We start from the raw sequence: 47,062 nt of genomic DNA, 5'->3' as shown, positions 1-47,062 counted from the left end.
CTTCGCCAAGCTGTCGATGATCAACTCGCTGGGCAGCGTCATCATCGCCGAGACCGTCTTCCAGCTGCCGCTGTCGATGATCCTGATCAGCGGCTTCATCAAGAACGTGCCCCCCTCCCTGGAGGAGGCCGCCTGGGTGGACGGCTGCAACCGCTTCTCCGCCTTCCGGATCGTCGTCCTGCCGCTGCTGCGGCCCGGGCTGATCGCCGTCGGCTCCTTCGCCTTCGTGCACGCCTGGAACCACTTCCTGTTCGCCCTGATGTTCCTCTCCGACCAGAGCAAGCAGACCATCCCGGTCGGCCTCAACACCCTGATGAGCGCGGACAGCGTCGACCTGGGAGCGCTGGCCGCCGGCGGCATCGTCGCCGCCGTACCCGTGGTGATCGTGTTCGCCTTCATCCAGAAGTGGCTGATCACCGGCTTCAGCGCGGGGGCGGTGAAGGGATGACGGCCACCACGCCGCCCACGGCGACCACCACGCCGACGGCGACCCCCGATCCGACGGCGACCCCCGATCCGACGGCGACCGGCTCACCGACAGCCGCCACCGCGCCCCTGCCGGTCGTGCTCGCCGGTGCCCGCGGTCATGGCCGCTGGCACCTGGACAACATCCGCCGACTCCAGGAGAGGGGCCTCGTACGGCTCGTGGGGATCTGCGAGCTGACCCCGCTGACCGGGGACGAGATCCCCGACGGGCTCGGCAGCCCGGCGCAGTCCGCCGACTTCGGCGCCCTGCTGGACGCCACCGGCGCGCGGATCGCGGTGATCTGCACGCCCATCCCGACCCACACCGACCTGGCGCTCACCGCCGCAGGCCGGGGCGTCCACCTGCTGCTGGAGAAGCCGCCCGCCCCCTCGTACGCGGAGTTCCGCCGCATGGCCGACGGGGTCGCCGAGGCCGGGGTCGCCTGCCAGATCGGCTTCCAGGCGCTGGGCTCGCACGCGATGCCCGCGATCCGGGAGCTGGTCGCCGACGGCATGATCGGGACGGTCGACGGGGTCGGCGCGGCGGGCGCCTGGGCGCGCGACGAGGCCTACTACCGGCGCGCGCCCTGGGCGGGCAGACGCCGTCTGAACGGCGTCGACGTGGTCGACGGGGTGCTCACCAACCCCCTCGCCCACGCCGTCTCCACCTCGCTCGCCCTGCTCGGCGCCACCCGCGCCGAGGACGTCACCGGCATCGAGACCGAGCTGTGGCGGGCCAACGCCATCGAGGCCGACGACACCTCCTGCGTCCGCGTCACCACCCCGCACGGCCGGGCCGCCGTCGCGGCCACCCTGTGCGCCGAGCGCCCCGACGACCCGTACGTCATGGTGCACGGCAGCAGCGGCCGGATCACCTTCTGGTACAAGCAGGACCGGGTGCTGCTGCAACGGGCCGGCCACGGCCCGGAGGAGTTCGAGTACGGCCGCACCGACCTGCTGGAGAACCTGGTCGACCACCTGACCACCGGGGCGGGACTGCTGGCCCCGCCCGCCTCAACGGGCGCCTTCATGCGAGTCGTCGAGGCGATCCGCACCGCACCCGACCCCGCCGCGCTGCCGGACCGTTCCTGGCGGCGCCCGGCCGGCGAGGACCGCCGGGTCGTGCCCGGCGTCGACGGACTCGTCGCGGCCGTCGCCGACACCCTCTCCCTGTACTCCGAACTGGACGTCGACTGGGCGTTGCCGAAGGAGGTGACCGTGAGATGACGGACTCCCCGGTCCTGCGCGTGGCGGGCCGCCCGGTCGCGCGCTGCGTCACCCGTCCCGAGCTGCCCGACCGGCTCTCCCCGCGCCCGTATCTGCACCCCGTCACCACCCTGGCCGGCACGGTGGTCACCGAACTCGGCCCGGCCGATCACCTCCACCACCTCGGCGTCGGTGTCGCCGTTCCCGACGTCGAGGGGCACAACTTCTGGGGCGGGCGCACCTTCGTGCGCGACCGGGGCCCGACCGAGCTGGACAACCACGGCGCCCAGCGGCACACCGGCTTCCCGCTGCGCGAGGCCGACCGGTTCACGGAGGAGCTGCGCTGGGTGGCCGCGGGCCGCGAACTGCTGCACGAGCGCCGGACCGTCGCGGCCACCGGACTCACCGCCACCGCCTGGGCCCTGGACTTCACCTTCGCCCTCGCCAACGTCACCCCGCGGGCGCTGTCGATCGGCAGCCCCGCCACCAACGGGCGCCCCGGCGCGGCGTACGGCGGCTTCTTCTGGCGGGCCCGCAAGGAGGAGCAGCCCCCGCTCGTGCTCACCGCCGACGGGGACGGCGAGGCGGCGGCCCACGGCACCCGCGCCGACTGGCTGGCCCTCGTCGGCAGCACCTGGACGCTGGTGTTCGCCGGCGCCACCGGCGCCACCCGCGAGGACCCCTGGTTCGTGCGGGCCGCGGAGTACCCGGGAGTCGGCTCGTCGCTGGCGGCGGAGCAACGGATCGCGATCGAGCCGGGCGGGACGGTCCTGCGACGGGTCGTCACCGTCGTCGCCGACGGACGGCTCGGCCGGGACGAAGCCGGGGAACTGGCCCGCGAGGCGGCCCTGTCGTCCCCGATGCCCGACGAGCCGTAGCCCACCCGCAGTCATCAGCCGGGAGCCGCCGTGGCACACCCCTTCAGCAAGCGCTTACCGATGAGTTCTGCCACGTCTCAAGTCCCCAAGTCCCAAGCACCGCGCTCCACCTCCGAGTCGGATCCAGAAGAAGAGAGCTGATCAATGAAGATCAACATCCGTAGAAGCAGGCGCGCCGCCGTCGCCGTCGTCCTGGGTTCCGCGCTCGCGCTGACCGCCACCGCGTGCGGTGACGACGGCAGCGGCTCCGGGAAGAGCAAGGGTTCCGAGGGCTCCGGCAAGGGCGAGATCACCTTCTGGGACAACAACGGCGGTGTGCGCACCGACGTCTGGAAGCAGATCATCGCGGACTTCGAGAAGAAGAACCCGGACATCAAGGTCAACTACGTCGGCATCCCGGCCGCGAGCGCCCAGTCCAAGTTCGACACCGCCATCCAGGGCGGCGGTCTGCCGGACGTCGGCGGCGTGGGCACGGCGGTGCTCGCCGAGATCGCCGCCCAGGGCGCCCTAGAGCCGCTGGACGGCCGGCTGGCCAAGAGCGAGCTGAACGGCAAGCTCAGCGAGAACGTGCTCGGCGTCAGCAAGGCGGCGGGCGGCGGCGACACCCTGTACCACGTGCCGACCTCGGTGAACAACGGCACGCTGTGGTACCGCACCGACCTGTTCGAGAAGGCGGGCCTGGACGCGCCGACCACCTGGGGCAAGTTCTACGAGGCCGCGGACAAGCTCACGAACAAGGGCAAGAACGCGTTCGGCTTCACCATCCGCGGCGGCGAGGGATCCATCGCGCCGGCCCTGGACGCGGTGTACGGGCAGTCCGGCATCACCTCGTTCTGGGACGGCGACAAGACCACCGTCAACGACCCCAAGAACGTGACGGCGCTGGAGAAGTACGTCGCGCTGTACAAGAAGGACACCCCGTCCGCCGACGTCAACAACGACTTCACCAAGATGGTCGCCCAGTGGGACAGCGGCACCATCGGCATGCTGAGCCACAACCTGGGCTCGTACCAGGACCATCTGAACGCCCTCGGCAAGGACAAGTTCCGCGGCGTCCCGAACCCCACGCTGGACGACGGCACCCGGGTGCAGGTGTCCAACCCGGTCGACGGCCTGGGCCTGTTCAAGGCGAGCAAGAACAAGGCGGCCGCCTGGAAGTTCATCGAGTTCGCCGCCTCGGCCGCGGAGAACTCCAAGTTCAACGAGTCCGCCGGGCAGGTGCCGACCAACGTCGACGCCGCCAAGGACGCCTGGATCCAGCAGGCCGAGCCGACGAAGCTGGCGGCCGAGGCGCTGAACGGGGCCGACACGAAGATCGTGCAGCTCCCGTACTACCTGCCCGACTGGAACACCATCTCCAAGGCCGACAACGAGCCGAACTTCCAGAAGGTGCTGCTCGGCAAGATGAGCGCCAAGCAGTTCCTGGACACGCTGGCCGACCAGCTCGACAAGGCGCAGGCCGAGTGGAAGCAGAACAAGGGCTGACGCCGGCCGGTGAAACGAAGGCGGACGGTCCGGGAACCCGAGGTCGCATCCGGGCCTCGGACCGTCCGCGGCCGGGCGCGCGGTTCCCCGCGCCCCTTCTCGTCCCGACTCCCCGTTGAAAGAGGATCGTAGAGTGCGTACTTCAAAGTGTCATGCACGCGTCATCGCGACGACGGTGGGCTGCGCGGCGCTGGTACTGGCCGTCACCGGTACCACGTCCGCCGCCGCGGCCCCCAGGGCCGCCGACCCCGCCCGCCAGGTGCTCGCGGCCAAGGACGGCTGGGCCTCGTACGGCACCGGCACCACCGGCGGCGCCACGGCCGACGCCGCCCACACCTACACCGTCACCACCTGGGACGGCTTCAAGGCCGCGCTCGCCGCGGGCGGCAGCGCGCCCAAGGTCATCAAGGTCAAGGGCATGGTCGACGCCGACGGCCCGAGCTGCTCCGCCTTCGAGGTGCCCGGCTACGACTTCGACGCCTACCTGGAGACCTACTCGCCACAGACCTGGGGGCGGGAGCGGAACCTGGACGGTGAGCCCGACAACAGCCCCGAGGGCCTGCGCCGTGCCTCCGCCGCCCTCCAGGACAAGTACATCAAGGCGAACATCCCCGCCAACACCACCATCGTCGGCGTCGGCAAGGACGCCGGCTTCAAGGGCGCCAGCTTCCAGATCAAGAACGTGGACAACGTCATCGTCCGCAACCTCACCCTGGAGAGCCCGCTGGACTGCTTCCCGCAGTGGGACCCCACCGACACCGCCGACGGCAACTGGAACTCCGAGTACGACAGCGCCGTGATCACCGGCTCCACCCATGTGTGGATGGACCACAACACGTTCACCGACGGCGAGCACCCCAACAGCACCCTGCCGTACTACTACGGCCGGATCTTCGAGCAGCACGACGGCGAGCTGGACATCGTCAAGGGCGCCGACTACGTGACGGTCTCCTGGAACGTCTTCGAGGACCACGACAAGACCATCCTCATCGGCAACAGCGACAGCGCGTCCACCGCCGCGATCGACCGGGGCCACCTCAAGGTGACCCTGCACCACAACCTGTTCAGGAACCTGGTCGAGCGGGCCCCGCGCGTCCGCTTCGGGCAGGTCGACTCCTACAACAACCACTACGTGGCCGAGGCCGGCTTCGGCTACAGCCTCGGCATCGGCATGGAGTCCCAACTCGTCGCCGAGCACAACGCGTTCACGCTGGCACGGGGCGTCGGGGCGGGCCAGATCCTGAAGAAGTGGAAGGACTCGCCGGTCACCGAGTCCCACAACTACGTCAACGGCAGGCTCACCGACCTGATCGCCGTGCACAACGCCCAGGTGCCCGACGAGATCCTCCAGCGGGGCGGGGACTGGACCCCGGCCCTGCGCACCCGGATCGACAACCCGAAGGCGCTGCCCGGGATCGTCGACCACCAGGCGGGCTCCGGCCGTCTGCGCTGACGCTCACCTTCCGGCGGGCCGGGCGCGTCCTCCGCCCGGCCCGCCACCGCCGTCGACCCGCCCGGCCCACCCCGCCCGCGAAGGAGCACCCGCATGCCCTCGCCCCACCTCCGTCCGTCCCCGCCGTCACTGCCCGGAAAGGGGCTGTCGAGAAGGGGACTGCTGCTCGCCGGTGCCGCCGCCGGCGCCGCGCTCGGTTCGGCGGCCGTGCCCGCGCGGGCCGCCGCCCGGCCGCATCCGTTCGGCCGCCACGGCTCACCGGCCGACCGCCGCACCCCGCGCACCCTCTACGTCGACCCGCACGGCCGTGGCGACTTCACCCGGGTGCAGGCCGCGGTGGACGCGGCCGCCGGCGGCGGCTGGACCCTGGTCCTCGCGCCGGGCGCCTACCGGGAGACCGTCTCGGTGGACACCGCCCGAACCGACATGACCTGGATCGGCGCCACGGGCGACGCCCGCGACGTGGTGATCGTGTATGACAACGCGGCCGGCACCCCCAGGCCCGACGGCGGCACCTACGGCACCAGCGGATCGGCCACCACGACCGTCCAGGCGGACGGCTTCACCGCCCACCGGATCACGTTCGCCAACGACTGGCTGCGCGCGGACCACCCCGGCGTCACGGGCACCCAGGCCGTCGCCGTCAAGGCGCAGGGCGACCGCTCGGCGTTCTGGCACTGCCGCTTCCTCGGCCACCAGGACACCCTGTACGCCGACACCAGGTCCCTGACCGCCTTCGCCCGCCAGTACTACGCCCACTGCCATGTCGAGGGCGACGTCGACTTCGTCTTCGGCCGGGCGACCGCGGTGTTCGAGCACTGCCACTTCCGCGCGCTGGACCGCACCGACCTGGCGGCGCCGCCGTACGGCTTCGTCTTCGCGCCCTCCACCGCGGTCGCCAACCCGCGCGGCTACCTGGTCACGCACGGCCGGGTCACCAGCCGGGCCCCGGACGGCGGCTACAAGCTCGCCCGCCCCTGGGTGCCCAGCTCGGACACGACCGCCCGGCCGATGCTGACCGTCCGTGACACATGGCTCGGCGCAGGTGTCGACACGGTCGCGCCATACGCCAATATGTCGGATATGCACCCCTGGCGGGACCAGCGTTTCGCCGAGTACCGCAACTCCGGGCCCGGTGCGCGGATCACCGTACCGGCCAACCGCCCCCAGCTCGCCCGGTTCGAGGCCCGGGCGGCGGCCCGGGAGGCGTATCTCGGCGACTGGACGCCGTGGCGGGGGCGCTGACGGTGTCGTGGCGGCGGTGTTGACGGTGCGTGACCGGGCGAGGTGAACGGCGGGTTGCGTAGGCGAATTGTCTGTACCGTCAGATATCGATAGGGCAAAAGGTACCCCGCACGGTCTCGCGCATCCGAGGGTGACGCGCGTAGAAAACGACTCATGCACAAGCCACTGCGTATCGCGGCCCTCGCCGCCACCTGCGCCCTCACCGGTGCCGTGATCTACGGCGCCGGTGCGGCCACGGCAGGTCAGACGACCGCCAACTCCACCCACGAGCCCTACAACATCGGGCTCCTCACCCAGGACATCGACACCTACTACGGCACCAAGCTCGACAGCGACGGTGTCTACCAGGCGTCCCCGGCCAGCCAGTACGCCAAGGACCTCGCGGCCGTCGACGCCGAGGCCAGGAAGTGGATCGACAAGGCGGCGGACAAGGCGGGCCACAAGGGCCAGAAGAAGCCGGCCGTCGTCTTCGACATCGACGACACGCTGCTGCTCAGCCTGGACTACGAGAAGAAGAACAGCTACGGCTACAACAGCGCCACCTGGGCGGCCTACGTCAACCGGGCCGACCGTCCGGCCGTCTTCGGCAGCCCCGAGCTCGTGCAGTACGCCGCGAAGAAGGGCGTCACGGTCTTCTACAACTCCGGGCTCAGCGAGGCGCAGCGCTCCGCCGCCGTGGAGAACCTGAAGAAGGTGGGTGCCGACGTCAACCTCGACGCCGCGCACATGTTCCTCAAGGACGCGGCCAACCCGCCGTCCTACCTGAAGGACTGCGCCACCCCGGGCTCCTGGACCTGCACGACCGTCCAGTACAAGTCCGGCACCCGCAAGCACATCGAGGACCTCGGGTACGACATCGTCGCCAACCTCGGCGACCAGTACTCCGACCTCGACGGCGGCCACGCCGACCACACCTTCAAGCTGCCGAACCCGACGTACTTCGTCGGCTAGGGTCTTTCGTTTGGATCAGGCCCGCGAGCCCGGCATGATCCAAACGAGAGGCCCCAGCGCAAGGCACGTGCCCCGCCCGCTCCACGAGACCGGGCGGGGCACGCCCTGTGCGCGCCCGCCGTCATCCGGCGTCGGGCCGCAGCGTCAGCACCACCTCGTCGATCTCCTCGCCGCGTGCCTCGGCGAACCCCCGGGCCCGCGCCGACTCCCGGAACCCGCACTTGGCGAGCACCCGCAGCGAACCGGCGTTGTCCGCCGCCGCCCGCGCGTACAGCGGGCGTTCGGGAACCTCGGCCAGCAGGGCCCGCAGCGCGGCCGTGGCGACGCCCCGGCCCCAGTAGGCGCGGTCCACCCAGTAGGTGACCTCGCGCTCACCCGGCTCGCCGTAGACGGCGGCGCTGCCGACCACGTCACCGTCCAGCAGGACGGTGCGCAGCACGACGGACGAGGCGCGCATCCCGCGCCAGTGCGCCGCGAAGGCCTCGTGGTCGGCCGGGTCCTTCGGGGTGAAGGCGGCCATCCGCAGCGCCTCCGGGTCGTTCATCTGCCGGAAGAACACCGGCAGATCACTGTCGTGGACCTCGCGGAGCACGACCTCCATGTCTCACAGCCTCCGGGTGGCGAGCGTCAGTCGGTCACGGGCGTCGAAGAGAGCATCCTTCACCATCTGCTCGTGCGCCGGCGTCAGGCGCGCCACCGGGACCGAGCAGCTCACCGCGTCCCGGGCCGGGGTCCGGTACGGGATCGCCACCCCGAAGCAGCGCAGCCCCAGGGTGTTCTCCTCGCGGTCGACGGCGTACCCCTGCTCGCGGATCCGATGCAGTTCCCCGATGAGCCGCTCGCGGTCGGTGATGGTGTGCTCGGTCAGCGCGGGCAGCGTCTCGGGGAGCATCTTGCGCACCTGCTCGTCGGTGTATGTGCTCAGCAGCGCCTTGCCCAGCGAGGTGGAGTGGGCGGGCAGGCGGCGGCCGACCCGGGTGAACGGGCGCAGATAGTGCTGCGACTGGCGGGTGGCCAGGTAGACGACGTTCGTGCCGTCCAGGCGGGCGAGGTGGATCGTCTCGGTGGTGTCGTCGGACAGCCGGTCCAGCGTGGGACGGGCCGCCGCGACCACCTCGTCGCCGTCGATGTAGGACGTGCCGACGAGCAGCGCCCGCACGCCGATGCCGTAGCGCGTGCCGGTGGCGTCGGTCTCGACCCAGCCCAGCTCGACGAGCGTGCGCAGCAGCATGTACAGGCTGGACTTGGGATAGCCGACGGCCTCCTGGACCGCGGCCAGCGAGTGCATACCGGGTTGGCCGGCGAAGAACTCGAGCAACTCCACGGTCCGTACCGCGGACTTGACCTGCGCACCGCCGCCTGCGTCGCCTGCCGACATCGCCCTGGACCCCTTCGTTCGACGAGAAGCTGGAGATATAGTCTCCGGCAGTGTATTCACCATCAGAGACAGCGTTCAGCATATCGAACGCGCTGGTGGTGACCCCGAATCCGGTCGACCGTAGGGACCGGCCGGATACTTCGGCAAGACATGTGGAGGGATCCGCGGTGGCAGCACCAGTCTGGAGTGTCGACCCCCGTAACGGGAAGCAGCGGGAACAGGTCGCGGTGGAGGCCACGGCGCAGGAGGTGGACGCCGTCGTGCGGGCCGCGCACGAGGCGCGCGCGGCGCTCGCCGACCGTGCCGTCCGCGCGGCCTTCCTGCGCTCCGCCGCCGACCGCCTGGAAGGGGCCCGGGACCGGCTCGTCGAGGCCGCCGACGCCGAGACCGCGCTCGGACCGGTCCGGCTCACCGGCGAACTGGCCCGTACCAGCTACCAGTTGAGGGCCTTCGCGGACATCGTCGACGAGGGCGCCTTCCTCGACGTGATCGTCAACCACCCCGACGCCGACGCGACCCCGCCGATCCCGGACCTGCGCCGCCACAAGGTGCCACTCGGGGTCGTCGCCGTCTACTCCGCCTCCAACTTCCCGTTCGCCTTCTCGGTCGCCGGCGGCGACACCGCGAGCGCGCTCGCCGCGGGCTGCCCCGTCGTCGTCAAGGCCCACCCCGACCACCCGGCCCTGTCCGAGCTGGTCGCGAGGGTGCTGCGCGGGGCGGCCGCGCACCACGGCGTCCCCGAGACCGTGATCGGCCTCGTCCACGGCTTCGAGGCGGGCGTCGAACTCGTCCGGCACCCGCTGGTCGCGGCCGCCGGCTTCACCGGTTCCGTACGCGGCGGCCGGGCCCTGTTCGACGCCGCGGCCGCGCGGCCGGCGCCGATCCCGTTCCACGGCGAGCTGGGCTCGCTCAACCCGGTCCTCGTCACCGAGGCGGCTGCCGCCGAGCGGGCCGAGGCCATCGGCGCCGGGCTGGCCGGCTCGATGACGCTGGGCGTCGGGCAGTTCTGCGTGAAGCCCGGACTGGTCCTCGTGCCGTCCGGAGCCGCGGGCGACGGCCTGGTGAAGTCCCTCACCGACGCCGTCAGCGACACCGACCCGGGCGTCCTGCTCGACCACCGGATGCGCGACAACTTCCTCACCGGCGTCGCCGAACGCTCCGCACTGCCCGGAGTCGAGTCGCCGGTCACCGCGGGCGCGGGCGGCGAGCACTCGGTCAGCGCGGGCTTCCTGACCGTCCCGGCCGCGCGGCTCACCGAGGAGGGGCAGTACGACCTGCTCCTGGAGGAGTGCTTCGGACCGGTCACCGTGGTGGCCCGCTACGAGGACGAGACCGAGGCCGAGGCCGTCCTGTCGCGGCTGCCCGGCAACCTCACCGCGACCGTGCACCTGTCCGCCGAGGAGGCGGCCGGTCAGGGGCGCGGTGCCGAACTGCTCGCCCGGCTGACCCCGCTCGCCGGACGCGTGCTCGTCAACGGCTGGCCGACCGGTGTCGCGGTGGCCGCCGCCCAGCACCACGGCGGCCCCTACCCGGCGACGACGTCGACCTCCACCTCCGTGGGCGGTACGGCGATCGAGCGGTGGATGCGTCCGGTGGCGTACCAGAACGCCCCGGAGGCGCTGCTGCCGCCCGAGCTGCGCGACGACAACCCGCTCGGGCTGCCCCGCCGCTTCAACGGCCGCCTGGAGCGCTGACCGCGCACCGCACGGAACCGGATCGCCGGGCCTCCGCGTCCTCCCTCTCATGATCGACGAGGGTGCGAGCGGACGCCTGGTGATCCGTACGGCCGTGCCCGCCGAGGCTGAGGCCGTCGCGGGCCTGATGCTGCGTGCGCGGGCAACGTACTACCCGGACGGCGTCCCGGACGCCGATGCCGACTGGACCGCCCGGTGGCGCGAGGCCATCGCCCGCGCCGAGGGCCAGGTGCTGTGCGCCGCCGACCAGGGCCGCGTCGTCGCCGTCGCCTCCTTCCGCACCCCGCCCGACGGCCCCGCGGACACGGTCGCGCTGTTGCAGTTCCACGTCGACCCCGGCCACTGGGGCTCGGGCATCGGCACGGCGCTGCACGCGGCCTGCGTCGAGCACTGGCGCACCGAGGGCAGGCGGACGGCCGTCCTGGAGGTGCACACCAGCAACGAACGGGCGCGGCGCTTCTACGCCCGGCGTGGCTGGACCCCGGATCCGCTGCGGCCCGCCGTCGAGGGCGATCATCATCTGGGGCTGCGCTACACGGTGACCGGGGAATGAAAACCGCTGCTTGAACGTTCACGGACCCGGCGGAGGTCGTCCACCTCCGCTTCCGTACGAGCGGGAGAGAGCCGAGAGCATGCGCGTCGAGATCTGGTCGGACATCGCCTGTCCCTGGTGCTACGTCGGGAAGGCGCGCTTCGAGAAGGCGCTCGCGGCCTTCCCGCACCGGGAGCAGGTCGAGGTGGTGCACCGGTCGTTCGAGCTGGATCCGGGGCGGGCCAAGGACGATGTGCAGCCGGTGGTCGCCATGCTCACCAAGAAGTACGGAATGAGCGAGGCGCAGGCCCACGACGGCGAGGACAACCTGGGACGGCAGGCCGCCGCCGAGGGCCTCGCCTACCGCACCCGGGGCCGGGACCACGGCAGCACCTTCGACATGCACCGCCTGCTGCACCTCGCCAAGGAGCACGGCAGGCAGAGCGAGCTGCTGGACGCCCTGTACCGGGCGAACTTCGCCGAGGAGCGGTCCGTCTTCACCGAGGGCGGCGAACGGCTGGTGGAGCTGGCCGTCGCCGCCGGACTCGACGCCGACGCCGCCCGGAAGGTGCTCGCCGATCCCGACGCCTACGCCGCCGAGGTCCGCGCCGACGAGCGGGAGGCCGCGCAACTCGGAGCCTCCGGAGTCCCGTTCTTCGTGCTCGACCGGAAGTACGGCGTCTCCGGTGCCCAGCCCGCCGAGGTCTTCACCCAGGCCCTCACCCAGGCATGGGGCGAGCGCTCCCCGCTGACTCTCCTCCAGGGCGGCGACAGCGACGGGGACGCCTGCGGCCCGGACGGATGCGCGGTGCCGCGGAGCTGAGCGGCGCGGACGAACCGCAGGTCACGGCGGATTCATAAGGAATCCTTCGCGGATCTGCGCAAAAACCCGCAATGGACGGGGGCCGCGACGGACCGCACAGTGGACCCATGGAAACCTTCGAGACCCTCGTCCGCGCCGAGTTCGCCCCGAAGACCACGTATCTCAACAGCGCGTCCCTCGGTCTCCTGCCCGCCCGCACGGTGGAGGCCCTCGGCACCGCCGTGACGGCGGCCGCCTCCGGGCAGCCGACCGACATGTTCGCCGACGTCGAGGCCGCCCGCGCCTCCTTCGCCCGCCTGATGAAGGTGCCGGAGCGCCGCGTGGCGGTCGGGGCCTCCGTCGCCGTCTACACCGGGCTGATCGCCGCGGCACTGCCCGAGGGCGCCGAAGTCCTCACCGTGGACGGCGACTTCAGCTCCGTGGTGAACCCCTTCCACGTCCGCCGGGACCTGAAGGTGCGCAGCTCGCCACTGGAACGGATCGCCGAGTCGGTACGGCCCGGCACGGCCCTGGTCGCGGTGAGCGCCGCACAGTCGGCCGACGGCCGAGTCGCCGACCTGCCCGCCATCCGCGCGGCCGCGCGCGAGCACGGCGCGCGCGTCTACGTCGACGCCTCCCAGGCCGCCGGCTGGCTGGACCTCGACGCGAATGCCTACGACTACGTCAGCGCCGTCGCCTTCAAGTGGCTCCTGTGCCCACGAGGCGTGGCCTTCCTGGTCGTCCCCGACGACCTCGGCGGCCTGAACCCGCTGTTCGCGGGCTGGGTGGCGGGGGAGCGGCCCTGGGACAGCTGCTACGGCCCCATCGAGGAACTCGCCCACTCCGCACGGCGGTTCGACGAGAGCCCCGCCCTCCTCAGCTACACGGGAGCCCGCCGCTCGCTCGAACTCGTCGAGGGACTCGGCGTGTCCGCCGTACGCGCCCACGATCTCGCACTCGCCGACCGGTTCCGCGCCGGGCTGCGCTCCCTCGGCCACGAACCGGTCTCCGCGCCGGGTTCCCCGATCGTCGCTGTGCCGGGACTCGGCGCGCGCCAGGGCGAGTTGAGCGCCCAGGGCATCGAGGTCTCGCAGCGCGCGGGCAATCTGCGGGCCGCCTTCCACCTCTACAACACGCCCGCCGACGTCGACCGCCTGCTGGACGCGCTGGCCGGCTGAGGCCGGCGCCGCCGGGATCCGGACACGGGCCGGGGCCTCCCGTCCCACACGAGGAGGCCCCGATCCGTATCACCCACGGGTCACCGCACCGGGGTGAAGTCCCGCGCCCCGATGCTGTGTCTTCCGGGGGCCGACCCCCGGACCCCCGGCCGGTTCGTCTCACCGCACCGGGGTGAAGTCCCGCGCCCCAATGCTGTGTCTTCCGGGGGGCAACCCCCGGACCCCCGGCCGGTTCGTCTCACCGCACCGGGGTGAAGTCCCGCGCCCCGATGAACTCCGGGCGCCGTACCGGCGCCGCGAACGGTTCGACCGCCGTGTTCTTCACGCTGTTGAACACGATGAACACGTTGCTGCGCGGGAACGGCGTGATGTTGTCGCCGGAACCGTGCATGCAGTTGCAGTCGAACCAGGTCGCGGAGCCCGCCCTGCCCGTGAACAGCTTGACGCCGTGCTGCCCGGCCAGCGCGGTCAGCGCCTCGTCGGACGGCGTGCCCGCGTCCTGCATCTGCAGCGACTTCTTGTAGTTGTCCTTCGGCGTGGCCCCCGCACAGCCGAGGAACGTCCGGTGCGACCCCGGCATGATCATGAGGCCGCCGTTGGTGTCGAGGTTCTCGGTCAGTGCGATCGAGACGGACACCGTCCGCATGTTCGGCAGGCCGTCCTCGGCGTGCCAGGTCTCGAAGTCCGAGTGCCAGTAGAAGCCGCTGGCCCCGAAGCCCGGCTTGACGTTGATCCGCGACTGGTGGACGTAGACGTCCGAGCCGAGGATCTGCCGGGCCCGCCCGACGACGCGCTCGTCGCGCACCAGAGCGGCGAACACCTCGCTGATCCGGTGGACTTCGAAGACCGAGCGGATCTCCTTGGACTTCGGCTCCACGATGGAGCGTTCGTCGGCCCGGATCCCCGGATCGCTCACCAGCCGGTCCAGCTCGCGCCGGTAGACGGCCACCTCGTCCTCGGTGATCAGCTGTTCGACGGCGAGGAAGCCGTCGCGCTCGAACGCCTGGAGGCCGGTGGTGTCGATCGGTCCGGGCGTGTCGGGGGAGCCCCAGACGACCGGGTCCTGGCGGGGACTGGTCACCTCGGTGGTGCCGCGGGTGGGGTACGGATCGGTGACGTTGCCCATGGTCGTGCTCACACCTCCTCGTCCTCGGTGAGCAGGGGATAGACGCCGTTCTCGTCGTGGTCCTCCCGGCCCGTGACGGGCGGGTTGAACACGCAGATGCAGCGGAAGTCCTCCTTGACGCGGAGCGTGTGCCGCTCGTGGCCGTCGAGGAGATACATGGTGCCGGGCGTGATCGTGTACGTCTTCCCGGTCTCGCGGTCGGTCAGCTCGGCCTCGCCCTCGACACAGACGACGGCCTCGATGTGGTTGGCGTACCACATCGACGTCTCCGTGCCCGCGTACAGGATCGTCTCGTGCACGGAGAAGCCGACCTTCTCCTTGGCGAGGACGATGCGCTTGCTCTCCCAGGTGCCGGACGCGGCCTTCACATGCCGGTCGGTGCCTTCGATGTCCTTGAACGAACGGACGATCACGGTGTCGCGTGCCTCCTTGCGTGGTTGTTTCCGGTTCTCTGTGGCCCGGTGGCCCGGTGGCCCGGTGGCCCGGTGGCCCGGTGGCCCGGTGGCCCGGTGGCCCGGTGGCCCGGTGGCCCGGTGGCCCGGTGGTCAGGCGGTCTCGCGGGTCGCGCGGGCGAGGATGCTCATGCCCTCGTCCAGCTCGTCGGCGGTGATGGTCAGCGCCGGCAGCAGCTTGACGACCTCGCCCTGCGGGCCCGACGTCTCGATCAGCAGCCCGAGGTCGAAGGCGCGCCGCGCGATCCGCCCGGCCCGCTCCGGGTCGCGGAACTCCAGGCCCCAGACCAGACCCCGGCCCCGGTACTCCCTGACGTCCGCGAGGTTCTCCTCGGTGATGGAGATCAGCCACTGCTCCAGCCGCTCACCGCGGGCGCGGGTCTGCTTCTCCATCGCCGAGCCGTCCGTCCAGTAGGCCTCCAGCGCGGCGGAGGCCGTGACGAACGCCGGGTTGTTGCCCCGGAAGGTGCCGTTGTGCTCGCCCGGCTCCCACACGTCCAGCTCCGGCCGGAACAGGCACAGCGACATCGGCAGGCCGTAGCCGCTGATGGACTTGGAGACGGTGACGATGTCGGGCACGATCCCGGCCTCCTCGAAAGAGAAGAAGGCCCCGGTGCGCCCGCACCCCATCTGGATGTCGTCGACGATCAGCAGCATGTCCTGCCGCTCGCACAGCGCCTTGAGCGCGCGCAGCCACTCGGGCCTGGCGACGTTGATGCCGCCCTCGCCCTGCACCGTCTCGACGATCACGGCGGCCGGCTTGTTGAGACCGGACCCCTGGTCCTCCAGCAGCCGCTCGAACCACAGGAAGTCCGGGACCTTGCCGTCGAAGTAGTTGTCGAACGGCATGGGCGTGCCGTGCACGAGCGGGATGCCGGCGCCGGCCCGCTTGAAGGCGTTCCCGGTGACGGCCAGGGAACCCAGCGACATGCCGTGGAAGGCGTTCGTGAAGGACACGATCGCCTCGCGCCCCTTGACCTTGCGGGCCAGCTTCAGCGCCGACTCCACGGCGTTGGTGCCGGTCGGGCCCGGGAACATCACCTTGTACGGCAGGTCGCGGGGGCGCAGGACCAGGTTCTGGAAGGTCTGGAGGAACGTGCGCTTGGCGGTGGTCGACATGTCGAGCCCGTGGGTGACCCCGTCGCGCTCCAGGTAGTCGATCAACGCCCGTTTCAGCACTGGGTTGTTGTGGCCGTAGTTGAGCGAGCCCGCGCCCGCGAAGAAGTCGAGGTACTCGTGGCCGTCCTCGTCGTACATACGGCTGCCGCGCGCGTGGTCGAAGACGGTGGGCCAGCCGCGGCAGTAGCTGCGCACCTCGGACTCCAGGGTCTCGAAGACGCTCAGGTCGGGCTGGGTGATGGTCACGGCGAATCGCTCCTCGGTGGGGGAGTGAAAGGGAGGCGGGAGTGAGAGGGAGGCGGGGAGATGGCTGGGACCGGGGGCCGGCCGGAGGGGCCGCGGTCAGAAGGAGAGCGGACCGATCCGGTGGAGGACCTCAGGGTCGTGCGGCCCGTCCGGGAACTGCTCGGTCCCGAACAGGACCTCGCGCTCGACCGTGGCGCCGTGCCGGGCGGCGTAGGAGGTGAAGAGCCGCTCGGAGGCGGTGTTGCCCGGGGTGATCGTGGTCTCCAGGGAGGTGAGCCCGCGCTCGGCGGCGACCCGGGCGGTGAGCGCGTCCAGCAGCCGGGCGGCCAGGCCCTGTCCGCGGTGGCCGGCGTCCACGGCCACCTGCCACACGAGCAGGGTGTGCGGACGGTCGGGCCGCACGTACCCGGTGACGAAACCGACCGGCTCGCCGTCGGCTCCGCGCGCCACCGCGGACGTGGCGGCGAAGTCGCGGCACCAGAGGAGGTAGCTGTACGAGGAGTTCACATCGAGCGTCCCGGATTCCTTCGCCAGTCGCCAGAGTGCGGCGCCGTCGGCGGGGGACGGACGCTCGATGCGGGGTGCCTCCGACAATTCTGTGCGGGGGGAATGCAGGTCTGCTTGGGCGGCAGTCATGTGGAATGAACTTACCCAGCGGAATTCAAAAATGCATCGCCCGAGAGTCTTACGTGAACCGGGCGCCTGTGTTATCGCGTGGGCGCGTGATCGCGCGAGGGGGTGGCGATATGGGTTGGTTTGCCCCTTAATTACTGGGCAAAAGGGTCGCGTCTGTGGAGTGCGTCACAATCACACAACCCTCCCGGCGGCCTTCGAATTGCGTCGCCGGGTGTTCGTGAAATCTCTGCGTTTACGTCCCGGGAAACGGGGCAGGAGAATATGGGAAGCTGCCCAGAATTGAATTACTGAATTGTCTCGCCAATAATCCCTGTGAGTTTTGTGAGCCCTGTCCGTCCGATTCCGGAGAATGCGGGCCCGATGCCCGCGCGTCTACCGCTGCCAGGCCTTCGCGGCCGCCTGCCGGGCGGCCTCGACGTCCACGGTCGAGCCGTTGCCCGTCAGGGCGGCGGCCAGGGCCGTCAGGGCGGCGTCGACGACGTCCTGGGTGGCGTCGGGCCCGTAGTGGTTGACGCGGATCATCTCCTTGGCGAGCGGGCCGCCGCCCGCGGCCAGCGGGAGGGCGGGGCCGGTCTCCAGGGCGCGGGCCACCAGTTCGGAGGCGTCGACGTCCGACGGGGCCCGCAGGGTGGTGGCGACCGGGGCCGCCTCCGACGCCTGGTGCACGTACGGCTCCAGGCCCGCGCCGAGGACCCGCGCACCCGCGCGGGTCGCCGCGGCGGCGCGGCGGTGGCGGTCCATCACGGCGTCCAGGCCGGCCGTCTCGATGCGCTCGAGACAGGCCTCGAGGGCCAGCATCTCCAACTGCGCGGGCGCGTGCAGCAGTGCCTTGCGGCCGCCGTCGAGCCAGCGCTCCTTCCAGTCAAGGAGGGACAGGTAGGAGCGGCGCGGGGCGTGCGGGTTCGCCGCCATCCGGGCCCAGGCGCGCTCGCTGACCGACACCGCCGACACCCCGGCCGGGCCGCCCATCGCCTTCTGCGCCCCGATCACACAGAGGTCCACGCCCCACGCGTCCGGCAGCACCGGCTCCGCGCCGACCGAGGCCACGGCGTCCAGGTAGAACAGGGCGCCCTGCTCCGCCACGGCCTCGCCGATCTCCGCGACCGGGTTGGTGTTGCCGGTCGCCGCCTCCGCGTGCACCAGCGACACGAAGTCGATCTCCGGGTGCTCGGCGAAGGCCTCCCTGACCTGGTCCGCCGTGACCGCCGTGTGGTACGGCACGGACAGGTCGTACACCGTCGCGCCGCAGTCGCGCAGCCAGTTGCCGAACGTCTGCCCGTACGGCCCGGTGATCACGTTCAGCGCGGTCGTGCCGGGACCGGCCGTGCCCCTGATCGCGCCCTCCAGCGGCAGCAGCGCCTCGCCCTGCATGATCACGACATCCTGCTCGGTGGCCAGCAGCCGCGCCACCCGGTCCTCGATCGAGGCGAAGCGGTCGGCGCTCAGCGGAGCGAGGTCCAGGAACGGGTTGGTCACGGCGGTGCTCTCTTCGTACGGGCGAGGACGGACGCACCGAGCGTAGTCGGCGGGTCTGCCCCGCTTTCAACCGGTGACCTCGGACCGGGTGGTCCGCAGCGGGCGCGGGCTGATTAGGGTGCGGTGCATGAGCGATCGCGCGGTGCTGCACGTGAAGGGTCGGGTGCTCGTCGGCCCGGACGACGACCAGGTCCGGGACGAACTGTGGGTGGTCGGCGGCCGGATCTCCTACGACCGTCCCGCCGGCGCCTCCGATGTGAGGACCGTCGAGGGCTGGGTGCTGCCCGGCCTGGTCGACGCGCACTGTCACGTCGGCCTCGACGAGCACGGACCGGTGCCCGACGACGTCTCGGAGAAGCAGGCGCTCACCGACCGCGACGCGGGCACCCTCCTCCTGCGGGACGCGGGCTCGCCCTCGGACACCCGCTGGATCGACGAGCGCGAGGACCTGCCGAAGATCATCCGCGCGGGCCGCCACATCGCCCGCACCCGCCGCTACATCCGCAACTACGCCTGGGAGATCGAACCGGAGGACCTGGTCGCCTACGTCGCCCAGGAGGCCCGGCGCGGCGACGGCTGGGTCAAGCTGGTCGGCGACTGGATCGACCGCGACCTCGGTGACCTTTCGGCCTGCTGGCCGCGCGAGGCGGTCGAGGCGGCGATAGCGGAGGCCCACCGCCTGGGCGCGCGTGTGACGGCCCACTGTTTCGCGGAGGACTCCCTGCGTGACCTGGTCGAGGCGGGCATCGACTGCATCGAGCACGCCACGGGCCTGACCGAGGACCTGATCCCGCTGTTCGCCGAACGCGGCGTCGCGATCGTCCCCACCCTCGTCAACATCGCCACCTTCCCCCGCCTCGCCGACGGCGGCGAGACGAAGTTCCCGCGCTGGTCGGCCCATATGCGCCGGCTCCACGAGCGCCGCTACGACACGGTCCGGGACGCCTACGACGCCGGCATCCCGGTCTACGTCGGCACCGACGCCGGCGGCTCCCTGCCCCACGGCCTGGCCGCGGCCGAGGTCGCCGAACTGGTCAAGGCCGGCATCCCGCCCCGCCAGGCCCTCTCCGCGACCACCTGGGCGGCCCGCGCCTGGCTCGGCCGCCCCGGCCTCACCGAGGGCGCCCCCGCCGACCTCGTCGTCTACGACGAGGACCCGCGTGCGGACGTACGGGTACTGGCGGCACCGCGGCGGGTGGTGCTGAACGGGCACGTGACCGGCTGAGAGACAAGGAACCCCTTCCCCTGGGGCCGACTTGTAGACCCCGTCCGACCTGCGGAGTGTTCTTCGGCTCCCGCCGGCGCACCGCATCGCCAGACACCCCCCCGGGAACACCGCACGCGCTACCCGCGTGGTCTCCTCAGGAATCTCCTCCAGTTCCACCCACGCGACGACACGTAACCCACCCCAAGAACGCGACGACGGCCTGCACCACCCCAACGGGGTTGTACAGGCCGTCGTTACGTGGCCCCCGGATTTACCAACAGCGTCCGTTCACGGGAGGGGGCTTTGACGTGTTTGAGAAGTGGAGAACTGGTCAAATCAGGGCCGGAAATGAGTGGCTGCGGTGCGCGGGAGCTTGTTTATATAACCTGTCACTTGCCGCTCAATTGCTCGAGGTGTGAAGCCACTTGAAGAAGGTTCTGACCGTAATCGCCGCCGCTGTCATGGGTGTCACGATGTTCGGCGGGAATGCCCAGGCGGTGGATGTCACTCCGTTCAGCGCCACGAACTGCACCGGAAATGCGGGATCCACGGACGGGTCCGGGTCGGTTTGCATCACGGTGAACGGTACCGGGCTCAAGGTGGACAGCTTCTACCTGTCCAAGCAGTCGAACAACCGGGCCTGGACCGATTACGCGCACATCGACTTCACGGACGGGTCGGGCGGTTTTATGAGCCAAACCGTCAGTGCCGCGCGGGTCGAGAAGAAGACGGTCGGAACCACCTGGGGGCTTTCAGCGGCGGACGGCAGCAAGATCTGCGGGTACTGGCACAATTACCCGGGGACCAAGGCCTGCGCGACGATTCACAAGTAAGACGATTCGCAAGTAATCCGAGGCGCGGAGCGGGCCGTTTCGGTCCGCTCCGTTGTCGTGTGCGGTCGGAGGGGGACTCAGGGCTTCGGCGTAGTCAGATGCGTCTGTTTCGCGATGGTTTGTCGTGCGTCGCGGCATTTCAGGAGCGGAGCATGCGGCCGGGTCCTGGCCAGGGACAATGCCCTTATGGACATCATCGTTGAGATCCATGTGCCTCCTCCTTGCCGAACAGGAGGCAGCGGAAGTGCATGACGAAGGAGAGGAGTGCGGCGAGGCGTACCTCTTCTTCAACTCCGGGGCTGCGAAGGTCTTTTGGCCGTCGCGTCTCGCGTGACCAGAATTCCGGGCATCCCGAGCGGAGTGTTCGCGATGGTCACGAACGCTGAGGCGGAGGAGATCGGTCTCGGGCGACGCGTGGAACTGCCGCGCTGACCGTCCTCAACAGGACCGACGGGCGGGGGACTTCCAAGATCATGGAGCTCTCGGCGCCCCGTGACCTGCCTGGAAGACCGTGCCTGCCGACGCATCATCGCCGATCCCGCCCTGCCCTTGACCAGCTCAGTGGGCATCCAGAGGTAGTGCCGGGGAAAGTCCCCGGCCTTCTGCAACGTCTTGCCGAGGTGCCCGACCCGCGCGATCCGCGCGGGGTGCGGCATGCCCTGACCGCCGTGCTCGCGCTGACCGCGTGCGCGGTGCCGGCCGGGGCAACCTCCCTGTCGGCGGTCGGCGAGTGGATCGTCGACACCCCGCCCCAGTCCCTGCCTTCACTGCGCGTCGCCACGAGGGCCAAGGGCCGCCAGATCCACCTGCTGGCCGCGCTGGACCATGCACCCGTACCCGGAAAATCGAACGAGCGGACGGAAACCTCCCGAAAGGGTGAAGTAACCCTAGATCGCTGACGGTTCACCCTTAGTACGTAATTCTTACCGGGTCCCAAGCATTCCTTTCTGGGGGTCCCACACCTTGAACGGCAACAACTTCCGCATGTCCGCCCGTCGTTGCGCCACCATCGCCGCGGCCACCGTGCTGGCCGCCGGGCCGGTGACGCTGATCGGCGCCGGGTCCGCGCACGCGACCGGCGGGCAGGAGGGTCACGCGAGCGCCTCCGTCCTGCGCACCGGGCTGGACGTGTCCCTGGTCAACAAGACGGTGAACGTCCCGCTCGCGGTCTCCCTCAACGAGGTCGAGGCACCGCGGAGCGCGCAGCAGACCGCGCTGACCGCGCGTCTCGACGGCGTCGACGGCGGAAAGCCCTTCAGCGTGATCCGCGCGGACGTGGCGAAGACCGACGCGACCGTCTCCGCGGACAAGGCGGAGGGCTTCGTCGAACTGGCCCACGCCCGTGTCCACGTCCCCGGCCTGCCCCTGCTGTCCCTGATCGAGGTCGACCAGGTCACGTCCAAGGCGACCTGCGAGGCCGGCGAGTCCCCGGTCGCCAGCAGCAACGTCCTGGGCTCCGTGAAGGTGCTCGGCAAGAAGGTGACGCTGAGCGCCGGCGGTACGACCGACGTCCGCGTCCCCGGCGTCGGAGAGGTCCGCCTCGACCTGTCGAAGCGGGAGACGACCTCGAGCACGGCCGCCGCGACGGCCCTGGAGCTCAAGGTGTCCGTCAACCCGCTCAAGCTGAACGTGGCCGAGGTGGAGGGCACGGTCACCCTCGCCAGGGCGACCTGCGAGTCCCCGAAGGCTCCGGAGAAGGAGGCGGCCCCGCCCGCCGAACAGGGCGGCGACGACAAGCCCCAGGCGACCGACGACAAGCCTCAGGGGGGTGACAAGCCCCAGGCGACCGACGACAAGCCTCAGGGGGGTGACAAGCCCCAGGGCGGCGACGACAAGCCCGGAAGTGACGACGTCAAGCCCCAGGACGCCGCCGACGTGAAGCCGCAGACCGTCTCCGAGAAGAAGACCGTCGACCTGGCGGAGACGGGCGGCAGCTCCCTCACGCCGTACCTGGCGGCGGGCTCCGCCGTCCTGCTGGCGGCGGGGGGAGGCGCGCTGGCGGTCGCACGCCGGCGCCGCGGCTGACAGCCGGGGCCTCGCGGGCCGGCCGGGAAGTCCAGGTCCGGCGGGACTTCCCGGCGCGGTGAGTCAGGGAACGGTGGGCGGCGCCAGCGCCGAGCCCAGGGCGCGGACGAAGCCGTCCGCCGTCCCCCTGTCCCGCACCGCCAGCCGCAGCCAGTCCCCGCCAAGACCGGGGAACGTGTCCCCGCGCCGCACCGCGTATCCCAGCCCGCGCAACCGCCGCCGTACGTCCGCCGCCCCCGGCACGCGCACCAGCACGAAGGGGCCCTCGGCCGGTCGCACCACCCGCACCCCGTGCCCCGCGAAGGAGTCCAGGGCCGCCACCAGGTGGGCCCGGTCCGCGGCGATACGGCGGGCCGCGTCCTCCGCCTCGGCCAGCGCCCGCGGCTCCACGCACGCCACCGCCGCCGCGAGCGCCGGAGTGGACACCGGCCACAGCGGCTGGGCCCGCTCCAGCTCGGCGATCACCTCGGGCGACGACAGCACGTAGCCGATCCGCAGCCCCGCGAGACCCCACGTCTTGGTCAGGCTGCGCAGTACCACGAGACCGGGCACGTCCGTCCGCCCCGCCAGCGACTCCCGCTCGCCCGGCACCGCGTCCATGAAGGCCTCGTCGACCACCAGCACCCGTCCGGGACGGGCCAGTCGGGCGACGGACGCGGCCGGATGCAGCACCGACGTCGGGTTCGTCGGGTTGCCGACCACCACCAGGTCCGCGTCCTCGGGGACGGCCGCCGGATCGAGCCGGAAGCCGTCCTCAGCCCGCAGCAGCACCCGGTCCACCGTGTGCCCCGCGTCCCGCAGAGCCGCCTCCGGCTCGGTGAACTGCGGATGCACGACGACCGGCCGCCGCACCTTCAGCGCCCGTGCCAGCAGCACGAACGCCTCCGCCGCGCCCGCCGTCAGCAGCACCCGCTCCACCGGCAGCCCGTGCCGCGCCGCCACCGCCGCCCGCGCGGCCCGCCCGTCCGGGTAGGCGGCGAGACCGGTCAGCGAGGCGGCTATCCGCTCCCGCAGCCACCCCGGAGGCGTGTCGGCCCGCACGTTCACGGCGAGGTCCACCAGTGCCGCCCCGCCGTCGCGGACCTCGGCGTCCCCGTGGTGCCTCAGATCGTGCCCGGCCGCGTCCTCAGTGCGCATGGGAGTGAGAGTGCCCTCCATGGTGGTGGTGCCCGTGTCCGTGCCCGTCGTCGTCCGGGTGGAAGTGCGGCTGCTGCGGCAGCCCCACCTTGTCCTCGAAGCCCGGCAGCGCGATCCGGTACACGCACGAGTCGCAGTTCATCCGCAGATCGCCCTTCACCGCCTCCTCGTACCGCTCCATCACCAGGTCCAGCAGCTCCGGCTCCGGCCCGATCACGTCCGCCGAGCGCACATCGGTCTCCGGGTGCGCCGCCGCCCAGTCCGCCGTCTGCCGCCGCACGCGGTCCGGCAGGATGCCCGTGAACAGGAAGTACGGCAGCACCACGATCCGCCGCGCGCCCAGCTTCACGCACCGGTCGAGCCCGCTCGGCACGTCCGGCGCCGCGAGCGACACGAACGCCGTCTCCACGCCCGCGTACCCGCGTCCCTCCCACAGCAGCCGCGCCGCCTTGTGCACCTCGGCGTTGGCGTCCGGGTCGGTCGAGCCACGCCCGACCAGCAGCACCGTCACCTCGGAGCGGTCCCAGGACGGATCGACCGCCTCGTCCAGCCGCCGCTCCAGCACCCGCAGAAGTGAGGGGTGCGGGCCAAGCGGCCGGCCGTAGGTGTACGAGATCCCCGGGTGCCGTTCCTTCTCACGGGCCAGCGCCGCCGGAATGTCGCCCTTGGCGTGCCCGGCGGACACCAGCATCAGCGGTACGGCGGCGAACCGGCGTACGCCCCGCTCCACCAGCTCGGCGACGGCCTCGCCCAGCGGCGGCGGGGACAGCTCGATGAAGCCGCCCGCGACGGGCAGTTCGGGATTACGGCGCCCCAACTCCCGTACGAAGTCGCGGAACGCCTCGGCTCCGGCGTCGTCCCGGGTGCCGTGACCGGCGATGAGCAGAGCGGGCGGCGGCGGGGTGGTCACAGGGTCTCCTCGAGCGATTCAAGCGATTCGAGCGGTTCAGACGATTCAAGCGAACTGGGTTGGTAAAGAAGGGCGTTGAGCGCGGCCGCGGCGACCGCCGAACCGCCCTTCTCGGACACGTTGCTCACGGCGGGCAGCCCGCTCTCGCGCAACGCGGCCTTGGACTCGGCCGCCCCGACGAAACCGACGGGCAGGCCGATGACGAGCGCGGGGGCGGCGTCCAGCTTCAGCAGCTCCTCCAGGGCGGTCGGCGCGCAGCCGATCACCCAGAGCGCGCCCGGGCCGACCTCCTCGTACGCCAGCCGGATCGCGTGCGCGGAGCGGGTCATCCCGGGACCCGACCTGGCGTCCTTGAGCCGGCAGACGGTCTCGCGCCGGGTGATCCCCGCGGCCACCATCTCCACGTCCGCGACCACGGGAGCCCCCGCGTGCAGCGCGGCGTGCGCCGTCAGCAGCTCGCCCTCGTCCATGACGAGGTCGGACGCGTACTCCAGGTCGGCGGAGGAATGAACGACCCGCTCCACCACCGCCCGCGTCAGCGGTGCGAAGTGCGAGGTGTCCAGGCGGGCGCGCAGCCGCCGGAACGACTCCTGCTCGATCGGGTGGACGACACGGTTCACTTCGGCTCCTCCCCGGACGCCTGCCAGCGGTAGCCGCGCGGCGTGACCATGCGCCCCGCGATCTCTCGGGTCGCGGTGTTGCCCACGGTCACGACCGTCATCATGTCGACCGTCTCCGGGTCGAGCGTGGCCAGCGTCGCCACCCGGCTGGACTCGTCCGGCCGTGACGCGTTCCGTACGACACCGACCGGCGTCGCCGGCTCCCGGTGCCCGGCGAGGATCGCGAGCGCCTTCGGCAGCTGCCAGTCCCTGCCCCGGGAGCGGGGGTTGTAGAACGTCACGACGAGGTCCGCCTCGGCCGCCGCCCGCACCCGCCGCTCGATGACCTCCCAGGGGGTGTGCAGATCGGAGAGGCTGATCGAGACATGGTCATGGCCCAGGGGGGCGCCGAGAAGGGCGCCCGCGGCGAGGGCGGCCGTGACGCCGGGGACCCCGACGACGTCGATGTCGTCGGACGCTTCGGCCAGCGCGGGCGAGGCCATCGCGTACACCCCCGCGTCGCCGCTGCCGATCAGCGCGACGGCGTGCCCGCGCCGGGCCTCGGCGACCGCCGTGCGCGCCCGCTCCTCCTCCGCGCCGAGCCCCGACTGGAGGATGCGGGTGCCGGGCCGCAGCAGGTCGCGGATCTGGTCGAGGTACTGGTCGAGCCCCACGAGAACGGAGGCGCGCCGCAACTCCGCCCGCGCGCGCGGCGTGAGCAGGTCCCGGGCGCCGGGACCCAGCCCGACGACCGCGAGCCGACCGCGCCCCGGCCGCCGTACGACCGCGCAGGTGGCCATCGCGGGCGTCCCGTCGGCGCGCTCCGACTTCCGCTTGGGCACGAGGAGTTCGCCCCCGCGCACGAGCGCGGCGGCCTCCGCGACGGAGGGGGTGCCGACGGCGGCGAGCGGCGCCCGCGACGGGTTGGGCACGTCGACCGCCGCCAACTCCCCGGCGGAGTACGTCACCAGGGGCACCCCGAGCCGCCGGGCCGCCTCGACGACGCCGGGCTCCTCCGCCTTGGCGTCGACCGTGGCCAGTTCGGCGAGCGACGCCGCGGACAGCCCGGCCTCCGCGAGCACGCCCTCGACCAGGCCCACCACCTCCTCGACGGGCGCGCCCCTGGACGCGCCGACGCCCACGACCAGCGTCGGCGGCCGCAGGACCACCTCCCGTCCGGCGGGCGCGGCGGCACGGTCGGTGACCCGGATCCTGTACGCGCCCTCGGCGGCGACGGGCAGTGGCGGCAGCGGCCAGCGCACCTCCGCGTCAAGACCGACCGGCTCCCCGTCGAGCAGCGCCCGCGAGACCCCGGCGACATCGCCCTCCACCGGAAGGCCGAGCGTGTCGAGACCGGGCAGTCCCACGGCGTCCGTCGCGGTCGTCACGACCGGCTCCGCGCCCAGCACCTCGCCCACCGCGCGGGCCAGTTCGTTCGCCCCGCCCGCGTGCCCGCCGACCAGGGACACCGCGAACCGGCCGCCCTCGTCGACGCACACCACTCCGGGATCGGAGGCCTTCTCGTCCAGCAGCGGCGCGATCAGCCGTACGACCGCCCCCGTCGCCAGGAAGCACACCAGCTGCCCGCACTCGGCGAAGGCGGCCCGTACGGCGTCCCCGACGGGCCCTTCGTACACCCGGGTACGGTCCGGCCAGGCCGCGGCCAGCCGGTCCCGCGCAGCCGCGCCCGCCGCCGTGGCGGAAATGAGGCCGATCACTCAGCCGCTCCTTCGTGTCGCACCGGGGGCCGCGTGCCCCACAGCAGAAAAACAGGGTTGGTGGCCGCGAGCCGGGTCACGTCGCCCGGCAGCGGCGCGAGCCGCGAGGACTGGAGCAGCACGCCGTCGCACACGAGCCCGGCGGCGGCCAGCGCCCCGCGCACGGCCGGCACCCGGTCGAGCGCCGCCACGGCGACCACGACGGTCCGCCGGGCCCGCCGCGCGCACACGGTCACGACCTCGGGCAGCGCGCGCCCGCCGCCGCCGACGAACACCGCGTCGGGGTCTGCGAGCCCGGCCAGCGCCTCGGGCGCGGTTCCGTTCACCACCGACACGTCCACGGCGTGCGCCGCCGCGTTGGCGCGGATCCGCTCCACTCCGTCGGCCGATTGCTCGACGGCGGTGACGGCGGCGCCCAGCCGGGCGCACTCCACGGCGACCGAACCGGAGCCCGCGCCCACGTCCCAGACCAGGTCGCCGAGGCGCGGCCCGAGCCGGGCCAGAGCCAGGGCGCGCACCTCGAACTTGGTGATCATCGAGTCGCGGTGGGCGAACTCGCTCTCCTCCAGGGCCCATCGGGACGGGCCGGCCGGCGGGCCCGCGACCGTGCGCAGGGGGCCGGGCGCGTGCGCCCCGTCCAGGCACAGCACCACGTTCACCGCCGTACCCCAGTCGCGGGCGGCGGCCCCGGCCGGTGTGAGCCGTTCCACGCGCTCGTCCTCCGGGTCGCCCAGCGCGGAGGCGACGACCAGCACCCGCTCGCCGCAGGTGCCGGCCAGCGCGGCGCCCAGCTCGGCGGGCCCGGCCCCCGGCCCGGTCAGCACGGCGACCTTCGGACGTGCCCGGCACACGTTCACGGCCGTGCGCAGATCCCGCCCGTGCGCGCTGACCACCACCGCGTCGTCCCAGGGCAGCCCGATCCGCGCGAACGCGGCGGCCACGGAGGAGACACCGGGGCGGACGTCCAGCAGCCCGGGCCCGAACCGCTCGGCGAGCGCCCGTACGATCCCGAAGAATCCGGGGTCCCCGGAGGCCAGCACGAGCACCGGGCGCTCCTTGCCGACGTACTCCGCGATGGTGTCGAGCGCCGGCGCCAGCGGGCCCAGGACCACCCGCTCGGCGCCCTCCGGCAGCCGTACGGCGTCCAGATGCCGCCGCGCGCCCACGACGAGCCCGGCGTCCGCGGGCACCCGGGTGCCGTACGCCCCGGTGCCCGTGCCGACCACCGTGATCACGTGCTCGCACCCCGCGCGCGCAGGGCCCTGCGGGCCTCGGGGTCGGCCTTGCGGTGGCCGTGGAAGTGACCGGGGTGGTACAGGTGCGAACGGGTGCCCTGGGCGGCGAGGGCCGGTCCGACCAGGAACAGCGTGTGCTTCCAGAGCTTGTGCTCCTTGACCGTCTCCTCCAGCGTGCCGACCGTGCACGTGACGACCAGCTCCTCCGGCCAGGTCGCCTGGTAGGCCACCACGACCGGCGTGGACGTCGGGTAGCCGCCCTCCAGCAGCTCCCGCACGAGCTGGCCGCTGCGGGCCGCCGACAGGAACACCGCCATGGTGGTGCCGTGCCGGGCGAACTCGCGCACCTCCTCGCCGGGCGGCATGGGCGTTTTCCCGCCACCGAGCCGGGTCAGCACGACCGACTGCGCGACCTCCGGGATCGTCAGCTCGCGCCGGGCCAGCGCGGCCACGGCCGAGAAGGACGAGACACCGGGCACGACCTCCGTCTCGATCCCGATGTCCGCGCACCGGTCGAGCTGCTCCTGCGTGCCGCCCCACAGCGCCGGGTCGCCGGAGTGGACACGGGCCACTTTCAGCCCCTCCGCGTGCGCCCGCTCGTACACGGCGACGACGTCCTCCAGGGACAGGGCCGCCGAGTCCAGGATCTCCGCGTCCTCGCGCGCGTGCTGGAGCACCTCGGCCTGCACCAGGCTGGCCGCCCAGATCACCACGTCGGCCTCGGCGATCGCGCGGGCCGCCCGGAACGTCAGCAGGTCGGCGGCGCCGGGGCCGGCACCGACGAAGGTCACCTTGCCGGTCGGGGCAACGGCCATGGGTTCGGGTCCTCTCATGCGGAATGTCCTGATGTGGGGGGATGTGGGAGTGGCCGGATGTGCGCGATCGGGCCCTCATCGGATAGCAAGGGCACATGGCGGTCTTCGTCGCGCTCGGCGCGTTCCTGATGACGCTGGCCGGCGGCTGGACGGCACAGCGGGTGACCGACCGCCGCCATCTGGTCCTGGGACTGGCCGGCGGCCTGATGCTGGGCGTGGTCGGCCTCGACCTGCTGCCCGAGGCACTGCACGCGGCCGGCCGGGACGTGTTCGGCGTACCGGCGGCCCTGCTGCTGTTCGTGGCCGGGTTCCTGGTGGCCCACTTGGTGGAACGCCTGCTGGCCGCGCGGCAGGCCGCGCACGGCGGCGCCGAGCGGCACAACCACCGCGCCCCCGAGGTGGGCCTGACGGCGGCGGCCGCCATGGTCGGTCACAGCGCCATGGACGGCGTGGCCATAGGGGCCGCCTTCCAGGTGGACCACGGCATGGGCGTCGCGGTAGCGCTCGCCGTCATCGCCCACGACTTCGCCGACGGCTTCAACACGTTCACCATCACCAGCCTGTACGGCAACGAGCGCCGCAAGGCCGTCGCCATGCTCGTCGCGGACGCCCTGGCCCCCATAGCGGGCGCCGCGGCGACCACGCTCGTCACCATCCCGGAGTGGTTCCTCGGCGGCTATCTCGGCCTCTTCGGCGGGGCCCTGCTCTACCTCGCCGCGGCGGAGATCCTCCCCGAGGCCCACCACGAGCACCCCGCCCGCTCGACCCTGCTGTGCACGGTCGCGGGCGTGGCCTTCATCTGGATGGTGGTCGGCCTGGCGGCCTGACCGGTCCTCCCGCACGCGCGTACGGCTCACAGCTTGCCGCCCCGCCCGCCCTCGCGCCGCGCGGGCGCGATGAGCGTCGACAGGTACGGCAGCCGCTCCCCGTCGAGCCCCGACGCCGGCCGGATCCACTCCTCCGGCAGCCCCAGCGCCGACCCCCACACCGCGTCGTCGATCCGCCCGCTCTCCCGCAGCGCCTCGGCCACTTCCCGCGCCTGCCGCCCGAACTTGTACGCCACGACGGTTCCGGGCCCGTTCAGCGCCTGCTTGAGCACGGCGGCCCCCGCGGTGACCGGCACCAGGGTCAGCGGCTCCGTCCCCTCGGTCAGCACGGCCCCCGAACGCGCCGCGAGATCCTGCATCGCGGTGATCCCGGGCACCGTCTCCACCACGGTCCCCGGCACCAGCGCGGCGACGGTCTGCGCCAGATACGTGAAGGTCGAGTAGACGTTGGGATCGCCGATGGTGGCGAAGGCGACCGTGCCACGGCTTTCGAGCAGCCCGGCGACCCGCTGCCCGGCCGCGTCCCACGCGGCCTCGCGCCGCGCCCGGTCCGACCGCTCGTTCAGCGCGAACACCACCCGGACGACCTTCTCCGCGGGCACGTAGTGCAGCACGGTCGCCTCGGCACGCCCGCGCTCCCCGCCGTCCGTTCCGTCGACAGCGCCCATGACGGGCACGACGACGACGTCCGCGGTGCGCAGGGCGTTGACGCCCTTGACGGTCACCAGCTCCGGATCGCCGGGGCCCACCCCGACTCCGATCAGCCTGCTGCTCATGACGTCCGGCACCTCTCGACGAACCGACGGGCGACACCGGGCGCGGCCGCCCAGTGCGTGTGCAGATAACTCGCGTGCACGTTCCGCTGTACGAAGCCTTCGACCCGCCGCTCGGGGACGCGCACGCCCCAGGCGGGGGCCGCCGTTCCCGTGCCCGAGCCCGGCTCGACGGCGGTCCGGTGGAACTCGTGTCCCCGCATCCGCTCCCCGGCGCCGGCGAGCACGCTGTCGCTCACGGCCACGGCGTCCCGGTAGCCGAGCGTGAGCCGCCCGGTCATCCGCGCGGAGGCGTCCAGCACCCCGCACATGGGCCGCCCGTCCAGCTCCCGGCACAGATACAGCAGCCCGGCACACTCGGCGGCGACGGGAGCACCGCCGAGCGCAAGCCCGGCGACCGCCTCGCGCAACGGCTCGTTGGCGGACAGCTCCGCCGCGTACACCTCGGGAAACCCGCCCCCGACGACCAGCCCGCGGGTCCCCTCGGGCAGCCGCTCGTCCCGCAGCGGGTCGAAGGGCACGACCTCGGCCCCGGCGGCATGCAGCAGCTCGGCGTGCTCCGCGTAGGAGAAGGTGAAGGCGGATCCGCCGGCGACGGCGACCCTCGGCCTCTCCCGGTGGTCCCCAACCTCGGGGGAGGGCAGGACCCCGGCCGCGTCCCATGCCTCGCACGACAACGTCCCCGCGCCGCGCGCCAGAGCGACCAGCGCCTCCAGATCGCATCCGGCGGAGACCTGCGCCGCCATCGCCGCCACCGCGTCCACGGCCGCCGCCCGCCGCTCGGCGACCGGCACCAGACCGAGGTGTCGAGACGGCGTCTCGACCTGCTCGACCCGGCGCAGAACCCCCAGCACGGGCACCCCGACCGAGTCCAGCGCCTCGCGCAGTAGCGCCTCGTGCCGGTCGGAGGCCACCTTGTTGAGGATCACGCCCCCGATCCGCACCTCGGGATCCCAGGTCACGAACCCGTGCACCAGCGCCGCCACCGACCGGGACTGCGACGACGCGTCGACGACCAGCACCACCGGCGCCCGCAGCAGCTTCGCCACCTGCGCGGTGGAGGCCAGTTCGCCCTCCCCGGCGGCCCCGTCGTACAGCCCCATCACGCCCTCGACGACGGCGATGTCGCACCCGCGCGCCCCGTGCAGGAACAGCGGGCCGATCAGCTCCGGCCCGCACAGGTACGCGTCCAGGTTGCGCCCCACGCGCCCGGTGGCGAGCGCGTGATACCCGGGGTCGATGTAGTCCGGGCCGACCTTGTGCGGGGACACCGAAAGGCCCCGCCGGGCCAGCGCGGCCATCAACCCCGTGGCGACGGTGGTCTTGCCGCTGCCCGACGAGGGCGCGGCGACGACCAGCCGGGGCACGGACGGGGACTTCACCACTCGATGCCCCTCTGCCCCTTCTGCCCGGCGTCCATCGGATGCTTGACCTTGGACATGTCGGTGACGAGGTCGGCGAAGTCCACCAGCTCGGCGGGCGCGTTCCGGCCGGTGATCACCACATGCTGGGTCCCGGGCCGGTTCCGCAGCACCTCCACGACCTCGGCGGTGTCGACCCAGCCCCAGTGCATCGGATACGCGAACTCGTCGAGCACGTACAGCCGGTACGTCTCGGCGGCCAGGTCCCGCTTGACCTGCTCCCAGCCCTCACGCGCCTTCTGCTCGTTGGTCGCGTTGTCACCCTGTGTGTCCCGCTGTACCCAGGACCACCCCTCGCCCATCTTGTGCCACGCGACGGAGCCGCCCTGCTCCGAGGCCCCCAGCACCCGCAGTGCGTTCTCCTCGCCGACCTTCCACTTGGCCGACTTGACGAACTGGAACACCCCGATCGGCCAGCCCTGGTTCCAGGCGCGCAGCGCAAGCCCGAAGGCGGCGGTGGACTTGCCCTTGCCGATCCCGGTGTGCACCACGACCAGCGGACGGTTGCGCCGCTGACGTGTCGTCAGCCCGTCGTCGGGTACGGCACTCGGCTGTCCCTGCGGCATTACGCGGCCCTCCTCGAAGTCGAAATGCCCTGAACGTCCCTGACAAGGCCGGCGATGCTGTCCGCCCGCAGCTCGTCCAAGGTCACGGCCGTACCGCCCAGTTCACCCGCGAGCTGCCCGGCGAGCCCGAGCCGGACCGGCCCCGACTCGCAGTCCACGACAACGGACGCGGTCCCCTCGGCCGCCAACAGCCGCGCCGCGCGCCCGGCGAGGGCGACCGGCTCGGGGCCGCCGGTGGCCCGTCCATCGGTCACCACCACGACCAGCGCCCGCCGCGCGGGGTCCCGCAGCCGCTCGATCCGCAGCACCTCGTGCGCCTTGAGCAGCCCGGCCGCCAGCGGAGTGCGCCCGCCCGTCGGCAGCGACTCCAGCCGGACGGCGGCGGCGTCGACGGACGACGTCGGCGGCAGCGCGACCTGCGCCTCCTTGCCGCGGAAGGTCACCAGCCCCACCTTGTCGCGCCGCTGGTAGGCGTCGAGGAGCAGCGACAGCACGGCGCCCTTCACGGCGCTCATCCGCTGCCGGGCGGCCATCGACCCGGAGGCGTCGACCACGAACAGGACGAGGTTCCCCTCGCGACCCTCGCGGGTCGCCTGCCGCAGATCGTCCCGGCGGACGACCAGCCCCGGCCCGGACCGTCCCCGTGCCCGCTGGTGCGGGGCGGCGGCCTGCACGGTGGCGGCCAGGTGCAGCTTGGTCAGGGCGCCTCGGGGCCGCCGCGCCCCGGTCGTGCGCCCGTGCTCGGTCCGCGCTCGCGAGCGCCGCCCGGCGGCACCCTCGCCGAGGCCGGGCACGCTCAGCACCTTGGTGCGGAACGGCTCGGAGGCGCGCACGGCGGACTGCTCACCGGCGCCGGCGCCCGAGGGCTGAGGCTCGCCACTGTCGCCGGCCTCGGGCCGCGCGGCCGAACCGTCGTCCTGCGGGCCGCCGTCGTCGGGCGCCGGCTGCCCACCGCCACCGCCCGGGCCGCCGTCCGGATCGGAGTCGGGGTCCGGATCGCCGTCCTCCGGGCCCGCGAACTCCTGAAGGGTCTCGTCGAGCTTGTCCTCGTCAAGACCCGGTGCGTCGAAGGGGTTGCGCCGCCGCCGGTGGGGGAGGGCCAGCAGCGCGGCCTGCCGCACGTCCTCGGCGAGCACATCGGTCCGCCCGGCCCAGGCGGCCAGCGCGGTGGCGGTCCTGGCCATGACGATGTCGGCACGCATGCCGTCCACCTCGAAGGCGGCACAGGTCGCGGCGATCTGCCGCAGCGCGCCATCGCCCAGCCGGACCTGCGGCAGCAGCTCCCGCGCGGCCACGATCCGCGCCCGTACGGCAGCCTCCTCGTCGGCCCACCGCACGGCGAAACCGTCTGGATCGTCGTCGTAGGCGAGCCTGCGCCGTACGACCTCCACCCGCTGGTCGGGCTCCCGCGAGGCCGCGACCTCGACGGTCAGCCCGAACCGGTCGAGGAGCTGTGGCCGCAGCTCACCCTCCTCGGGGTTCATGGTCCCGACGAGCAGGAAACGCGCCGCATGCCGTACGGAGACACCCTCGCGTTCGACGTACGAGGCGCCCATGGCGGCGGCGTCGAGCAGGAGGTCCACGAGGTGGTCGTGCAGAAGGTTGACCTCGTCGACGTACAGGATCCCGCGGTGCGCGTCGGCGAGCAGGCCCGGCTCGAAGGCCTTCACGCCCTCGGCGAGCGCCCGCTCGATGTCGAGCGCGCCGACCAGTCGGTCCTCGGAGGCGCCGACGGGGAGTTCGACCATCCGCGCCGGCCGTTCGGCAGCGCCCCCCGGCTCGTGCGGGCCGTCCGGACAGGCGGGGTCGGGTACGTCGGGGTCGCAGGAGAATCGGCACCCAGGGACGATCGGCACCTCGGGCAGCAGCGCCGACAGCGCTCGCACCGCCGTGGACTTGGCGGTGCCTTTCTCTCCGCGTACCAGCACTCCGCCGACCGCCGGCGAGACGGCGTTCAGCAGCAGCGCGAGCCGCAGGTCGTCCTGGCCGACGACAGCCGTGAACGGAAACGGGGTGGTCACTTGTCCTCGCCCTCCAAGTCGCCTTCCAGCTCCAGGTAGGTGGCCCGGAGCCGCTCCAGCGTGTCCGCGTCCGGCTCCGCCCACAGCCCGCGGTCCGCTGCCTCCAGCAGGCGTTCCGTGATGCCCCGCAGGGCCCACGGGTTGGACTTCCGCATGAACTCCTGGTTGTCCGGTGAGAAGACGTACTCGGACGCCAACTTCTCGTACATCCAGTCGTCGACCACGCCCGCCGTGGCGTCGTACCCGAACAGGTAGTCCACGGTCGCCGCCATCTCGAAGGCGCCCTTGTAGCCATGCTTACGCATCGCTGACATCCACCTGGGATTCACCACCCGCGCCCGGAAAACCCTGTGCGTCTCCTCGCCCAGAGTCCGGGTCTTCACCTGGTCCGGTACGGCGGAGTCCCCGACGTACGCCTCCGGGCTCGCACCCGTCAGGTGCCGCACCATGGCGACCATGCCGCCGTGGTACTGGAAGTAGTCGTCGGCGTCGACCAGGTCGTGCTCGCGGGTGTCGACGTTCTTCGCCGCCACCGCGATCCGCCGGAACGCCGTCTCCATGTCCCCGCGCGCCGCTCGCCCGTCGAGCCCGCGCCCGTAGGCGTAGCCGCCCCACACCGCGTACACCTCGGCCAGATCGGCGTCGCTGCGCCAGTTGCGCGCGTCGATCAGCGGCAGCAGACCCGCGCCGTACGCGCCCGGCTTGGAGCCGAAGATGCGGGCCGTGGCGCGGCGCCGGTCGCCGTGCTCGGCGGTGTCCTCGTCGGCGTGCGCCTTGACGAAGTTCCGGTCGGCGGGCTCGTCCAGCTCGGCCACCGTCCGTACGGCGTCGTCGATCAGGGCGACCACGTGCGGGAACGCGTCCCGGAAGAAGCCCGAGATACGGACCGTCACGTCGATGCGCGGCCGGTCCAGCTCCTGAAGGGAGACCACCTCGAAGCCGGTCACCCGGCGGGAGGCGTCGTCCCACACCGGGCGGCAGCCGAGCAGCGCCAGGATCTCGGCGATGTCGTCGCCCTGGGTGCGCATCGCGGACGTGCCCCAGACCGTCAGGCCGACCGACTTCGGGTACTCGCCGGTGTCCTGGAGATAGCGGGCCACCAGCGAGTCCGCGAGCGACTGGCCGACCTCCCAACTCAGCCTGGACGGGATCGCCTTGGGGTCGACCGAGTAGAAGTTGCGGCCGGTCGGCAGCACGTTGACCAGGCCGCGGGTCGGCGAGCCGGACGGTCCCGCGGGGACGTAACCGCCGCGCAGCGCCCGCAGGATGTGCCCGATCTCGTCCGTCGTACGGGCCAGCCGCGGCACGACCTCGGTGCAGGCGAACTCCAGCACGGCCGTCGCGTCCGGGAGTTCGGTACCCAGCACCTCCCGTACGAGCGCCGGACCGGCGTCGGCCGCCCAGTTGCGCTCCTCCATGCCCTCGGCGATCCGCCGGCAGAGCTGCTCCAGCAGGTCGATCGCGTCCGCCGCCGTGCGCGAGGGACCCTCGACCAGGTCCGTCAGCTCGACCGGCACCTTCACCGGAGCGCCCGGCTCGGCCAGCAACTCCTTCTCCACCAGGCCGAAGTGCTCCGCGAGGCAGGCCCGCAGCCCCGGCAGCGCGTTCGCCTGCCCGCCCCACACCTGGGAGGCGCGCAGCACGGCCAGCACGAGGTTCACCCGCGGCTCGCCGACCGGGCCGCCGCCGAGGATGTGCAGACCGTCCCTGATCTGCACGTCCTTGATCTCGCACAGATAGCCGTCGATGTGCATGACGAACTCGTCGAACGCGTCGTCGTCCGGCTGCTCGTCCACATGGAGGTCGTGGTGCAGTTCGGCGGCCTTGACCAGGGTCCAGATCTGGGCCCGCACGGCGGGCGCCTTCACCGGGTCCAGGTCGGAGACGAGCGCGTACTCGTCGAGGAGCTGCTCCAGCTTGGCGAGGTCGCCGTAGGTGTCCGCGCGAGCCATCGGCGGGACGAGGTGGTCGACGACCGTGGCGTGCCCGCGCCGCTTGGCCTGGGTGCCCTCGCCGGGGTCGTTGACGATGAAGGGGTACACCAGCGGCAGGTCGCCGAGCACCGCGTCCGGCGCGCACCCGCGCGAGAGCCCGAGGCCCTTGCCGGGCAGCCACTCCATCGTGCCGTGCTTGCCCATGTGCACGATGGCGTCGGCGCCGAATGAGTTCTCCAGCCACCGGTAGGCCGCCATGTAGTGGTGGGACGGCGGCATGTCGGGGTCGTGGTAGATCGCGATCGGGTTCTCGCCGAAGCCGCGCGGCGGCTGGATCATGACGACCACGTTCCCGAACTGCAGGGACGCGAGGACGATGTCGTCGCCGTCGACGTACAGGGAGCCCGGCGGGTCGCCCCACGCCTCCGTCATCCCGTCCCGCAGCTCCGGGTCCAGCGTGTCGAACCAGGCCCGGTAGTCGGCCAGCGGCACGCGCGCGGGTGCGGCGGCCAGTTGGTCCTCCGTCAGCCACTCCACGTCGTGACCGCCGGCCGCGATGAGGCGGTGGATGAGCTCGTCGCCGTTGTCGGGGTAGCCCTCGACCGCGTACCCCGCCTCCCGCAGCGCGTCCAGGACGCGTACCGCCGACGCCGGGGTGTCGAGTCCCACCGCGTTGCCGACCCGTGAGTGCTTGGTCGGGTACGCGGTGAAGACGAGCGCGATCCGCTTCTCCGCGTTGGCCTTGTGCCTGAGCCGCGCGTGCCGTACGGCGATCCCCGCCACGCGGGCGGCCCGCTCGGGGTCGGCCGCGTACACCGGGACGTCGTCCGGGCCCTGCTCCTTGAAGGAGAACGGGACGGTGATCAGCCGCCCGTCGAACTCCGGGATCGCGACCTGCATGGCCGCGTCCATGGGGGACAGCGCCGCGTCGGACTCGTCCCACGCGGCGCGCGAGGAGGTCAGGCAGAGCCCTTGCAGCACGGGGATGTCCAGGTCCGCGAGCGCCCCGATGTCCCAGGCCTCCTCGTCCCCACCCGCCGACGCCTGCGAGGCGTGGGTGCCGCCGGCCGCGAGGACGGTGGCGACCAGGGCGTCGGCGCGTCCGAGGATCTCGTACAGCCCGGCGTCCGCGCCGCGCAGTGAACCGCAGTAGACGGGAAGGGCGTTGGCGCCGTGCGCCTCGATCGCGTCGCACAGGGTGTCCACGAACGCGCTGTTGCCGCTCAGTTCGTGGGCGCGGTAGAAGAGCACGCCGACGGTCGGCCGGCCGGCCACGAGGGCACGCTCGCCGTGGACGCCGTACTCGGGCATCCGGCGCGGCTCCTCGAAGCCCTCGCCGGTCAGCAGCACCGTGTCGGAGAGGAACCGGGCGAGTTCCGCCAGGTTGTCCGGGCCGCCCTCGACGAGGTACTTCAGCGCCTCCGCCACGACCCCGGCGGGCACCGAGGACTCGGCCATCAACTCGGCGTCCGGCACGGCCTCTCCGCCCAGCAGCACGGTCGGCACGCCGGACGCCTTCAGCGCGGCGAGCCCGTCCTCCCAGGCGCGCTTGCCGCCGAGCAGCCGTACGACGGCGATGTCCGCGCCGTCGAGCAGCCCCGGCAGTTCCTGGCCGACGTCCACGCGGGTCGGGTTGCCGATCCGGTAGGAGGCGGCCGAGGCTCGGGCGGCGAGCAGATCGGTGTCGGCGGTCGACAACAACAACACTGTGCTCATGCGGGCGCTCCCGGTGGAATGAAAGGCAGTCCTTGCGGCGCGCCCGACTCGATGAGCCGCCACAGCGCGTCCGTGTCCGCGTGCTGTTCGATCAGGTCGCCGAGCCGGTCGAGCTGCTCCTCGCGCAGCGCGGCGAACGAGGTGTCGGGTGCCGGCACGAAACGGCGGCCCGCGGCGGCCGCCACCTCGCGCAGGAAGGCCCGGCGGAAGCCGTCCGACTCCAGCGAGCCGTGCCAGTGCGTGCCCCAGACGGCCCCGACCCGGCAGCCGTCCAAGCTGTGTCCATCGTCATCAGAGATGAACCTTTGCCCGCCGGTGACGTCGGCGACCCCGTGGTGGATCTCGTACCCCTCGACCCGTTCACCGAGGGCTTCGCCCTCCGGCCGGGTGAGGGTCTTCTCGCGGGCGAACCTGACCCGTACGGGCAGCAGGCCCAGTCCGTCGACGTGTCCGCGCCGGCTCTCCACGTCGTCCTCGATGTGCTCGCCGAGGATCTGGAAGCCGCCGCAGACGCCCAGCACCGGCCGCCCCTCGGCGGCCCTGCTCGCCAGGGCGCGTGCGAGGCCGCGTTCCCGCAGCCATTCCAGCGCCCTGACCGTGCCGCGGGTGCCGGGCACGACGACGAGGTCGGCGTCGGCCAGTTCCTCGGGCCGGTCCACGAACCGCACGACGACGCCCGGTTCGGCGGCGAGCGCGTCCACGTCGGTGAAATTGGACATCAGCGGCACGGCGCAGACGGCGACCCGCAGCACGTCCTCGCCGACCGGCGGCGCCACGGTGGACTCCCGCACGGCGCCCCGCAGGGACACCCGCAGTCCGTCCTCCTCGTCGATGCCGAGCCCGTGCCGGAACGGCAGCACGCCGTACGTGTGCCGGCCGGTGAGCCCGTGCAGCATGTCGAGGCCGGGTTCGAGCAGCGAGACGTCCCCGCGGAACTTGTTGACGAGGAACCCGGCGACGAGTTCCTGGTCCTGCGGCGACAGCAGGGCGACCGTGCCGAAGAAGGAGGCGAAGACACCCCCGCGGTCGATGTCGCCGACGACGAGCACGGGCAGCCGCGCTCCACGCGCGATGCCCATGTTGACGATGTCGGTGCGGCGCAGGTTGATCTCCGCCGGGCTGCCCGCCCCCTCGCAGATCACCGCGTCGTACGTGCTCCGCAGCTCGGCGAGGCAGTCGAGGACGGTGCCGAGGAGCTTCTGCTGCCGCCCGCCGTGGTAGCCGCGGGCGCTCAACTCGCCCACCGGTCTGCCCAGCAGGACGACCTGGCTGCTCTGCTCGCCGCCCGGCTTGAGCAGCACCGGGTTCATCAGCGCGGTCGGCTCGACGCGGCACGCCTGGGCCTGCATGGCCTGTGCCCGCCCGATCTCGGCGCCCTCCCGGGTGACGAAGGAGTTGAGGGACATGTTCTGCGCCTTGAACGGGGCGACCTTCACGCCCTGGCGCACCAGCCACCGGCAGATCCCGGCCGTGACGACGCTTTTCCCGGCGTCGGAGGTCGTGCCGGCGACAAGCAGACCGCCCCTCATGACGTCCGTCCTCTCTTCAGCAGCCGTGCGCCCGCGCACACGCCGAGCGCGAGCCAGCCCACGCGGCGGGAGAGCCGTACCGCGCGCTCGATGTCGCCCTGTTGGACGGCGCGTCCGGCGCCGTTGAGCACCGGGCGGTGCTCCACCCGCCCGCCGTACGAGAGCGTGCCGCCCAGCCGCACTCCGAGCGCCCCCGCGAACGCGGCCTCCACCGGGCCGGCATTGGGGCTCGGGTGCTTGCGGGCGTCGGCGCGCCAGGCCCGTACGGCGCCGCGCGGGTCGTCGCCCGCCACGACCGCCAGGACGGCGGTGAGCCGTGCCCCCGGCCAGCCGGCGAGGTCGTCGAGGCGGGCCGAGGCCCAGCCGTAGCGGCGGTACCGGGGTGACTTGTGCCCGACCATGGCGTCCAGGGTGTTGACGGCGCGGAAGCCGACGAGCCCCGGCACTCCGGCGGCGGCGCCCCACACCAGCGCGCCCACCACCGCGTCGGAGGTGTTCTCGGCGACGGACTCGACGACGGCCCGGGCGATCCCGTCGGCGTCCAGCGCCTGCGGATCGCGCCCGCACAGATGCGGCAGCCGCGCCCGGGCGCCCTCGACGTCCCCGGCTTCCAGGGCGCGCCCGATCTGCCGCGCCTCCCGGGCGAGGGAGGTGCCGCCGACGACGGCCCAGGTGGCGGCGGCGGTCAGCGCGACGGACGCGGTACGGGAGGAACGCACGGCGGACGCGGCCAGCGCGGCCGACGACACGGCACCCCCCACGCACACGGCGGTGTGCAGGGCGCCCCGGCCGCGGTGGTCCCGCCACAGCGCGCGTTCCACGGCACCCGCGGCCCGTCCGAACACGGCGACGGGGTGTCCGCGGCGTGGATCGCCGAGGAGCAGGTCACCGAGGAGGCCGGCGGCGGCGCCGTACGCGAAGACGCGATCGGCACCCATCGGGTCAGCCGGTCGTGCGGTCGGTCAGTGAGTCGCTGGTGAACCTCGGTCGGCAGCCGCGCATGGCGATATGTCCTCACTCAGGGTGTCCACGCCCTGGTTCGACGAGACCGGCGGTGAGAGTTCCTGACTCCCGGGGATGTTCTTCCCCGGTCACAGTGGCGGGACCGCGCCGGATTCGCACCGGACTTCCTCTCCTGCCGCCGTACTTGGCTCCGGAAGTCCACCACGCACCGCGAACACCCGTCAACCTGCCGTTGACCTGCGCAGGGGTACTGAGATGAGGCACACACCACAGGGCGCACGGGACGGCGAAATGACCCATCCCGGGCCGTCGCGGGGACGGCCCGGGATGGCCGGGTGACGTGAGGGGCCGGGACCCGGCGGTACAGGGTCCCGGGCCGGGCTAGGCCACGATCAGGTAGATGCCGAAGGCCACGGCGGCGGCGCACGCGGCGAAGCAGGCGTAGGCGCCGGTGACCGCGAGGGCCCCGCCGCCGTCGCCCTGGGCCACGGCCCGCTCGCGGCGGGAGAGTCCGGCGATGCCGAGGGTGAACAGGGCCACGAGGCCCACCGTGACGCCGAGGCTGACGCCGAAGACGGAGCCGAGTGCCGCCCAGTCGATGTTCATGCTGCTTCTCTTCCTTCTGCCGGGGACGCCGGCTCAGACGGCGGCGGCCGGCGGCGTCGCCACGGGCGCGGGGTCGGCGACGGACGCGGAGGCGGGAGCGGGGATCGTGGCCGTGAGCCCCTCGGCCGCCGGGGAGGCCGGAGGCGGGGTGACGGCGGCGATGGCCTGGGTGATCACGCCGGCCGGCTCCTCGGAGCCGTTGACGTTGGTGTGGTCGACGACCTCGCGGCGGGAGATCTTCCAGATCGCGGCGCTGGAGGCCACCAGGAACGCGGCCACGAGCCAGGTGCCCCAGTCGCCGAGACGCGTCACGGCCTCCGCGCCGGCCGCGACCAGGGCCGCGGCGGGCAGCGTGAGGGCCCAGGCGACGGCCATGCGGCGGGCGGTGGACCAGCGGACCATGCCGCCCTTGCGGCCCAGACCCGCGCCCATCACCGAACCGGAGACGACGTGCGTGGTGGACAGGGAGAAGCCGAGGTGGGAAGAGGCCAGGATGGCGGTGGCCGCGCTGGTCTGGGCGGCGAAGCCCTGCTGCGGCTGAAGGTCGGTCAGGCCCTTGCCCATGGTGCGGATGATGCGCCAGCCGCCGATGTAGGTGCCGAGCGCGATGGCCAGGCCCGCGGACAGGATGACCCAGGTGGGAGGGTTGGAGCCGGGGGCGAGGGCGCCGCCGGCGACCAGGGCGAGGGTGATGACACCCATGGTCTTCTGCGCGTCGTTGGTGCCGTGGGCCAGCGAGACCAGGCCGGCGGAGGCGATCTGTCCGGCGCGGTGGCCCTTCTCGGCCGCCTTGCCGTTCGACTTCCTGCCGATGCCGTACGACATCCGGGTCGAGACCAGCGCGGCCAGACCCGCGACGACCGGGGCGGCGACCGCGGGGATGAGGACCTTGGTGACCAGGGCGCCGCCGTGCACGGCGCTGAAGCCGGCCGAGGCGATGGTGGCGCCGATCAGACCGCCCATGAGGGCGTGGGAGGAGCTGGAGGGGAGTCCGACCAGCCACGTCAGCAGATTCCAGAGGATCGCGCCCACCAGGGCGGCGAAGATGACTTCGGGACGGATGCCGTTCTCGTCGACGAGACCCTTGGAGATCGTGTTGGCGACCTCCACGGACAGGAAGGCGCCCACCAGGTTCAGCGCGGCGGACATGGCCACCGCGACCTTGGGCTTGAGTGCACCGGTCGAGATGGTCGTGGCCATCGCGTTCGCGGTGTCGTGGAAACCGTTCGTGAAATCGAACGCGAGTGCGGTGATCACCACCATCGCGAGGATCAGCGAGAAGCTTTCCATTTACCCAGGCAATCGTTCGAGCGTCATTGGCGCGTTGAACGTAGGTAACCTGAGTGAACAGAAGATGAACTGAGTCGGTCATTGCGGTGTCTGTTCCCGTAGTGCTGTGGGAAGGACCGGTCGCTCGCGCCAGGCGTCCTGGCAGGATCGGCACATGAGCGAACTCGGGGAGACGGCGCGCGCCTGGCAGGCGCTGGTCGCGACGGCCCGCCGCACGGTGGCGGACGGACTGGTCGTCGGCACCTCCGGCAACGTGTCCGTGCGCGTGGGCGACACCGTCCTGGTGACCCCCTCGGGCGTCCCCTACGACCGGCTCACGGACGACGACGTCACCGGTGTCGGCCTGGACGGCCGGCAGGTGCTCGGCACCCTGGTGCCGACCAGCGAGCTGCCCATGCACCTCGCGGTCTACCGCAGCACCGACGCGGGCGCCGTCGTCCACACCCACGCCGTGCACGCGACGGCCGTCTCCACCCTCGTCACCGAGCTCCCGCTGATCCACTACATGGCCGGCGCGCTCGGCGGCCCCGTCCGCGTGGCCCCGTACGCCACGTACGGCACCGAGGAGCTGGCCGGGAACATGCTCCGCGCCCTCGCCGGCCGCACGGGCTGCCTGCTGCGCAACCACGGCACCGTCACCTACGGCGCCACCCTCGACCAGGCCTACGACCGCACGGCCCAGCTCGAGTGGATGTGCCGGGTGTGGCTGGCGGCGTCCGGCGTACCCGGCCTGACACCGGCTCTGCTGACGCCGGAGCAACTTGCGGCTGCGGGGGAGCGGCTGCGGGGGTACGGACAGCAGGGGCAGGGGCAGGGGCAGGGGCAGGGGTAAGGACGGGAGCGGAAGCCGGGGTCGGGACTGAGGCCCGGGACCGGGGCCGGGGCGGGAGGCTGCGGAGAGGTCTGGAGACGGCCCGGAGACGGCCGGGACGGCGCGGGCACGGGTGGCCTCGCGTGCGGGCGGTGCGGGCCGTGCGGGAATGAACGCCGCTCTTCATGGAACCCACGCGGACATGTCACCCCGACCCTCCGCCCCACTGGCCGGTGACCGGGTGCGCCAGGACACTGGAGCCGTGCCCACAGTCAAAGCGACGGCCGCGGCCGTCACCGCTGCCCTGGCGGCCGGCGCGGCGAGCGTCGCCGCGGGCCGGCTGGCCAGCGACGCCGCGCTCAAGGCGCTCCCGGGCCGGCCCCTGCCCACCGAACCCCGGCTCACCGTGCACGCCACGGCCGCCGGCCAGATCAGCCTCACCCGTGACCTCGCCTCCCTGCGCCCGGGCACCTACGGCCTGGCGGGCAACGGCTCCCACGCGGTGGTCGGCCCCGTCCTGCCCACCGCCCCGCACCGGCCCGACACCGTCGTACGCCGGCTCGAGCGCGTCACCCACGGCACCCTGCACCGCGGCGACAAGGTGTGGCTCACCCCGAACCTGCACGTCGGCAACCCGCGCACCGCCCTCGGCATCGAGCACGCCGACGTCGACGTACCGGGCGAACTCGGCTCCCTGCCCGCGTGGTTCGTGCCCGGGGTGCGCGAGACCTGGGTGATCGCGGCGCACGGCCTGGGCAGCACCCGCGAACTCCCCATGAACATCCTGGCGTTCCTGCACCGCCGGCACTTCCCGGTGCTCGCCCTCGCCTACCGCGGCGACCTCGGTGCGCCCCGTCCGCCGGACGGTCTGAACCACCTCGGCGAGACCGAGTGGCGGGACCTGGACGCGGCGATCCGCTACGCCGTGCGCTACGGGGCCGAGCGGATCGTTCTGCACGGCTGGTCCACCGGGGCCACGATGGCGCTGCGCGCCGCCACCCGCTCGGCGTTGCGCGACCGGATCACCGGGCTGGTCCTCGACTCCCCGGTGCTCAACTGGGAGGTGACGCTGCGGGCCCTGGCCCGGGCACGGCACACCCCTGGCCCCCTGCTCCCGCTGGCGGTGCGCGCCGCGCAGGGGCGCACCGGTCTGTACGGCGACCGCCTGGCCGGGGCTACGGACCCGGAGGGGCTCACGATGCCGACACTGATCTTCCACGGCCCGGGCGACCAGGTGGCTCCCTGGCAGCTCTCCCGCCGCCTCGCCGACCGCCGTCCCAACCTGATCGCGCTGCACACGGTGCCGAGCGCCCCGCACGGCGCGATGTGGAACGCAGATCCCGAGGGCTACGAGGAGGCCCTGCGGCGCTTCCTCACGCCGCTGATGTGAGGCGGCGGCACGGTTCCGTTTCGCCGCGTGTCACCCGCTGGGGGACCGGCGTACGCCCAGGTCCCGGGGACCCTTCCGGAACCGGCTGAAAGGTGCCCCTCGGGCGTCCTCGCGGCCTTCCCTTGGCCTTCTCCATCGCCCGCCGTGACATTCCGTTTGGGTTTTCGGACCGTCAACCGGAAGACTGCACCCGTGACGTCCCGTATCCCGCGCGACTCCAGGCTTCGCATCGTCCGCCCACGACCCCTGGCCGCCGCCCCCAGAGCCGTGAACCAGCGGCAACCGCGCCGCCACGTCCCGCGCCCCCCGGAGGGCACTCCGGCACCCGCGGTGCTGGCCAGAACGGCGCGCTCCCTCCTGGCCGGGGCGGCCCGCGTCGCCCGCTGGGCGGACGCCGCCCTCGGGCCCGGCCGCGGGGGGCCGACCGCCGACGACAAGGCCACCCTCTCCGACGCGACCACCGAGAGGGCGGCCGCCGATCTTGGCCTGACCGCCGCTCAGGTCCGCGCCGACTGGGACACCGCCCGGCTCTCCGGCCTCATCGAGGTGCACGGCGACAACGCCCGCCCCGGCTGGCGGCTGCGCGCCTGGGACCGCGACGACAGCGCCGTCCTGCGCGGCTGGGTGGCCCTCTTCGACGCCTGGTCGCTCGCCTGCCCGGAACCGGAGGGCCACGAGGCGGCCGCCGTCGCCGAGGTCGTGTCGGCCATGCCGCAGGTCCTGTCCTTCCTCCAGCTCTCCGCCGGCCCCGTCCCGGTCGACCAGCTCCTCGACCTCCTCCGCCAGCGCGTCACAGAACTGCGCACCGACCGCTGCGAGGTCTCCTACACCCCGGACCCCGCGCTCGGAGCCACGGACCCCGCCCCCGCGCCGGACGCCGCCCCCGACCTGGAGACCGGCCTCCGGGCTGCCCCCGCCGCCCCCGGCGGTGGCGCGGCAGCCCCGTCGCCGGAGGGCGCCGTGCCCGGGGGCACCGGGCCCGCCGCCCCTGTGCCGGGCCCCGGTCTTCGGGTGGCCCCTGCCGCCGGGGCGAGCGTCGTCTCCGGCCTCGACGGTGCTGTCGCGCCCGAGACCTCCGCGGTCCCGCACGCGGCCGCCGAGCCCGGCGCCGTCCCCGGCCCCGAGGCCGTCCTCCGCGTGGCCCCCGCGACCGCGACCGCGACCGTCGCCGGCTCCGACGCCGACGGTGCGGTGGTCACGGCCGTCGCGCCCGAGTCCGGCCTCCCGGTGTCCGACGCCGATGCCGGCGTTTCCCCGTCCGCGACGCGGGTAGCGGTGCCCGGCGACGGGAGCGACCCGCTTGCGCCGCTGCTCGGGTGGGCCCTGCGGGCGCTCGCCGCGGTGGGGGCGCTGACCGTCGGGGACGGGCAGGCCACGCTCACCCCGCTCGGGAGCTGGGCGGTGTGGGTGAAGCTGGAGCAGATCTGCGTGGCCGCGCAGAGCCCCGCCGGGAACATCGAGCAGTCGGCCGAGGACATGCTCCGCGGCTGCGCCCAGCTGCGGCCCAACGCGGCCCGGGCCGAGTACCGCGCCTGGCTCGCCGCCCGGCCCGTCGGCAGCGCCGTCACCGAGCTGCTCGGCGGCGCCCGCGGTGAGGACGCCCTGCTGCGCGGGCTCGCCTTCGAGGCGCTGCGGGTCGTCGGCGCGCCCGCCGAACCCGACGTACGGGCCGTGCTCGACGAGCCGGCGCTCAGGCCGTACGCCCTGCTGTGGCTCGCCGAGCACGACGGCGTCGACGCGGAGGACGCCCACGAGCTGCTCACCCGCGAGGAGGCCACCTGGCTGTGGGTCGACACCGCCGCCGCGGTCACCGACCACGGCGAGGCCTCGATGCTCGTACGGCACCTGGAGGCCGCGGTGCAGCCCACCGTCCCGATGCTGCTCGACGAGGTGCGCACCGTGGGCCACCCCCGCACCGTGCAGGTGCTGGTCGCGCTCGCCGCCGCGCACCCCGACCCGGCGCTGGCCAAGGCCCTGCGCCGGGCGGCCTTCCAGGTCCACACCGGAGGCAACTAGTGCCGCGGCAGGCAACGTTGCCCGTGAAGGAGCGGCGTCCGGTGCGTGCTCTCGGCGTGCCGGCCGGAAGTCCTCGTACTGGACGTACTTGGGCTTTCGGCCGGTGCGGCGAGAGTGCGTGCCGGGCGTTGCGACGGGGCGAACGTTGCCTGTCGGGGCACTAGGGCGTGTTTCGAAAGTGCCGTCTGCCCCGCGACGCCTGGCACGCACGCTCGCTGCGTTGTCGGGATCGCCCACGTACACCCAGTACGAGGGCGACCCTCCGCCTTGCGATCGCACGCACCAGACGCCGCGGGGCCCGCCCTCCGGGCGAACGACGCCACTTTCGAAACACGCCCTAGGGCCAATACCGGTGACTTTGGTGGTTTCTGGTCGTTGGGTGGGTTGTGCCAAGGCCG

41 protein-coding genes and 1 riboswitch are annotated in these 47,062 nt (G+C 72.7%); of the genes, 19 read left to right on the top strand and 22 right to left on the bottom strand.

Annotated elements, in window-relative coordinates:
• From CG719_RS36465 to CG719_RS16720, 7 genes are all read left to right on the top strand, one after another.
• Positions 1 to 448, top strand: a 448-nt coding sequence (locus CG719_RS36465; RefSeq protein WP_234375619.1) for a carbohydrate ABC transporter permease, incomplete at its 5' end; no start/stop codon positions are given.
• Complete coding sequence (locus CG719_RS16745; RefSeq protein WP_100569449.1) at positions 445 to 1,692, top strand: Gfo/Idh/MocA family protein; 1,248 nt, start codon at positions 445 to 447, stop codon at positions 1,690 to 1,692. The genes CG719_RS36465 and CG719_RS16745, both read left to right, overlap by 4 nt.
• The gene (locus CG719_RS16740) at positions 1,689 to 2,549 is read left to right on the top strand and encodes a PmoA family protein (protein WP_100569448.1); all 861 of its coding nucleotides are present in this window, start codon (positions 1,689 to 1,691) and stop codon (positions 2,547 to 2,549) included. The genes CG719_RS16745 and CG719_RS16740 overlap by 4 nt, the downstream gene beginning before the upstream one ends.
• A gap of 144 nt (positions 2,550 to 2,693) precedes the next feature.
• On the top strand, positions 2,694 to 4,034 hold the full coding sequence (locus tag CG719_RS16735) for an ABC transporter substrate-binding protein (protein WP_100569447.1): 1,341 nt from the start codon (positions 2,694 to 2,696) through the stop codon (positions 4,032 to 4,034).
• Positions 4,035 to 4,167: 133 nt separating this feature from the next.
• Entirely contained in the window at positions 4,168 to 5,487 is a 1,320-nt protein-coding gene (locus CG719_RS16730) for a pectate lyase family protein (protein WP_100569446.1), read from the top strand.
• A 93-nt stretch (positions 5,488 to 5,580) separates the two neighbouring features.
• Positions 5,581 to 6,732 (top strand): pectinesterase family protein, encoded by a 1,152-nt coding sequence (locus CG719_RS16725; protein WP_100569445.1) that lies wholly within the window; start codon positions 5,581 to 5,583, stop codon positions 6,730 to 6,732.
• Positions 6,733 to 6,885: 153 nt separating this feature from the next.
• Positions 6,886 to 7,683 (top strand): HAD family acid phosphatase, encoded by a 798-nt coding sequence (locus CG719_RS16720; protein ID WP_100569444.1) that lies wholly within the window; start codon positions 6,886 to 6,888, stop codon positions 7,681 to 7,683.
• A 121-nt stretch (positions 7,684 to 7,804) separates the two neighbouring features.
• Here CG719_RS16720 and CG719_RS16715 read toward each other — a convergent pair whose 3' ends face one another.
• Both CG719_RS16715 and CG719_RS16710 read right to left on the bottom strand, forming a co-directional pair.
• On the bottom strand, positions 7,805 to 8,284 hold the full coding sequence (locus CG719_RS16715) for a GNAT family N-acetyltransferase (protein ID WP_100569443.1): 480 nt from the start codon (positions 8,282 to 8,284) through the stop codon (positions 7,805 to 7,807).
• Between the two features lie 3 nt (positions 8,285 to 8,287).
• Entirely contained in the window at positions 8,288 to 9,061 is a 774-nt protein-coding gene (locus tag CG719_RS16710) for an IclR family transcriptional regulator (RefSeq protein ID WP_100569442.1), read from the bottom strand.
• A gap of 167 nt (positions 9,062 to 9,228) precedes the next feature.
• Here CG719_RS16710 and CG719_RS16705 point away from each other — a divergent pair, with 167 nt between their 5' ends.
• The 4 genes from CG719_RS16705 (at position 9,229) to CG719_RS16690 (ending at position 13,267) form a co-directional block, all read left to right on the top strand.
• The gene (locus CG719_RS16705) at positions 9,229 to 10,755 is read left to right on the top strand and encodes an aldehyde dehydrogenase (NADP(+)) (RefSeq protein ID WP_100569441.1); all 1,527 of its coding nucleotides are present in this window, start codon (positions 9,229 to 9,231) and stop codon (positions 10,753 to 10,755) included.
• 49 nt (positions 10,756 to 10,804) lie between these two features.
• Positions 10,805 to 11,308, top strand: coding sequence for a GNAT family N-acetyltransferase (locus tag CG719_RS16700; RefSeq protein WP_199836666.1), 504 nt, complete (start codon positions 10,805 to 10,807; stop codon positions 11,306 to 11,308).
• A 79-nt stretch (positions 11,309 to 11,387) separates the two neighbouring features.
• The gene (locus CG719_RS16695; protein WP_100569440.1) at positions 11,388 to 12,110 is read left to right on the top strand and encodes a DsbA family oxidoreductase; all 723 of its coding nucleotides are present in this window, start codon (positions 11,388 to 11,390) and stop codon (positions 12,108 to 12,110) included.
• 71 nt (positions 12,111 to 12,181) lie between these two features.
• Positions 12,182 to 13,267, top strand: a complete 1,086-nt coding sequence (locus CG719_RS16690; RefSeq protein ID WP_199836665.1) for an aminotransferase class V-fold PLP-dependent enzyme — start codon at positions 12,182 to 12,184, stop codon at positions 13,265 to 13,267.
• Between the two features lie 238 nt (positions 13,268 to 13,505).
• On the opposite strand, the gene thpD is transcribed toward CG719_RS16690, so the two are convergent.
• The 5 genes from thpD to CG719_RS16665 all read right to left on the bottom strand — a co-directional run bounded on the left by thpD (position 13,506) and on the right by CG719_RS16665 (position 18,322).
• Positions 13,506 to 14,405: an ectoine hydroxylase gene (thpD, locus tag CG719_RS16685; RefSeq protein WP_199836664.1), complete on the bottom strand. Its 900-nt coding sequence runs from the start codon at positions 14,403 to 14,405 to the stop codon at positions 13,506 to 13,508.
• On the bottom strand, positions 14,402 to 14,806 hold the full coding sequence (locus CG719_RS16680) for an ectoine synthase (protein ID WP_100569439.1): 405 nt from the start codon (positions 14,804 to 14,806) through the stop codon (positions 14,402 to 14,404). The genes thpD and CG719_RS16680 overlap by 4 nt, the downstream gene beginning before the upstream one ends.
• Before the next feature lie 132 nt (positions 14,807 to 14,938).
• Entirely contained in the window at positions 14,939 to 16,210 is a 1,272-nt protein-coding gene (gene ectB / locus CG719_RS16675; RefSeq protein ID WP_100569438.1) for a diaminobutyrate--2-oxoglutarate transaminase, read from the bottom strand.
• Positions 16,211 to 16,306: 96 nt separating this feature from the next.
• On the bottom strand, positions 16,307 to 16,846 hold the full coding sequence (ectA, locus tag CG719_RS16670; RefSeq protein WP_100569437.1) for a diaminobutyrate acetyltransferase: 540 nt from the start codon (positions 16,844 to 16,846) through the stop codon (positions 16,307 to 16,309).
• A gap of 372 nt (positions 16,847 to 17,218) precedes the next feature.
• A complete protein-coding gene (locus tag CG719_RS16665) occupies positions 17,219 to 18,322 on the bottom strand; it encodes a pyridoxal-phosphate-dependent aminotransferase family protein (protein ID WP_100569436.1) in 1,104 nt (367 codons plus the stop codon).
• Positions 18,323 to 18,449: 127 nt separating this feature from the next.
• Here CG719_RS16665 and CG719_RS16660 point away from each other — a divergent pair, with 127 nt between their 5' ends.
• The 4 genes from CG719_RS16660 (at position 18,450) to CG719_RS16645 (ending at position 22,387) form a co-directional block, all read left to right on the top strand.
• Positions 18,450 to 19,547, top strand: a complete 1,098-nt coding sequence (locus tag CG719_RS16660) for an amidohydrolase family protein (protein WP_100569435.1) — start codon at positions 18,450 to 18,452, stop codon at positions 19,545 to 19,547.
• Between the two features lie 407 nt (positions 19,548 to 19,954).
• Positions 19,955 to 20,362: a hypothetical protein gene (locus tag CG719_RS16655; RefSeq protein ID WP_100569434.1), complete on the top strand. Its 408-nt coding sequence runs from the start codon at positions 19,955 to 19,957 to the stop codon at positions 20,360 to 20,362.
• A 578-nt stretch (positions 20,363 to 20,940) separates the two neighbouring features.
• Entirely contained in the window at positions 20,941 to 21,261 is a 321-nt protein-coding gene (locus CG719_RS16650; RefSeq protein WP_234375618.1) for a transposase family protein, read from the top strand.
• Between the two features lie 64 nt (positions 21,262 to 21,325).
• Positions 21,326 to 22,387, top strand: a complete 1,062-nt coding sequence (locus CG719_RS16645) for an SCO1860 family LAETG-anchored protein (protein ID WP_100569433.1) — start codon at positions 21,326 to 21,328, stop codon at positions 22,385 to 22,387.
• A gap of 63 nt (positions 22,388 to 22,450) precedes the next feature.
• Here the strand turns inward: CG719_RS16645 and cobC are convergent, their stop codons facing one another.
• From cobC to cobM, 6 genes are read right to left on the bottom strand one after another with little or no spacing between them, the layout of a single operon-like run.
• Positions 22,451 to 23,524, bottom strand: a complete 1,074-nt coding sequence (gene cobC, locus CG719_RS16640) for an Rv2231c family pyridoxal phosphate-dependent protein CobC (protein ID WP_100569432.1) — start codon at positions 23,522 to 23,524, stop codon at positions 22,451 to 22,453.
• Positions 23,514 to 24,434 (bottom strand): sirohydrochlorin chelatase, encoded by a 921-nt coding sequence (locus tag CG719_RS16635; protein ID WP_100569431.1) that lies wholly within the window; start codon positions 24,432 to 24,434, stop codon positions 23,514 to 23,516. The genes cobC and CG719_RS16635 overlap by 11 nt, the downstream gene beginning before the upstream one ends.
• The gene (locus CG719_RS16630; RefSeq protein ID WP_100569430.1) at positions 24,431 to 25,054 is read right to left on the bottom strand and encodes a precorrin-8X methylmutase; all 624 of its coding nucleotides are present in this window, start codon (positions 25,052 to 25,054) and stop codon (positions 24,431 to 24,433) included. Before CG719_RS16630 ends, CG719_RS16635 begins: the two co-directional genes overlap by 4 nt.
• A complete protein-coding gene (gene cobJ, locus CG719_RS16625) occupies positions 25,051 to 26,751 on the bottom strand; it encodes a precorrin-3B C(17)-methyltransferase (RefSeq protein WP_100569429.1) in 1,701 nt (566 codons plus the stop codon). The genes CG719_RS16630 and cobJ overlap by 4 nt, the downstream gene beginning before the upstream one ends.
• Positions 26,748 to 27,986 (bottom strand): precorrin-6y C5,15-methyltransferase (decarboxylating) subunit CbiE, encoded by a 1,239-nt coding sequence (gene cbiE, locus CG719_RS16620; protein WP_100569428.1) that lies wholly within the window; start codon positions 27,984 to 27,986, stop codon positions 26,748 to 26,750. Before cbiE ends, cobJ begins: the two co-directional genes overlap by 4 nt.
• Positions 27,983 to 28,801, bottom strand: coding sequence for a precorrin-4 C(11)-methyltransferase (gene cobM / locus CG719_RS16615; RefSeq protein ID WP_100569427.1), 819 nt, complete (start codon positions 28,799 to 28,801; stop codon positions 27,983 to 27,985). The genes cbiE and cobM overlap by 4 nt, the downstream gene beginning before the upstream one ends.
• Positions 28,802 to 28,896: 95 nt before the next feature.
• On the opposite strand from cobM, the gene CG719_RS16610 reads away from it, so the two are divergent.
• Positions 28,897 to 29,628: a ZIP family metal transporter gene (locus CG719_RS16610; RefSeq protein WP_100569426.1), complete on the top strand. Its 732-nt coding sequence runs from the start codon at positions 28,897 to 28,899 to the stop codon at positions 29,626 to 29,628.
• A 26-nt stretch (positions 29,629 to 29,654) separates the two neighbouring features.
• On the opposite strand, the gene cobI is transcribed toward CG719_RS16610, so the two are convergent.
• From cobI to CG719_RS16565, 9 genes are all read right to left on the bottom strand, one after another.
• Positions 29,655 to 30,404 (bottom strand): precorrin-2 C(20)-methyltransferase, encoded by a 750-nt coding sequence (cobI, locus tag CG719_RS16605; protein WP_100569425.1) that lies wholly within the window; start codon positions 30,402 to 30,404, stop codon positions 29,655 to 29,657.
• Positions 30,401 to 31,786, bottom strand: coding sequence for a cobyrinate a,c-diamide synthase (locus tag CG719_RS16600; protein ID WP_100569424.1), 1,386 nt, complete (start codon positions 31,784 to 31,786; stop codon positions 30,401 to 30,403). Before CG719_RS16600 ends, cobI begins: the two co-directional genes overlap by 4 nt.
• A complete protein-coding gene (gene cobO, locus CG719_RS16595; RefSeq protein WP_100569423.1) occupies positions 31,780 to 32,388 on the bottom strand; it encodes a cob(I)yrinic acid a,c-diamide adenosyltransferase in 609 nt (202 codons plus the stop codon). The genes CG719_RS16600 and cobO overlap by 7 nt, the downstream gene beginning before the upstream one ends.
• Positions 32,388 to 34,409 (bottom strand): putative cobaltochelatase, encoded by a 2,022-nt coding sequence (locus CG719_RS16590; RefSeq protein WP_100569422.1) that lies wholly within the window; start codon positions 34,407 to 34,409, stop codon positions 32,388 to 32,390. The genes cobO and CG719_RS16590 overlap by 1 nt, the downstream gene beginning before the upstream one ends.
• Entirely contained in the window at positions 34,406 to 38,059 is a 3,654-nt protein-coding gene (gene cobN / locus CG719_RS16585) for a cobaltochelatase subunit CobN (protein ID WP_100569421.1), read from the bottom strand. The genes CG719_RS16590 and cobN overlap by 4 nt, the downstream gene beginning before the upstream one ends.
• On the bottom strand, positions 38,056 to 39,588 hold the full coding sequence (locus CG719_RS16580; protein ID WP_100569420.1) for a cobyric acid synthase: 1,533 nt from the start codon (positions 39,586 to 39,588) through the stop codon (positions 38,056 to 38,058). The genes cobN and CG719_RS16580 overlap by 4 nt, the downstream gene beginning before the upstream one ends.
• Positions 39,585 to 40,526 carry a cobalamin biosynthesis protein gene (locus CG719_RS16575; RefSeq protein ID WP_100569419.1) on the bottom strand — a complete coding sequence of 314 codons (942 nt, stop codon included), beginning with the start codon at positions 40,524 to 40,526 and terminating at the stop codon, positions 39,585 to 39,587. The genes CG719_RS16580 and CG719_RS16575 overlap by 4 nt, the downstream gene beginning before the upstream one ends.
• Positions 40,527 to 40,627: 101 nt before the next feature.
• A riboswitch (cobalamin riboswitch) is annotated at positions 40,628 to 40,769 on the bottom strand.
• 163 nt (positions 40,770 to 40,932) lie between these two features.
• Positions 40,933 to 41,157, bottom strand: a complete 225-nt coding sequence (locus tag CG719_RS16570; protein WP_100569418.1) for a hypothetical protein — start codon at positions 41,155 to 41,157, stop codon at positions 40,933 to 40,935.
• A 33-nt stretch (positions 41,158 to 41,190) separates the two neighbouring features.
• Positions 41,191 to 42,447: an inorganic phosphate transporter gene (locus CG719_RS16565; RefSeq protein ID WP_100569417.1), complete on the bottom strand. Its 1,257-nt coding sequence runs from the start codon at positions 42,445 to 42,447 to the stop codon at positions 41,191 to 41,193.
• Between the two features lie 154 nt (positions 42,448 to 42,601).
• Here CG719_RS16565 and CG719_RS16560 point away from each other — a divergent pair, with 154 nt between their 5' ends.
• The 3 genes from CG719_RS16560 to CG719_RS36460 all read left to right on the top strand — a co-directional run bounded on the left by CG719_RS16560 (position 42,602) and on the right by CG719_RS36460 (position 46,664).
• A complete protein-coding gene (locus CG719_RS16560; protein ID WP_100569416.1) occupies positions 42,602 to 43,279 on the top strand; it encodes a class II aldolase/adducin family protein in 678 nt (225 codons plus the stop codon).
• Positions 43,280 to 43,520: 241 nt separating this feature from the next.
• Positions 43,521 to 44,648 (top strand): alpha/beta hydrolase, encoded by a 1,128-nt coding sequence (locus tag CG719_RS16555; protein WP_100569415.1) that lies wholly within the window; start codon positions 43,521 to 43,523, stop codon positions 44,646 to 44,648.
• A gap of 192 nt (positions 44,649 to 44,840) precedes the next feature.
• Positions 44,841 to 46,664: a hypothetical protein gene (locus tag CG719_RS36460; protein WP_234375617.1), complete on the top strand. Its 1,824-nt coding sequence runs from the start codon at positions 44,841 to 44,843 to the stop codon at positions 46,662 to 46,664.
• The last annotated feature ends 398 nt before the right edge of the window (positions 46,665 to 47,062 follow it).

The organism is Streptomyces sp. CB01373 (assembly GCF_002803075.1).
In the GTDB taxonomy this organism is placed as follows: Bacteria; Actinomycetota; Actinomycetes; order Streptomycetales; family Streptomycetaceae; genus Streptomyces.
The sequence above is the reverse complement of the archived record's forward strand: the minus strand, read 5'-3'. Positions and strand labels throughout refer to the sequence as shown.

What these genes read in the sequence shown, in the direction of transcription:
- CG719_RS16745 (WP_100569449.1), top strand. Translation starts at nt 445, where the DNA reads ATGACGGCCACCACGCCGCCCACGGCGACCACCACGCCGACGGCGACC.
- CG719_RS16740 (WP_100569448.1), top strand. Translation starts at nt 1,689, where the DNA reads ATGACGGACTCCCCGGTCCTGCGCGTGGCGGGCCGCCCGGTCGCGCGC.
- CG719_RS16735 (WP_100569447.1), top strand. Translation starts at nt 2,694, where the DNA reads ATGAAGATCAACATCCGTAGAAGCAGGCGCGCCGCCGTCGCCGTCGTC.
- CG719_RS16725 (WP_100569445.1), top strand. Translation starts at nt 5,581, where the DNA reads ATGCCCTCGCCCCACCTCCGTCCGTCCCCGCCGTCACTGCCCGGAAAG.
- CG719_RS16720 (WP_100569444.1), top strand. Translation starts at nt 6,886, where the DNA reads ATGCACAAGCCACTGCGTATCGCGGCCCTCGCCGCCACCTGCGCCCTC.
- CG719_RS16715 (WP_100569443.1), bottom strand. Translation starts at nt 8,284, where the DNA reads ATGGAGGTCGTGCTCCGCGAGGTCCACGACAGTGATCTGCCGGTGTTC.
- CG719_RS16710 (WP_100569442.1), bottom strand. Translation starts at nt 9,061, where the DNA reads ATGTCGGCAGGCGACGCAGGCGGCGGTGCGCAGGTCAAGTCCGCGGTA.
- CG719_RS16700 (WP_199836666.1), top strand. Translation starts at nt 10,805, where the DNA reads ATGATCGACGAGGGTGCGAGCGGACGCCTGGTGATCCGTACGGCCGTG.
- CG719_RS16695 (WP_100569440.1), top strand. Translation starts at nt 11,388, where the DNA reads ATGCGCGTCGAGATCTGGTCGGACATCGCCTGTCCCTGGTGCTACGTC.
- CG719_RS16690 (WP_199836665.1), top strand. Translation starts at nt 12,182, where the DNA reads ATGGACGGGGGCCGCGACGGACCGCACAGTGGACCCATGGAAACCTTC.
- ectA (WP_100569437.1), bottom strand. Translation starts at nt 16,846, where the DNA reads ATGACTGCCGCCCAAGCAGACCTGCATTCCCCCCGCACAGAATTGTCG.
- CG719_RS16660 (WP_100569435.1), top strand. Translation starts at nt 18,450, where the DNA reads ATGAGCGATCGCGCGGTGCTGCACGTGAAGGGTCGGGTGCTCGTCGGC.
- cobC (WP_100569432.1), bottom strand. Translation starts at nt 23,524, where the DNA reads ATGCGCACTGAGGACGCGGCCGGGCACGATCTGAGGCACCACGGGGAC.
- cobM (WP_100569427.1), bottom strand. Translation starts at nt 28,801, where the DNA reads ATGGCCGTTGCCCCGACCGGCAAGGTGACCTTCGTCGGTGCCGGCCCC.
- CG719_RS16610 (WP_100569426.1), top strand. Translation starts at nt 28,897, where the DNA reads ATGGCGGTCTTCGTCGCGCTCGGCGCGTTCCTGATGACGCTGGCCGGC.
- cobI (WP_100569425.1), bottom strand. Translation starts at nt 30,404, where the DNA reads ATGAGCAGCAGGCTGATCGGAGTCGGGGTGGGCCCCGGCGATCCGGAG.
- cobO (WP_100569423.1), bottom strand. Translation starts at nt 32,388, where the DNA reads ATGCCGCAGGGACAGCCGAGTGCCGTACCCGACGACGGGCTGACGACA.
- cobN (WP_100569421.1), bottom strand. Translation starts at nt 38,059, where the DNA reads ATGAGCACAGTGTTGTTGTTGTCGACCGCCGACACCGATCTGCTCGCC.
- CG719_RS16580 (WP_100569420.1), bottom strand. Translation starts at nt 39,588, where the DNA reads ATGAGGGGCGGTCTGCTTGTCGCCGGCACGACCTCCGACGCCGGGAAA.
- CG719_RS16575 (WP_100569419.1), bottom strand. Translation starts at nt 40,526, where the DNA reads ATGGGTGCCGATCGCGTCTTCGCGTACGGCGCCGCCGCCGGCCTCCTC.
- CG719_RS16570 (WP_100569418.1), bottom strand. Translation starts at nt 41,157, where the DNA reads ATGAACATCGACTGGGCGGCACTCGGCTCCGTCTTCGGCGTCAGCCTC.
- CG719_RS16565 (WP_100569417.1), bottom strand. Translation starts at nt 42,447, where the DNA reads ATGGAAAGCTTCTCGCTGATCCTCGCGATGGTGGTGATCACCGCACTC.
- CG719_RS16560 (WP_100569416.1), top strand. Translation starts at nt 42,602, where the DNA reads ATGAGCGAACTCGGGGAGACGGCGCGCGCCTGGCAGGCGCTGGTCGCG.